This window comes from Pseudobacillus wudalianchiensis, assembly GCF_001685015.1.
Classification (GTDB): domain Bacteria; phylum Bacillota; class Bacilli; order Bacillales; family Domibacillaceae; genus Pseudobacillus; species Pseudobacillus wudalianchiensis.
On record NZ_MAYT01000009.1, the window covers coordinates 1 to 48,372 of the forward strand.

Sequence of the window (48,372 nt, forward strand, 5' to 3'; positions counted from 1 at the left end):
AATAATGAGTTTTTAATGCTGAGTAATGGCAGAATATAAGAAGCATTCCAATAAAGGAAGACACAAACATTCAAAACTCCAACTTCCCAAACCCATTAAAAAAGAACGCTCTGATCTCATTAGAACGTTCACCCCGCATCCTTTTGTAACGAACACTGATCCACAGCTTTCTTACAAATTAGATAGGCAAGATATCTATTTAAATCAAACTGATTTTTATCAATAAAGTTAGCCAGCGTTAATTTATCTTTTACGCCTGCCAATTTTATCCTCCTTCTTAAGATGTTCTTATCTCTATGATTGCAAATCTTGTAGTCTTTTATATAGGAAAATTGTTAAAATGATTGGCTGACAGAAACGGGGCTTAGTCTTTATGGACGGCTGCAGCTGGCCGCGCCATTAATATTGAAACATACGAATAAAATAAACCGTCAATTCTTTTGTGTTGTTTGTTCCCCTATGTAATAAGATAATAGGTATTAACGCAATGTTTATTAGGATTAAAAATAATTCGTCCCCCTTATTTCTAGTAGGGGACGGTATCAAAATTTATAATTCATAACTTTTAAATTCATTGTCATTTAAGACAAAAGGTGAAGGGTTTTCCTTAAGAAATCTTACTGTGTTTAATCCAATGACTTGCGCTGGAATTGCTGTATTTCCATCAGGCAGAATTGGTGCAATGGAAAGATCAGATACTTTTAGGTTTTGCGTTCCAAAAACATTCAAGAATCCGTCCACAACGCCTTCTTCAATAGTGCAGCCCATTCTACATTGCCCTCCATAGTGATTAAGTGCGGTATAAGAGGCACGGACAAAATCCGCAAGCCGTCTGTGTTTTTCTACTCCATCCCTTATCTCAAAGACATCTTCAGTTGGATACACGACCCGATAAATACCTTTAGGATCTAATTTACGCGCTTGCTTCATGATATTGAAAACACGAATATAATTATCAATCATAAAATCCAAATCCTCTTGGTTTTCCAATGGATTAAATTCGACAGAAGGATAGGCCTCTGGATCACTATGTGCTGCTAAGACCGTACCCTTGCTTCTGGGATTGAGATCCACAATGCCAATACTCATGATATTGCTAGGCTTTTGGGGATCGAACTCCCAATTGTTAATGGTGACATCCTGGATAGGAACAAACCGAGGGAACAAGTTCCCTAATAATTGAAGGCGTCTTCCCTCTCCATCCCCGCTTTTGAAGGCACCAATCGGAATAGGCTGAGATGGGTCAGCATTCCTTACTTGGAGCAATCGAGATGTCTCTACCTCGATGCCTATCCCAGATGCGTAATGGGTTTGAAAATTATAGCCTACATTCGGACTTTCTACACGAGTAAGCAAACCAGCTTCAGCTAAATCCTCTGGCCTTCCTATCCCTGATCGCTGGAGAATAACCGAGGATAGATTCCCGGCCGAGACAATAACTCCTTTTCTGGCAAAAGTCCTCTTGGTTACCCCATCTTTGACGAACTCTACGCCCATTGCAACAAGTGATCCTTTTTTGCGTTTAAAAAGAATCTTATTGACTGTTGATTTTGCTAAGATGAAAAGCTTCCTCCCGTCGACCCCAAACTCATCACTTTGAAATTCATCACCTTGAGTGACGATATTTTCGTTTAAATACCCTGTGGCTGTCGAGGAGCGAACAAATCCTCCGTCCACTCTTTCATGAGTGAATTGAGACTTGAAAAATGTACAATCCCTGACACCCGTATTATAATCCTCGACGATAGGTACCCCCAAGACTTGTGACGTGGCGCTTGCCAGGATTGTAGTAAGTCCTCCCTCAGGGATGCTTTGCTGTCTGACAAAGATAGGTCCGTTAGTTCCTCTTTCGTCTGGATCTTGCGTTAAGCCGGTATAGGTCTCATTTTTTTTGAATAAGGAACGGATATTATCATACCCCCATTGAGACCCTGCAAGAGTTGCCCATTCATCATATAATTGTCTGCTTCCACGCACAGCCAGCATTGCATTATGTTCAGAGCTTCCACCAATTACTCTCCCGCCAGAGAGGAGCAACTGTCGACCAATGTTATTTTCAAGTTTGGAAAGGATATTGAACGTATATTTATTGTCGGAAGCATTTGCCTGTGCAACTGCTCCTGAAGGATTGCTCAATTCATTCCTCTCATTTGTCCCTGCTTCTAGAACTAATACGGATGTTTTTCTATCATCTGTTAGTTCCTTTGCAATAACCCCGCCAGAGGTACCGGCCCCAATCACAATATAGTCAAAATGCTTTCCAACCTTCCTTAACCTCATACAGCCACTCCTTCCTCGTTTCAAGATAGTTTATTTTCATTTTGGAAGGAGTATTTCATTTTTTTGATAAATAATGAGAGTAACTCTCCTATTATTCAAATTGTAAGTTTAAAATAACTTTGTCCACCTATGTTCTTATAATATCTTTTTAAAACAAATAATACGATTTGCTTCATTAAATCCTAATTTAAGATGCATTGCTAGACTTTCTTCATGTTCTAACTCACAGTCACTAGCAAGCTCATGGCAGCCCTTTTTCTTAGCCCAATTCTCACAAGTATTAACTAATTTTTTTACAACGCCTTGCTTACGGAATACCTCTTTTACATAAACCCCCTCTAAATATCCTACTGGACTTGAACATGTCCCTTCAACATAATCATAACGCAATTGGCATTGTACAAATCCAATTGCTTCACTGTCATGGTAAGCTAAAATAATGATCGCGTCAGGCTGATCAATAAGATGCGTCATTTCTTGTATAAATCCCTCTAAAGTGTGACCAGTCCAAAGCAGTAAAGCAAGTTGAGCAGCTTCTTTTGCTTCAAGTAATGTCGCCTCCCTTAGCATACAGAGCCCCCTTTTTTAAATAACTTTATTGTTAATTAAACAACTTTATTATTCGTATTCATTTGTATGACTCTTATGGGACTTCATTTAACTTATTTACTGAATAAAACCGTAATTACTTCTGTTATAACAACGAAAGTGCTGAAGAGCAACACAGCCGTAGATACACACGAAAATAATGGATCAAAAATTTTTACAGCTGTGATTAGCACTCCGTTTTCAAAAGTTTTGTTATTTCTTGACTCGAAATGAACTGAAGAACTATCCCTCTTAATATGGGTTGCAACGCTTAGCTTTTCCAATCGGCTATGCCTCTATAAATGAATTAAAAGGAAGCAACACTTATTTTGAGAACGGATTACAACTTCTGCCGACCAATGAAAATGGGTAGCAAAAAGTTAATACCCGCACAATGATTAGGCATCACTGATAAAAAATTTGATTTAAACAATATTATTTACTTTAAATAAAAAAGGTTTATCACTCAACAATAAAAATATAATTATAAACAATATTAATTTATTGTATAGCGATAAACCATGTACTAAAATCGTATTATCATTAGTCAAGCGAGGTATTTTAAATGAATGGTAAACGAGGTTCAACCACTTTCTTAAAAGTAATTATTTTTCTGGCTGGAATTGCAGTGCTTGCTTTATGTATATTTTTAGTGCCCCGTATTGCCAATTTTGCAGCAAATTTGTATCCGAATATTGCCCCGATGAAATATCTCATTTTTATCGGGATGTACGGTGCGGCTGTGCCTTTTTACTTTGCCCTCTATCAGGCTTTCAATCTTTTACGATACATTGACGAGAACACAGCTTTCTCGGAATTATCTGTAAAGGCGTTAAAGAACATAAAGTGCTGTGCAATTACAATCAGTGGTTTGTATATATTAGGTTTACCACTGTTTCATTTTATAGCAAAGAAGGTTGACCCTCCTATTGGAATAATAGGACTTATAATCATTTTTGCTTCGTTGGTTATCGCCGTTTTTGCAGCTATCCTCCACCGGCTTCTACAAGAAGCGATTAACATAAAATCAGAAAATGATTTGACAATCTGAGGTGGATAATATGGCAATTATTATTAATATTGATGTGATGCTAGCAAAACGAAAAATGAGTGTAACGGAGCTTTAGGGGAGGGTTGGAATTACGATGGCGAATCTTTCTATTCTGAAGAATGGGAAAGCAAAAGCGGTTCGTTTTTCAACATTAGAAACAATATGTAAGACTTTGGATTGTCAGCCAGGTGATATTTTGGAGTACAAAAACGATGAAGACACTCAATAAAATAGACAAGAAATTTATTTAACGGGAATCGATAGAGAATTTAAGGGATAGCCATTAAACTCTTTGTTGAAACATGTTGTTTAAAAATACATCTTGATCAGAAATACCACACGAATCGGCACTCTACAATAAATAGAAAGGATCCATTTTGAAAACATTGATCAAAATGGATCCTTTTTCCATAGATTTAAGTTTAAGCTTCATAAAAAGTTGATCTTTTTCTACCTGCGATACTGTTTTACTAAAGCAATGATCTTTCTATGACCTAATCTACTATCAAATAAAATGTATTTAACCTCAACATCAAATTCTAAACATTGTCTTTATAAAATAACTCGTAGCCCCATCGTTAATTGTCCGGTTTCTTCTTTACTTCTTAAACAAAAACGAATGAGGGCAAAACTAAAAGGTCTGAGCCCAGTTCAATACCGAGTTCGGATCTTACAAGCTACCTATTGAAATAACCTGTCTAACTTTATCGGGTCACTTCAATCAAGGGCTTTTTTCTCTATAAGGAGTTATAATACTATTTCTTCTATGAACAAGGACACTCTCCTCTATTCGATCTTTACCTTCGGCTTATTTACAGCGTGCGGCAAGGGTCTTCCCGCGACTCCGTCTACAATCGCCTGGCATGCCCTTTCTCTTAGCTGGATAAGTGATTCTTCTGACATATAAGAGGCATGTGGGGTAATGAATACTTCTTCCATTGCTATCAATGGATAATTCCGTGCAGGCGGCTCCTGTTCTAAAACATCAAGCCCCGCTCCAGCTATATGCCCCTCTTCAATCAGCTTCTTTAAATCATCCTCTCTTAACACACCTCCGCGGCAAGTATTAATGACAAAAGCTCCTTTAGGAAGCATTTTTAGCCGCTCATAATCAAGCAAATGCCTCGTCTCCGCTGTGAGCGGCACATGCAAGCTTAAGATGTCTGATTGCCGAAGCAGATCATTTAAAGATACAGGAACCACTTCATGTGTGCTAAAGACTTCCTCAGAAACGTACTCATCATAAGCCAGGATTTGAACGTCAAATGGTTTTAGTTTCGCTGCAACCATTCGGGCAATACGGCCAAAACCAAGCAAACCAATTGTACATTCACTAAAACGGCGAATCGGCAGAGTATCCATCGGATCCCACTTTCCTTCTCTTACTTTCCGGTTATAAGAGGATAAGCGGCGAGTGATTCCTAGTATAAGAGCGATTGTATGGTTGGATACTTCCTCAAGGCAGTAATCTGGCACGTTGGAAACGACGATTCCCTTTCGAGAGGCCGCCTCCAGATCAACATGGTTATAACCAATCCCCGTTATAGAAATCACTTTACAAGACTGCAGCTTATCAATAATGTCAGCTCCGCAAGGAAACCCTACTTGCGCTACTACTCCATCCGCATACGGAGCATAGCGCGGAAGGTCTTCTTCCAACGTATTCGACCGTGTGACCTTGACTTCAAATCCATGCTGCCCGTAAATTCTTTTTTCTAATTGATGATCATTCCATTCATCATCTAGAATCCAAACTACATGTCGTCCTTCTTTCACTCTTTCCCCACCGCTTTCCTATGTTATAAATAATCCAGCGTTTATTTTTTGCAACGCATGAATAAGACGTTCATTTTGCTCCGGCGTACCCACAGTAATACGGGCATGCGTTTGCAACCCCCATGCTGTACACGGTCGGATAAGTATTCCCTGCTTCATTAATGCTTGAGTGATGTGTATTATATCCTTTTTCATATCCACAAATAGAAAGTTGGCATGTGATGGAGTCACATGATAGCCAAAAGACTGAAATTCATTTATTAGTTTCTTCATCTCTTGTTTATTTGTCCGTAAACTCTTGCTTCTATACTCTTCGTCGTCAAGGGAAGCCACAGCGCCTGCATGACCAATACGATTGGCTGCAAATGGCTCCCGTACAGCTTGTACCGGTGCAATAAGCTCTTTACTGGCAGCTGCATATCCAATTCTTGTTCCAGCGAGACCATATAACTTTGAAAATGTCCGGACAAAAATCACTTGGTAACCAGCTTTTACAAAATCAGGCCCTGTGCGGTATCCTTCACGATTAATAAACTCTGCATAAGCTTCATCCAACACTACTACAACATGCGGAGGTACTTGTCTTAAAAAGGCTTTAAGCTGCGCTTCTTCAACAATTGTGCCAGTAGGATTATTGGGATTACAGATAAAAATAAGCTTCGTCTTATCCGTTATCGCTGCTAATATAGTATCAAGATCATAAGTATAATTCCTCGCTGTAGGAATCTCTACCGGATTTCCTCCCATGAGCAGCGTGATAGTCCTGTAAGCGGGAAACGTCGGAATGCAATAGATCACTTCATCCCCCGGATTGATATAGGCCGTTCCAATCAACGTAATAACATTATCGGCGCCGTTGCCCATCATAATCTGGTCAGGGGCGATTCCATACATCCCACCTAGTTTTTCCCGAAGCTCTCTGCATGTTGCTTCGGGATATAATTGGCTTTCGAGCAAAGCTTTTTGCATAGCCTGTACAGCCTTTGGAGAGGGGCCAAGCGGATTTTCATTGGAAGCCAGCCGAATAATTTCTTTCAGACCGAGCTCTTGTTTTACCTCTTCAATTGCCTTTCCAGGGATGTATGGCTTCAGTTGCGCGATAATGGTGCGCTGGAGTTCATGAGACAAGAAAATTCCCCCTCTATTTTTGCTTTAGCAGAAGAAAGGCAGTAAACAATCAGTTCGTTATTTTGAACTGTTGCCGATTTGGCTAATTTTTCATTATTTCACTTCCATCATTGCCTTTAAGCTTTCCTCGCGAATTAATTCTGTCAGCTGCTCTTTATATGCTAGAAAACGAGGATCAATTTTAATACTATAGGGGCGTGGATGCTCTAAATCGATAGGAATATCCGCTTTGATCCGTCCCGGCCTGGAAGTCATGACGATCACGCGATTAGCGAGGAATATAGATTCTTCTACATCATGTGTAATAAACAAAATGGTTTTATTCGATTTCTCCCAAATTTCCAGCAGCAGCTCCTGCATCAGTGTCCGTGTTTGATTGTCAAGTGCACCGAACGGTTCATCGAGCAATAAAATCTCTGGATCGTTCGCTAATGCTCTCGCGATAGCGACACGCTGCTGCATGCCTCCCGATAGCTGTCGAGGGTAATGTTTTTCAAACCCCTTTAATTGAACCAGGTCAATGTAATTATGAACCAATTCTTTTCGTTGTGCGGCTGTCATTTCATTAGTTTTTAACCCAAATTCAATATTTTCTTCAACAGTCAGCCACGGAAATAAAGAATAGGCTTGAAAAACCATTCCTCGATTGGATGACGGTCCAAATGTTTCTTCCCCATCTAAATACACATGGCCCGTTGTTTGCTCTTCTAGCCCTCCTACAATTCGGAGAAGAGTCGACTTTCCGCAACCCGATGGGCCCAGGATCGTAATAAACTCATTCGGCATAATTGTCAGGTTCGTTGTATCTAATGCAAGCACTTGAGCATTTTTCTTGTTCCCTGTGTATATTTTGGTTACACGATCGACTTGTACTTTTGGATTTTTCATTCTCTCATCACCTTCCGTAATGCCATGGAAATGCTTTTCGAATGGCCACCTTCAAAAACAGGTCGGAGAGCAAGCCCAATACGCCAATTGTTAAGATGCCAAAAATAATGTTTCCTGTTTTCAACATACGCTGGGATTCAAGTATCAAGCTTCCGATCCCGGATGAGGATGCAACTAATTCCGCTACAATAATGTATGACCAGGCCCAGCCAAGGATCAGACGGATAATTTCCATAATCCCTGGGATAGAAGCTGGTAGAATGACCGAGCGCAATACACCAAAATTTGACCGTCCTAGTGTATACGCGGCTTCTAAAAGTTCTTTACGAACATTACCCACTTCAACAGCGGTCATTAAAACGAGTGAGAAAAAGGTTCCAACGAAGATAATCGTTACTTTCTCTAGCTCTCCTACCCCAATCCACAAAATGAAAAGTGGAATAAACGCAGAAGCTGGCATATAGCGGATAGCAGAGATGACCGGTTCAAAGAAAGCTTCCACTGCTTTAAACGTACCCATAAAGATCCCAAGCGGCACGCCGATGATGGCAGCAGCAGCAAACCCTACAAGTACACGATAGACTGTAACCGTAATATCACCGACAAATCCATATTCAGTAAACAAAACCACACCTGATTGAAAAATGTCAGTTGGTGTTGGCAGGAAGAGAGAATCAACTAGTCCGCTATAAGTTAGCAGCGACCATAAAGCAAACAGCAGAACAATACTCGTTATACTGATCATTACATAAGTTCTATGCGGAATGTCTCCCTGCGGCTGAAACCACTTATTGTTCCTTGGCTTTCCATTTTGGTTGTTGGGAACCTGGCGCAAAGGCGGCTGTTTAACGACTTCTTTAGTTTTTAATGCTTTTTCCATACAAGACCGCCTCCTTATTGTTGAACAAATGAATAATCGATTAACTTATCAAGATTCGGCTCTTTTTGGATTAAGTTTTGTCCTTTCCAAAACTCAGCACCCATTTTTGACAGCTCATAAATTTGGCCTGGATTTTCTTTCGTGCCAAAATACTCTTTATTTTTTTGCTCATCATAGAAGCGGACACCTTTTAATGCTTCTTCAATTTCTTTTGGTGATTGACCCATTGCTTTCCCCATGATTTCCAATGCATCTTCTTTATTTGTTTTATAGTAATCGACTGCTTCAAACCACGATTTAACTAAAGCTTTTACCGCTTCCGGATTTTCTTTAATAAAATCCTCATGCATGGCAATCGTACTTGTAATTACTCCTGGAGAGATATCGCTCGTTGCGAGAACGCTTCCAAAATCAGTCTGCTTCGCTTTTGTTAACCAAGGCTCCCATGTCACGGCTGCATCCACTTTGCCAGCAATGAAAGCTGCCCCTGCATCCCCTGCCGTCATGTTCTGCGCCTTAATCTCTTTGTTAAAGTCCATTCCCTCTTGTTTCAATAAATAAAGGAACCAGAAGAAGCTTGCCCCTCCATCCGTTTGCACAGCTACGCGTTTTCCTTTTAAGTCTTTCAAGCTCTTAATTTCTTTTTTGGCCACGATGCCATCTCCGCCATGTGATTCATCCAAGGCAACAACTTGTACACCCGGGACATCACTTGCAGCAGAAACCACATGTGTATCTACAGTTGAGGCAAAACCTTGTATACGCTTAGCGGCTAATGCCGTTCGGCGGTCGGTGTTGCTTTCCATTTTCATTAAATCGACATTGATACCATTCTTTTTAAAAATTCCTTTTTCCTGTGCAATATATAACGGGGCATATCCTACCCAAGTAGCCACACCCAAGGAAAAAGAAGTACCTTTCTTATTGTTTGTTTCTTTTTGAGCTTCTGTGCTGGTTTCCCCTGAACATCCCGTCATGATCAGCAAAAGAATAACTAGAAATATGGAGCCAACTTTTCTCAACATGTCTTCCCCCTACTTTTGATTTTTAGGTACTTGCTACTAAAAATTTCAACACGAAAAGAACGTGCCTCACCCCCTTTCAATTTCAGGAAAGCGCTGTTCATGCTTTTGGGGTTAATCGTTATTATGTAATGTAAAAACAGCCTCTTAACGAGATACGAAGAGCTTGCTGAACCACTTTATGATTTGTAAAATTCTGAAAATTTTAGCTGCACGTGTGAAATTAGGGAACCTCCTTCTAATTTTGGTTCATTATACAGGATTTTTTTTGATACCGGGCCGTTCCAATGAATTGGGTAAAAAATGTGCACAAGAAAACTAAAAAAATGCACCTCGAAATATTTAATATGTAACGACTCTTTAAATTGGGAAAGCATTTGTAAAGAGTGTCGGATGTAAAATTTATATTTTACGTATGTTTATTAAACTGGCTCTACTTTTGTTTTAACTGTAGATAATATATATATTAATTTGAATTTTGCACATTTTGTATATATAATATATTGAGAATGATAAAATTTGGGTTTATGTGATGGGAAACGGGAACTCTTATTCAAAAATAGACTAAAGCAGACATTCTCGCGATTCTTCAAGGAAGCTTTGTAGTCTCTTCATGTTTCAATGCTTCGCGTTATCACAGCCGATAAGAATTCTACCTATCCTATAGCAATTGAAAAGTTGAAGAATGAAAAAAGATGCCCGTAGGCATCCAAGTAAAACATAAGAACAGATTCCATTAGGAGTCTTATGCCTCTTTCGATAAATACAATTTTTGCACTAAAATCCTACTAGGAAGGGTAAGTGTTCTGCATACTTTTTTGGTCGCTAAGTGCAGACGTTGAAAGCACAATCAAAGTAATTGCAAAACCACTTACGAACCAGGAACTGAAGTGGAACTGATAAATTCGAAACAGAAAGGTTGATTATCGGTTCCCATTAACGGCTATACGACCGGACAGAAGGTTTTTCTCATTGATGGCAAATTGCCGAAATAGATTTCACTTCAAGCACTAGAAAAAGACTTCTCCCCGGTACCTGGCATTATACCTGTACTCTCCATACTACTAAAATCATATATTCCATAAACCTTAGTCTCAACTCAATCAGTGATACTCTATAAGTTCTGTGCTTTCCCACCCTGACCTGATTGAATGGGCATTTCCATAGCTTTTTCTCTCGTGATCGTTATCCCAAGATACCCGAAAATAACCGCTATGACCGGTGACAATATATTAAGAAAAGCGTATGGCGCATACTCATATGATTACGAAATTAAGCTCTGGAATGGAATGCCGTCATTTTGCTTTTCATTATGGAGTCTGTAGAGATCCTGTCATCATTCAAAATGCATAGAACACTACGTTAATGCTAGCAGCAATGTCGTAAGTTAAATAATTCACCGGTCTACCAAGTCCCTGAATGTTTTGTCATACAATCGTTTGATGACATTGAGTGCTTCCGGATCGATTTCTTTGACAAACTGAACTTCCTCTTCCTTGTTTGCACTATTTCCGTGTTTAATTTGATCCTTCTCTTCTTTCATAATTAACCACTCCTTATCGTTAATATAGCAGAAGAATGTTAGAGGTTCAATTTCCTTCTAAGACTTGGCGTATACGGACAAGAAACAACAGAAAGAGATAGGCTTGGAATGCTCAAGATTACATGACCTCCCATAATAGTTCAGATCCTAATCTTGTTTTGATACCTCAATTTCTTCTTAAGCTAAATTTAAAGTGAATAGCTATTTAAGTCACATATTCATCATAATAACTCGTAAAAATTGTATTTTACGCATAATTAAGAATACATTAAGGAGGAAAAAGATGGCTATATCCAGGCAGCATCAATTGCATGAACAGAGATTACATAAGATGGTGAAATCCATGCCTTTTTATGTGGAAGAATTTATTGACGATAAGCTGGATCACCGCTCTCCCTCTACCCTGCTTAATTATTTGCACGACTATAAACTTTTTTTTGAATGGCTCATCGCTGAAGGTATTGTGGATTGTCAGAAAATCAAAGACATTCCGCTTTATGCCTTAGAGAACTTAAAATTAGAAGCCGCTCAGAGTTTCTTTAAATATATCCAACGCCGTGAAATAGCCATGAGCAAGACCGAAACAAAGAAACTCGAAAAAGTGTCTGTGAACCGGAAAATATCAGCCCTTCGCTCTCTCTTTCATTATTTGACAGCTCAAACGGAAAAAGAAGACGGAGAACCTTATTTCTATCGCAACGTGATGCAAAAAATTGAGGTTCACAAAGTAAAAGAAACCTTAGGAGCAAGGGCCAATAAAATTCCGGCTAAAATTCTTCATGATGATGACGTGTTCTTGCTTGATTATGTAAATAACCAGTACATCCATGAGCTGCCGGAAAATTCCCGTCAGCGGACCTATTTTCTCCGCGACAAGGAGCAAGATTTAAGTATTCTTTCTCTCTTTTTAGGTTCAGGTATCCGGGTAAATGAACTGGTGAATCTTAGATTAAGAGATTTGGATTTCCGTGAAAACCTTATTCACGTTGTCAGAAAGGGCGGAAAAAAAGACATTGTTGCTGTGATTCCCCAGTCAATGGAAGACTTACACCACTATTTATCGATTCGGAAAGAGCGCTATAACGCCTCGGATGATGACAACAGCTATATTTTTTTAGTCAAGCGTCAAGGCAACGGTCAGCCCCTTTCTGTCAGAGCCGTTCAACTCTTGGTGAAAAAATACACGAAAGCTTTTACGAAAAATAAGTCTCTGGCTCCCCATAAACTATGTCATACTTATGCGACGAAACTAATGGAAGAGACCAACGATATTCATTTGTTAATGAGGCAGCTTGGCCACACATCCACCACAACAGCCGCCCTTTATTCGAACCCAGAACAGGAAAAAGCTAAACAAGCAGCTCGCCTGCTTGGCAACAGACGAGAACACGGTATGGATTAAATAAATCCATACCGTGTTTATTCTATTCTAAATAGTACCATCTTAAAACATCACCGCGCTGGCAATCTCCTCCGTCTGACCCAAGCGACTTAGCGGAACGACATTCTTCGTCGATTCAAGGACTTGATTTAGCGCCTCGCCAAACAGATCATCATAAGCTGGCGTGTGGACAATGCCAGTGCTCAGTACATTAAGTCGTATCCCTGTGCCTTTCAAATATCCAGCTCCTCGCCATCTTACGGAGAGCCGCCTTGGTACCTCCGTAGACACTAAACCCTGCGTCGCCGATCGTACCCGCTGTCGAGCCGGTTAAGATGATGGTTCCCGTCATATTTGGAAACAGCGGCAAAGCCTTTTGAATGGTGAACAAAGTACCCTTTACGTTCACGTCGAAGGTCGTGTCGTACTGCTCTTTCGTAATTTGACCCAAGGGCAGATTGCTGCCAAGTCCAGCGTTTGCGAATAGAATATCCAGATGTCCTTTCTCCTACTTTACCGTATCAAACAGTTTGTCCAAGTCCTTCAAATTAGAAATGTCACCTTGAACGCCGGTAACCCGGTCACCGATCAATTTTACTGCCGCGTCCAGCTCGCTTTGTTTACGGACGGTAATGAATACGTATGACCCTTCCGAAACGAATCATTGTGCCGTCGTAAGTCCGATACCGCTTGTTCCTCCGGTGACAACTGCTACCTTTCCTTCAAATTTTCCCATGTCTATATGCCTGCCATGAAATTAATGCATCCTCCTGGATCTTAAAGCGTTAAAGATTCAACGTCATCATGCATTCGTTATATGACTTCCCCATTCGCCCTTCGGTTGCAACCAGCTGACGCTTCTATCCACAATTAAATCGCCCAGTGTTCCTTCGTAATTCTTGCGGTATGGTTTAATAAATTCTTCCGCAAGCCAGCTATCTCTCGTGCCTTGCCATGTTTCATAAATGATCAAGTCATCCGGCTGATCCAGATCGTCCGATACAATGGCGCTAATGAATGCCTTCTCGGATGACATCTCCTCAATAAGGGAATATAGCTCCTTGCGGAATTCTTCTTTTTTCCCTGGTTTAGCTTTGAATCGAATATTCAGTTGAACTTGTTGATTGGACATGTTGACTCCTCCTATAAGTTTCATATTTTACAGTGATTCCGTTACGGCATTTATCATAACGCTAGATGAATAATTCGACAGTAATTTAGATTACGTCGAAAGCATACAGTCGAAAGGAAATTCATACGGGTCATGAAATCAACCCAGTTCTTTCATCGCTTTTTCGATATGAATTATGACCATTCTACGGCTGGTCACGAGAATACCTTCATTGGATAGTTCCTGTAAGGTAAGCGATACCGCTTCTCTTGTGGCACCGATCATATTGGCCAATTCTTGATGAGTCAGGGGAATATCGATTTTTCGGTATCCATTTTCTTCAATGCCGAACTTTTTAGATAGTCGGTTGAGAAAGTAAAGCACTTTACCACGTAGATCCCTAAAAACCAATTTTTCCACCAATTCATCCTGATCTCGCAGGCGTTTGCTTATTTCCGATAAAAAACGTAAAGACAATTCAGAATACTTACCTAAAAGCGGTTCGAATTGTTCAGTCGGAATCGAAAAAACAATCGAGTCTTCCATCGTCTCCACATAGGTCCCTCTTGTGCCCAATGAAAACGTTTCAACTTCGCCAAACATGCCGCCTTCGCTTAGGATGCAGACCGTATGTTGTTTGCCGGCCGAATTGGTTTTGTATAAGCGAAGTTTACCGGCGATTACGAAAAACAAGCCATTCCTTTCATTACCGGGCGTCTGAAGAATAGAGTTTTTGAAAGCTTATACGTATTTGATCTTGTTACCAATTGTTCAATTTCACGGATAATTTCTGCCGGAAGCGATTCAAATATCTTTATTTGTGGCAAAAATGATGTTATGTTTTCCATCGCCTCATAATGTAACATTTTACCCCTCCTTTCAATGTTGCGAACGACAACCGCTCCACTCTCCGCGATAATCGTTCCTCGTGTAACATAACCTATAGCGGAGTGTTACATTCATTATAAACCACTATAAATTCCTCTTCAGTAATCCAGATTACAAAGCTTTTTGCTTAGAATCCAAAGACGAATAAGAACCTATATCCCTACAAATACTTACGAAAACTTGATGTTAGTTTGCTTGCGCACACCGAAACGATGTTAGATCCGAGTGACAACTGTTCCTTTTTGACTTACTTAATGGTCGTATCCATTTCCACTTACAGCTACGGTACCGACTCCAATATAATAAGTGCCAGGATGTACTAAATTCCATGTTATTGTTTTACTCGTAGTGTCGTAGGTACCAAATACCTCAATATCATCATTTTCACTAGTTCTCAAACTGTATAGTATGTCTGCAGCTCCAGGCACAACTGCTCCTTTTTTTGATTTAATTTTAATTTGAGGAGGTATCATCCCTTAAGAAAATACCGTAATCGAGAATAAGTTGCTTCGTATCATCTCCAATTTGACTTTTATTTCGTGCTATCTCAGATTCATTGAAAATGGTTTGCTTTTCTACCCGGACATAATCACCGTGCTTTGTATAAATTTTACCAACGCTGCGGAGTCTTAGAATTTCTGGACTTATGTCCGGAGTCATTTTTGATTCTTCTGGGTCACTTAATTCTGGAACTAAGCTATCAGTATCAGTATTGTTCGCTAATGAGTCTCCTGGAGCACTTAATTTTGGACTCGATGGAATATCACTACTACTAGGCTCCGCTAATAAATTTGCAGTTAGAGCTGCTCCTGAAATTAACGCTATTGACAAGGTTGTAAAAACTAGTTTATTAAACATTCTCACATCTACCTTTTAATAATAATCATTTCCAATTTTTAGTCTTCGTATTCAAACATCACGACTGTTCCCATAGCTAGCGGGTTCACGCCCAGAGTACCACCAATAGCTCCTCTAATTCTTAGACACATGCCGGCTATTAGAGCCCGTATGTAATATATCAACTTCCTGTTTTTCCTTCTTAACGTTGATAGCATGTGTTTTAAAACAAACATGCTAGTGCCATTTTGAATTCCTAATTCCTGATCGCAACGGAGACAAAACCTTACTAATCGATGTTTTTTCTCCTTCACTTTGAATGATTCGTTGCAAAAGAGTAGGATTGGTCAGATTTACAGTATTTGATTGTGTAATTATAGGTGCTGGACCTGCAGGATTAAGTGCAAGTTTAATACTCGGAAGATCACGAAGAAATATCGCTTTATTTGATAACCGGACAAATAGAAACCTAGGAGATATGTTAGACGAAGCTGTTCAACGCATTCAGCCAGGAGATAAAATCATTCTTCATTCCGTTCAAGGCTGGCATTAACAGATGAAAAAATATCAAAAAAAATTACAAGAACACAAGATAACGCAAAGTATGTCCCGTAAGGGCAACTGCTTAGATAATGCAGTCATCGAAAACTTCTTTGACTTATTAAAATCAGAATTGCTTTATTTACAAGAGTTTGAGAGTATGGCGCATTTTGAAAAGGAATTAGATGAATATCTGGAGTTGAACTGCCCTATAAATGTTAGACACCAACTAACATTTACGGGGTATTTTTATGTCTAAATATACAGTAGAAGTTAAATTACAAGCGGTGGAACACTATTTAACTGAAAACGAAAGCTATCAAAACATTGCAGAAAGTATTGGCGCAGCTAGTAAAATAAGATTCAGTTTATTACCTCTATCGAAATTTTAATGTAATTATAACTCAAATGCCTTCTTCATACAGATAGGTAAGCCTTTGAAGTTATCGCCAGCTTTTCCCCCTGTTCACACCGTACGTGCAACTTTCACCGCATACGGCGTTCCAACTAATCCAATTTATTCTTTCTATTAATTTAAAAATAATTTGTTGCTTTCTTGGATTATCCGGAGTATGGGACCAAGATGTTAGTAGAGAAATTCGATGAGTATGCAGTAATTCTTATATCCATTGAAGTTTCCAATGATTTATTTCCTCAGAAAATAAAACTACAGTACAACCAGCCTTTCTTTATTTCATTGAATGGATCAAATTATCAACGATTTTCATCGTCCCCTGTTTAGCTAATCCGCCAGGCTTGCCCCCCATGCACCAGAGCTACACCACAGAAATATAAGCCTAGACACATTCTTACGTGGCAATTCAAAAGCAAAAAAAGAACCACTAAATTCCAGCCTTGTTATCGAGGTAATACACAGGGTAACTAATTCTACTATTTTTCACTATCCAGTCAAACATCTAAAAAAATAATTAGATAAAAAATTAAATATAAATAGATTGCCTACAAGATGTTTAAATCATTGGGAGTAGTAATCAATGTAATTATCTTTATGTTTAAGATACACTCGATACGCCTAAAAGAACAACCGACATCAAACTCCTTTAAAAATAAGGAAAATCAACCGATATATTGAGAAACAACAAATTTTAAGGAACAATTTACAGCTGGAGCATCAAGGCGTCACAAGAGCGGGGAGTTGAAGGCATCGTGTTAAGAAAATCACTATTAGGTTTTTTGTTCCTTTTTTTATTGGGGGCCAATGGCGTAGTGGGCTATGTTATCTATGATCATTTCACCAAAGACCGCCCCTCACTGTCCAATTTGGATCAAGAAAGCATGGATGTTATAAACATGATCGCCAAAGCTACAGACGGCATCCGGAACGGGGCTCCGATCAGGAGCAAACGGGGGATCATGCCAAACAAGGACTACGAAGCAATCATGGACTATCTGAATAAATACAATGTGCTCCTAGATGAGGATTCCAACCCTAAAGAATATGGGTACACAGAATCGGAACAGGCATTGGTGAATTATGTGGTAGGTCTTTTTGTCAGTTACGGACTGATGAATGAACAGTTTATCCTTGGCGACACACGGTTCGCTTCTTCCATCATGGATGGATTGTACGAAGACTTGGATAAAGCGACCCCTATTCTTTGGCTGGCATCACAAAAATCCCTGACTATGGATTATATCAAAGGGGAAGATGAATCGGACACGGAAGATGTGATGAATGAATCAGAAAAGAAAGAACAAATGTCTGAATCTGAGGAAGAAGACATAGAACTACAAAAAACAGATGAGTCGGTAGGAAATGCGGACACAATGAATGAGGATGTAACAGATGATCCTCACCTTCCCGCCAATCTTAGGCCAGAAGGTGACTTGGTGGGGAATCCAAACAGCCCATACGCTCTGACCATAGAGCAAAGAAAGGAATTGGAACAACTGGTGGAAAGTGAACTGGGGGCGGACTTTGTCTTTGACCCAAACAAAGAATATGATACCTCTGGCTGGCCCGACGCCATGATCGAGGCCTTGATGGCCGCGGATACGTTATACTATGACGCAAAGGGCATCCCATCCCCAAACAATTGATGATAGGTTACTTATTTTAGGCCACTATGAATCATAGTGACCTATTTTTTCCTGTTCTTAAAAAATGGAATCATCCTTAACTAATACAACAGCAAAAAAAGTAGCACCAGGAACGCCAATTTAATAGATTAATTGTTTTTTACAGGACAGCTGGTTCAAAAATAGTAACAGTCTATTGTAAAACAATAAATTGTGTGAGACCTTACTCTATATCGACCTGTAAATGAATGATTAACCTTTCCGCTTCTGCTGAGTGGATTGGTTGACTAGCTAACATATTAAGAAGAACATAGCATTGTTCTCTTTCAACTCTCGTTAATCCTGGCCTAGAGGCAATATGTTGAATAACTCCAGCTGCATCACCAGAAATGCTTCTCCATGAATGCCATTCATTTTTTTTGGGTGCTGTAACATCTAAATCGCTTGGATTAGTAAGAATTCTTTGGATAAGTAAGTCAATGAGTTCAATAGCATCTTTTGACTTAATCATCTCTATTTTGTTTCGACTCATAGCAAAGACTAAAGTGTATACTTCTTGGCGCGAGCCTTCGACTACTACTCTTTTCATCATTTGATAAATCGACTGCCACCAAATCAAAAGATCACTCATTTTCATTTCTTTTTTAGGGTTTACTATCCAATGCATGGAAAAAAAACTAAATTTTTATCACAATAGTATTCACTCTCTTTGATCTCTTCCCAATACGAAGTAATCAATTCCCATATTCATAGGCCAGTGTAGAAGCAAAGGCAGCTTCTTTCAAACCGAATGCGACCCCAGTAAAAAAATCGACTAAATTCTGTTGGTCATTAAGTAATCGGAATTCCGAAAGTTCGGATGTAATATCATCGATCAGCTTCGCCGCTAATAGCCGTTCATTTTTATAATTGAGCCGCATCGCTCGGAATCCAACAAATTTCCCCAGATTATTTAGAAAGTCCTCCGCAAAAGGAATCGAATCTTTTCTTAGTAATATCCTTATAATGCAGTCTAATTGAGAATCGGGAAAATACTTTAAAAGTCTGAGACTCCAGCTAAGAGCACTCCCTGTTGTATTATCTCCTAGAATGAGTTCTTCAAATAAATTATCTCTTTTCTTATCTGTTCGGAACCAATGCCATGCCCGAAATCCTAAGTAGTTTTGTTATTTTTCACCATGCAAATATTGAATCGTGGCTGCTGCTAATACTTTTGATGCGACAAGTATTGCACGTTCGTCAATTTTAAATTTGGGGTGATGATAAGGATAAACGATTTCATCCTCAGGATTGGCTGAACCGGTAAAGAAATAAGTACCTGGAATCTTTTGAGTATAATAAGCGAAGTCTTCAGCACCCATCATCGGTTCTAATTCTTTAATGTTCTTTTCATCAATTACTTCCTTAGCAGAATCAACTAATAATTTTGTAATGTCTGGGTGATTATATGTAGACGGATAACCACGAAGATAAGTATAAGTATAGGTTGACCTTGCAGCTTGGCACGTAGTTGAAGTGATTTCCTCGATTATTTTTTCCAAATCTGTACGGATCTCTTCTTCAAAGGCTCGGACTTCCCCAGTTATTTTAGCCTCTCCATTTACAATATTCGTGGCTGTTCCAGAATGAAAAGATCCAACGGAAACGACGGCGGATTTTAATGGATTTACGCGTCTGGACACAATATGCTGTAAATTGCAAACTAGCTGTGCCCCAACAACTAAAGCATCTTTCGTATGATGAGGTGCTTGTGCATGACCGCCTTTTCCCAAGACCTCAATATAAAATTCATCTGCACAAGACATAATATAGCCGCTCCGATAGCCAATTGTCCCTACTGGATAATCATTTTCCATATGTGTCGCGAATATTACATCGACTCCGTCTAAACAACCGTCTTCAATCATCGCTTTTGCGCCGCCGGGAAGAACTTCTTCCGCATGCTGATGAATAAACACAATGTTTCCCTTGAGTTGATCCCTTTTTTCAGTAAATACTTTGGCAAGACCCAAAGCAATAGCTGTATGTGCATCATGACCACATGCATGCATAATACCAGAAATTTTTGACTGGAAAGGTAAATCCGTTTGCTCTTGTATAGGAAGTGCATCAAAGTCGGCTCGAATCGCAACGGTCTTTCCCGGATGCCCGCCTGTTAATTTAGCAACCACACCCCTTCCCCCTACTCCTGTCTTCACATCCAGACCTAATTCCTGTAGAAATTTCGAAATATATTTAGGGGTTTGAACCTCCTGGAAAGATAGCTCTGGGTTCATATGCAATTCCCTGCGGATCTCTACCATTTTAGGATAGATCTCTTCTAAACGATTAAATAGTGTTTCTAGCATGTTCATCATCCCCCAAAAAATTATAGGTAAAAATAGCCCACATGGTGGGATACATCAATACATATTAATTTTAACTTTCTGAATATCGTTTCGAAATAAAATCGCTAACTCTATTCAATCACGCCCCAGGTGAAGATTATTAACTTGGAGCTTTCCTCGCCTGTGCTTTTAGTCGGTAGGATCCACTTATCCCTTATCTTACGGAACATATTAAACGATTTGGCGATTACATTATTGATTTAGAAGAACCACCTCAACCTTTAGTCAGAAAGCTAGGTTTAGAGTTTAAAATAGCTTAATGAGGGCTTTGTGCCCTCTCTCTATTTTTTTACATCTGTATGGCACTTTTTTACTTATCTTGGACTCACTCCATTACGGCACCAAAGGATGCGGCTGAGCATTTATAGGTTGAGGAAGAGTACCGTACAGGAACTAGGCGGCTTATGTATGTGAATGACCGTCCGCCGGGCGAGATAGAAAAGAGTGGTACCTGTGTCACCACCCAAAGTTTGTTTAAAATCGTAACATTCCTACCGATCAAAAAATTTCATTTCTTTTAATACGGAGAGGAAGTATTCCCAATTATTGATTGTTGAAGGTATGCTTAAGTGTTCATTTGGCGTATGAACATTATACATATCTGGTCCAATCGAAATCGCGTCTAATCCTGGGATTTTATCAATCAATATGCCGCACTCGATCCCGGCATGCACGGCAATAATCTCAATATCTGTACCATGTTTCTCCTTAAATACCTTTTCAAATACTTTACGAATCTTTGAATCAGGATTATAGGGCCACTCCGGATACTCACTATCAGTAAATAATTTGCATCCAAGAGTTTCTGCAATTAAGCGAGCCTTCTTGACTAAAGCATCCTTTAAACTTTTTATCGAACTTCTTGAATCACTTTCAAAATGCAGTTCTGTTTCAAATGTGGTAATTACCCCCAAATTGGTCGAACTTTCCACCAACCCCTCCATTTCCATACTCATACTTTGAATACCGTTTGGAATTAACATCAGCGAGGTAATGGCCTTCTGTTTTGTTTCCTCTGAAAAAACTTTAGAAAGGTCATGTTTCACGCTGTCTAGGCAAATATGTACCTCCGGATCGGAGGTTTTTAGCTCATTTCGTAAAATATCATTCCATTCGTCTATTTTACTTTCTAATTTCTTAATACTATCCCTAGAAACTAAAATAATTGCATCTGTTTCACGGGGAATGGCATTCGTTGCTGATCCACCATTTATTTGCTGCAGAAAATAAGGGAATTCTCCTGATAGATCTTCTAATATTCTCCCCATGATCTTATTGGAATTGCCCCTTCCCTTATTAATTGAAATCCCGGAATGACCGCCTTTTAGTCCTCTAACACCAATACAATAAGCCGATACGTTCTTTGGAGCATCATCCCAAATGATTGGAAGGATCATTGTTGCCTTTATTCCGCCAGCACTGCTCACCAATAACTTATGATCTTCTTCTGAATCTAGATTAATCAGAATTTTACCTTCAAAGTCAGCAGGATTTAAAGCTAAAGCTCCCCCCATAGTCGTTTCTTCCTCGGTAGTGATGACAACCTCGAGGGATGGGTGAGGAACTTCCTTTGAATCCAACAATGCAAGGGCATAGGCCACTGCAATTCCATTGTCAGCCCCTAAAGTTGTATTCGTTGCATAAAGCATTTCTTCAATAACTCTTAACTGAATGGGATCCTTTCTAAAATCATGAATGGTCCCCTTATTTTTTTCACAAACCATATCCATATGTCCTTGGATAATCACAGGTGGTACATTTTCATATCCTGGACTGGCTGGCTTTTTGATGATTACATTTAACGCTTCATCCTGTTTTACCTCTAAATTACGTTCTTTTCCAAACTGAACCAAATAATCACTTATTGCTTTCTCGTTTCCAGAACATCTAGGAATCTTTGAAATTTCTGAAAAATAATGAAATACTGGATGCTGTATTAAATCTTCTAAACGATTATACATAGGAATCAACCTTTCAATTTAGAATTACGGTCCATAATTAATCGCAACTGCGATGATGATAAAGATAATCTCCACGGCTATGATGGTAATAAAGAGCGGCCATAAAAATTTATACCAACGGTCAACAGGAATGCCGGCTATTCCACAGATTACCACAACAGTGGCAGGCCAAAGCATGTTTGCAAATCCGTCACCAAACGAGAATGCGAGAACAGCAATTTGACGATTGATTCCGATAAGATCGGATAAAGGTGTCATAATCGGCATTGAAATCATTGCTGCAGCACTTCCAGATGGTACAAAAAAATTAAGCATAGTTTGAACGATAATCATCCCGCTTGCTGCAGCGTAAGTAGGCAAATCCTTAATAGCATTGGCCATGTAATAGACCACAGTATCGATGATATGCCCATCTTCTAAAATGACGAGGATTGCATTTGCCATCCCAATAATAAGAGCGGCGTATACCATGTTCCTGCAGGCTTCTATAAAAGTATCTGCAATTTGTCCAAGAGATAATTTGTTTACTAAACCAATGACAATCATCATGATAATAAAAACACCTGATAATTCTGGTAGATACCATCCAAATTTAATTGTCCCTGTAACTAAGGTAATAATTGTACATGCAAACAAAACCAAACTGATTTTATGCGTAACGCTGAATTTCGTATCCGTAAGTCCACCTTGTAGAATACCTGAAAGAAAAGGGAATTCCACATCTTTTACAATACTCTTTTCAGGATTTGTTTTAACCATTTTCGCATAGCGCATAACGAAGAAAATCGAAATAGCCATAAAGACAATAAAAGCAATGATACGAAATACAATACCGGAAAAGAGCGGGATGCCTGCAATGCCCTGAGCAATTCCAACGGTAAAAGGGTTTGTAATGGCAGCTGCAAAACCGGTAGTGATACTGACGTAAACAATTGCAACACCAACCAAAGCATCGTAGCCAAGCGCAACGGTAATTCCCATCATAATTGGAATGTATCCATAACTTTCTTCATACATCCCGAACCCTGCACCCATCGCTCCAAAGACAAGCATAAATACAGGAATAATCAGGCTCTCTTTTCCTTTCATTTTTCTAACTAGTGCGCCTATTCCGCTATTAAATACCCCTGTTTTTGTCAGGATAAAGATAAAACCATAAGCGAAAAAAAGATAAAAAATGATTTCCGCTCCATTCAGCATCCCTTTTTGAATACTAATAAACATATTAAAAAATCCAACCGGTGATTGGTGAACAGGATGAAAGGAATCAGGTACAACTAATGATCTTTTTGTAACAGGATCCTCCACCCGATCAAATTCACCTGCCGGAATGATATAGGTAAGAAGGGTGGTTAAGAGAATGATCAGTCCCATGAAGACATAACTATGTGGCATTTTAAGATTAAATTTCTTTTTGGTTACCTGTTTTTGTGGTTCCAATAAAATAGCTCTTTTCAAAATCACTCAACCCCTATTAAACCAGAATGTTCAATAAATTAGTAACAAACGGAGTTTGTTACCAAAAGTGAACGCTGGCTGTGATAAAATATAAATCATATACAAAGTGTCTAGTTAATAATATATTGTTTTAATTGGAGATAATCATAATGTCTGAACGAAAATTTACTGTTAGTGATCTTATTAAACGACCCCACTTCAACGAGGCGAAAGTTATCGCAGGTGTAAATGGTTTAAATCGCCTAGTAAAATGGGTTCATATTCTTGAAACTAATGAAAATCAAAACCTTGTTGATGGAAATGAAATAATTCTAACAACAGGCATGTTTTATAACGGCGAATTAAATACTTGTTTATCTTTCCTTAATAAATTAATTTGGCAAAATGCTTCCGCCCTCTGTATAGAGATAGGGGCGAACTTTTCGTCAATTCCGGTAGAAATGATTGAATTAGCAGAAAAACATAATTTTCCTCTAATTATTTTTACAAAAAAAGTTAAATTTGTAGAGATTACGCGTGATATCCATGCATTAATAATTAATTCCAAAGCTAGGGCCTTAAAAGAATTAGAAACATTTCATAAAAAATTATCGCAGTTAAATCTTCAATCCAAAAGTATCAGTACCATTCTGCAGACTTTTCATCAAACGATTTCATTAAACGTAATCTATTATCCTATTGACAGTGACCCTATTTTTTTTCCACAGATAAATCCATCTGTTCAAAAAGAATGTTTAGAAATATTTAAAATGCAAATAAAGAAATGTTCTATTGATTCTACAGAACAGGTGCAAGAAATAGTTGATACGGAAAACATCTTACTTTTTCAACCAGTCATTGCAATGGGGCGGCATTTCGCATACGTCGGTATATTGCTGGCTGAAACGGAAGTAGATGAATTTTTCCCTTTATCATTAGATTATACTGTCACTGCCATCGCCCAAAATTTATTACGTAGGCTATTCACCGAAGAGAGAAATTTTTACGAACAAAATGTTCTTTTAAACGATATTTTGAATAACCGAATCCAAGGGGAGGAGATGCTTCGGACAAAACTTGGTTTAAATCCAAATGGTATACGTGATTTTTGCTTTTACTGTGGTGTAATGGAATTAGGGTTTCCAGGGCTATATACCAACTATGATGATTTAGGCTCCATGCAACAAAGTATAGTTGTTATGACCCGAAATATGATGAAGCGCCATTCCTTTCAAACGGTTATTCTTCCCTTGGGGAACCGCGTGTACTTCCTTGTTTATCAAACGCAAATTGACCATAAACAATTGCCGCCTATACAGGAGCGTATTGGCGTGGCAATATTTCAATTAAGGAAAGCGATTACAAATTTATTGGAGAATCAGAAAATCTTTATCGGGATAAGTAATCCGGCTCATTTACTAGCTCATGCATATCAAGGCTTTCAAGAAGCGAAGCAAGTTATTGAAATTGCCAACATTACAAAATCCATATCGGATCCGTTTTATGAGAATATTGGAATTTTTCGTATCTTACTAAACATGAAAGATGAGCGAACTATCCCTTCATTCATCAATGATTATTTGGGCAAGGTTATCCATTACGACAAAGAGCATGGACAGCAGCTGCTTGAAACCCTCAAGGTATATCTAAATAATAATAGTTCGAAGCAGAAAACAGCCAAGGAGCTTTTTATCCATCGCCAAACCTTGTATTATCGTCTCGAAAAACTAGAAGAGTTACTGGGCGATTTAACCAATCCAGAGCGGCGGATCTGTATTGAACTTGCTTTGCGGGCCTATGAGCTCAATCGCATGAATTTCTTTTAACACAGCTAAAAGATATTCCCACGTTTTTAAGGTGGACGAGATGCTTAAATGTTCATTGGGTGTATGACTGTTATAAACATCAGGGCCAATAGATATAGCATCAAAGTCCATCTTTTCTAAAAATAAACCGCATTCAAGCCCGGCATGAATTGCAATCGACTCGATATTTTCGCCGTATTTTTCCTTATAAACCATCTCAAAAAGGGATTTGATTTTAGAATCAGGGTTATACGGCCATTCTGGATAATCATATCCAAATGTCACTTCACTTCCGAGAACATTTGCAAGTATTTTCATTTCATTGATCATTTTATCTTTTAAACTTTTTTCAGAACTTCGAATGAAACTTTCGAAGGTAATGGCTGTAGCATAAGTGTTTACTACACCCAAGCTAGCGGAACTCTCTACTAAGCCAGGGAAATCCAAGCTCATATTTTCTACACCGCTTGGTAATAAGAGCAATGCAGCTATTAATTTTTCAGTTGTTTCCTTTGAAAATACTTTCAGGAAAACTTCTTCTTCCTTTGTAACTTGTGCAAAAACTTGTCCATCGGAGTGCCTTAATTCATTCTTAAAGATTTGGTTCCATTGCTCCACTTCAGCCTCTAACTGACCAATTTTTTCGGCCTGAATTAGAACGAATGCTTCGGCCTCTCGCGGAATGGAAGTATCTTTTGTACCACCGGCCAACCCTGCTAGGGAAAAATCCATTTTTGCGGATAACCTTTGTAAAATACGTCCCAAAAGCTTGATAGAATTCCCTCGACCTTGATTGATACAAAGACCCGAGTGGCCGCCTTTTAATCCACCAATATGAATTCGACAGAGAATTTTATTTTTGGCCGCTTCATTCCAAATAATTGGGACCGTAAACGTGCTAGCAATCCCGCCTGAACCACTGACCAGCAGTTTTCCAAATTCATCTGAGTCCAGATTGATTAATATGGTTCCGTTCAGATGGGAGATGTCTAATTCACGGGCACCTTTCATTGTCAATCTACCTTCTGTTGTAAGGATCACTTCTAGATTTGGATGAGGGATTCGATTAGAGCTCAATAATGAAAGAGAGTAGGCGAGAGCAATCCCGCTATTTGCACCTAGTGTCGTTTCTGTTGCATAGAGCATGTCCCCTTCAATTCTTAATTGGAGAGGGTCTTTTGCAAAGTCATGTTCGGCATCCTCATTTTTGTCCTCAATCATGTCCATTGGACCTTGAATAATGACAGTAGGGGCCTGTTCATATCCTGATGTGGCCTGCTTTTTGATCGTAATATTTAATGCCTGATCTTGGATGACTTCTAAATGATGATCTTTTGCAAACTGAACCAAAAAATCACTTATTTCTTTTTCCTGACCAGATCGTCGTCTTATTTTAGATACTTCAGCAAAATAGTGAAATACGGTAAATTGTGTTAGTTCATGTAATCTGCTAAACAAGATGGACACTCCTTTATCAACAACTTAAGCCATTCCATTGTAACAAAAAGGAGTAAAGTCTTTCATTGTTTATTACAGTTTTACATCCTATTAAGTCTGGCCAGTCACCCTCCCTTCTTTATTCTATCTTACCAGAATTATCTGATAATTCTAAACGTACAAAACGCTAAAGAAATTCCAGTAAAATTCATACAAAGTGTCGGAGTGATGTCAGTTCGATAAAATTCATGAGGTGACAGGTACTACAAGAATTTTGTTTGAATAAAAATAAAATTTTAAAACCAACTTAAGCCATAAAAATATAAAATTATTTTATTATTAATCTATTGGAGACTTGGAAATGCGAATAATAAGGTGTCACTTTAAGCGTTATTTTGCATTATAAATATAAAAAAGCTATCTCCTTTTGGGACGGGACTAACCCCATAAAGTGAGACAAATAAAAAACACCCTTAAGTTGAAAACGGGTATGGAAGGAAAAAATGACAAGACCAAGGCCTCAAATCACATATTAATTTTTCCCTCCGCCAAAAATTACTCTTCCCAATTCCTTTCTGCAAGGATGCGCAATATAACCTCCTGCATGCTGATTCCTTCCCCTTCTGCTTCCTTTTTAATCTTTTCTTTCAGGTTTTTCGAGAGCGAAATAGTGAGGGTTTCCATATCTGTCTCGATAAAAAGGTATCCTTCTTTGTCATATTGAAGGGACCCTTTTGCTACATATCTGTCTAGGAAGCGGAAGAGGTGCTCGGGCACTTCTTTTAGTACGGTCTTCTTTATATGGATTTCCACTTCATTCAAAGCATCGTAATCAGTTGGGGTGAAATGAAGTAGTAGATTTGAAAGTTCATATTGTTGGTAGACAATATCAAAAAACTCCATCGTTAACGGATGTTTAGCCGGCAAAACCATTTTTAGAAATCCCGGGCCCGTGTTCGGTTTTCCATAATTCAGTTCATAAGACGGCTTCAGTTCTTCTTTGAAAACTCCTTCCTCATAAGATTTGATTTCATGCGTGTCGGGAAACAAGAATGCCATCTGCCACCTGAATCGAATACCAGCCGAGCCTCTCTTCCCTCTTTTGTCGAGAACTTCTGGAAGAAAGCGATATTTCTCTCCTTATCATAATAGTCCCTCCTTTTTAAACGCTCGGATTGAAGATAAGCAGCATTTTCGCCTGCGAACTGCTCGAGATCTATCGGGTTAATATAAAAAATCTGTCGGCCACGGTACGTTCCTTGTATGGCTGGAATGGTTCCCTCCTTCACCAGCTTATGCAGCGTAGAGCGGGAAACGCCTAGGAATTTCGCAGCCTCTGTTGTGGTGAGTCCTAATTTTTTCTCCTGTTTTCTTGCCAGTTCCTCCACTTGTTCTTTTGGGAACACCCGTGTGTTCAGCATTCTCCATTTATGGTCTGGAAGCGAGACTAATATGCCTTTTTGGATATAGTTATAGATTGTGGCCTTTGACTTATTGAGAAGTTTCGCCGCTTCCTCGGTCGTATAATATTTTTTTCTTCGGTCATTCTTATCCCTCTTTCCTCATTTGTTCCCAGAGCGTGTCTCACAAATTTTCTCTTCTATGTATAGTTGGAGCTCTTTCTTCTAAGGTACTTTTTTCATTTTAAACAAAAAACTGTTCTTTTTTATTTGCTTATTTATATTTCTTTCTTTACACTATAATTTTTAATATTGTTCTTTTCAATTCATATAGTTAAAAACAATAAATTATTATTTATTTTATTAAAACGTTAAATATAAAAATAAAATAATAACTATAATATTAAATAAATAAACAAAGAAGATATTTTTTATATGTATTGGAATATTGATTTTTTTGAATCATTAGTAAAACAGGATTATAATTATAGATGGATAAAAAATTTATATTTTAAAATAAAGTAAATAAAAACGAAAAGAGGAAAAAATACATAATGAAACCATTATCTATGCCTGAAAATAAATTGACTCTTTTCAAGAACACTGAAGATATGGACTACTCTTTATTGCTTCAGATAAAGGAACAGTCGGAAAAACAGGGAGAAGCGCCTTTTTCCCAATTTGATGATAGGGATATGCTGGCTTACTTTTTGTATCAGCAAACAAACATCGATCAAAAGAAAAACAAATCTGAGAGAACGATCAAGGAGTATCAGCGGGAACTTACTATGATGGTCGAACACATGCTTCGATATGCAGATGAAATGGATCTTGATATCGACAGAATTATTGAAGGGTCCTTGTTCAAAAGTTTAAGCAAGCGACATTTAAGGAGATATCAAGCGTGGGTAGTGGAGCGGTGCCCTCACGTTATAGAAAAAGGACCTTATTCCCCTGCAACCGTTGCCCGGAAAACAGTCATTTGGAAAAGCTTCTTCTCTTTCCTTCACCGGTCGGGCTATATTAAGGAAGCCGTCCACGAGGGATTGCTCAGTGCCACGGTCCGAAAAGAAGACCGGCCCAATCGAGACTTAGGGCCAAACGAGGTCGTCCAGCTGCTGGATTATTTTAAACAGGAGAATCACTCGGTTATTTTCGGCCTTATGCATATACTGGTAGCAACCGGTTTACGTAATGAAGAGTTATGTAAATTCAAGGTTTCTGACGTGAAATATGACAGCCTGTTCGGAGAGTATTACCTGTCTGTGTGGGGAAAAGGCAACAAGCACCGTTCTATTCCTCTGAAACCAAAAGTGGTGGAAAGTAGTCGTCGTTATAGAGAAGCAAGACTCTTGGATACCCATTTTTCAGAGAGCGATGATTCGCCCCTCTTCCCTACAAGTACCGGAAATGCTTTTTCTCCCTCTTATCTCTCTCAATATTTAGGGAAGGCGATTGAACGGACAGGTCTTTCCTTTTTGCAGAATCGGAGCTGCCGGATCACAGCCCACACATTTCGGCACAGTTTTGCCATTATATCAAGAAGAGCTGGCGCAGATATTTATAAATTATGCGAAGCCTAGGGCATGAAAAAATCGAAACAACCATGATTTATCTGGAGAAAATATTCGAACGTGAACAGCACGCTATTCACGACTGGAAAAATGGCATATTAGGAGACTATATATAATATAATAGAAGAAACTCGTCAAAAAAAGAAGAGATTAACGTATGTAGCTCTTTATAAGAATGTAAAAGAAGCGGTGGAACTAGCCGGGAAGAATTCAAAAATCAGACCCATTGATTTCGTCCGCTGATGCTAAAAAATGACGTATCGATGGCTGTCTTTAAAGGTTGGTCTGCACGCTCCAATATCTCTACCACCAATATGTATTTGGAACGTGCGAACCAAGAGAAAATGCATTTCGCGTCTATATAAAGTGAAGTTATTCTAAATAGTGGTCACTTTTGGTGATGCTGAGAGAGCCCTAATTTTGCATCGAAATTTAATTTTACGTAGAAAACGTATTACTCGATGCAAAATTGTCCGTTATATTAATGAGTCACTATTTATAGTTGTTCGATGTAAAAGTTATCTCTTAGTTGATGGTTATATTTATATTAATTTTGAATTCTGCACAATATGTTTTTCGATAAAATTATGATTAATGAATTTTAATTGATGGTAGACAGACTCGTCCCGTAAAGCAATCTATCCTTTTTAATGATATGCATCGCCTCTATTCCCGAAAGAATAGATTTAGCTGTATGGAAAGATTTCAATCCTAACATCTTACGAACTCTCTCTGTTTAAAAAACGATTATCTTGTTCCACAATGTTATTAAGATATTTTACCTACCTTATTTGGATGCCTGCAGACATCTTTTTCTCTTTCTTCATCTTTTCAATATCCATAGGATAACTGGATTTTTTCTACTGTGATAACATGGGACTTTGAAACATGAAAAGATAACTCCACACTTTAAGCGAGATCTTTTCTAACTCCATCCTTTAACCATTTCGCAGTCACTGTCTCTGCGTTTAGCATTTCTTCCGGTGTGCCTTCGAATATAATTTGCCCACCGCCTTGTTTTCCTCCCCCCGGACCCATTTCTATTATCCAGTCGCTCGCCGCTATAAAGTCTAAATTGTGTTCGATTACTATGACAGAGTTGCCTCTGTTCACAAGCTTTTGAAATACATCCAAAAGTTTTTCATCATCTTCTGCGTGTAATCCTAAGGATGGTTCGTCTAACAAGTAGATTTGGCCTTCCTTTTGTAATTGGTTCGCGAGTTTTAGACGTTGGGTTTCTCCTCCGCTCAAAGAACTTGTCGTCTGTCCTAAGGTCAAATAACCTAACCCTACGTTCCTTAGCGTATTCACTCTGTTTAGGATTTTTTGCTGTATAAAATAATCGGCAGCTTCATCTATTGTTAACTGTAATATCTCAATAATATTTTTATTCTGATACCGATATGACAGTGCTTCGTCTGAGTATCTCGTACCACCGCATGCTTCGCATGGAATTGTCACTGGATCTGCAAATGCTACCTCAGGTGTAAGAACTCCTTTTCCCTTACAGACAGGACATGCTCCTAAGGAGTTAAAACTGAACAAACCTGCCGGCTGTCCCGTTGCTTTTGCAAATGCTGCGCGAATGTCATCCATTATTCCCATATATGTAGCCATGGTGGAACGGTTGGAAATTCCGATACCACCTTGTCCTACCGTTATGGATTCTGGATATCTTTCCTTGAATGCTTCTAAAATTAAGGAGCTTTTGCCTGAACCAGATATCCCGCAGACAGTGACTAAGACTTCTTTAGGGATATCTACATTCACATCTTTCAAATTGTTGTTCTTTGCTTCTCTTATTGTAAAATATCCTTTACCATCCCTTGTGGTTTTGTTTATATTTAGTTTATGCTTCAAGGCGTTTGCTGTTGGAGAGTTTTTTAATCCTTCTAATTGTCCTTGGTAGACAACTTTTCCTCCATTCACCCCTGCACCTGGACCCATCTCTATTACTTCATCAGCTACTTTTATTACAGATAGATTATGTTCGATTACGATTACGGTATTATGCTGCTCTCTTATCCTTTTTAGCATTTGAATTAACATATTCACTTCTTCCGGATGGAGCCCCGCACTTGGTTCATCGAAAATGTAGGTAATATTATTTAAACTGCTCCCTAAATGGCGGGCAATTTTTACACGTTGAGCTTCACCTCCGGAAAGGGTGCCCACTTTTCTTGTCAGACTCAAATACCCTAATCCCATGTCGACTAATTGTTTTATATACGGGATTGCTTGTTTGGCTATCGATTCTCCCATAGGGTCTTTTATTTTCTTTAGTTCTTCAAGTATTTCCGGAAGTTCTAATTGATCGTATTCTGCGATATTTAAGCCATTTATTTTGCATTCTAATACCTCTGGGTTTAGGCCTGAACCTTGGCATGTTGGACATAATGAATGTGTTGACACTGCTAATACATCATCTTGGGATACTTGTTTTAGTTTTGAGATATCCCTATTTATATAGACGCGCGTAAATCTGGGCAATAACCCATCCCACTCTGCATTGTGCGGTCCATTTTTTGTGTGAAACGGCGCATAAGCTCTTTCACCTTCCCGGGGACCGTATAATAGCAGGTGGAGGTCTTCTTCTGAGTAGTCCTTTAAGGGTTTGTCCGGATCAAATAATCCGCAGGTCATCATCCAATTACCTTGCCAACCTGAAGGAGATAAAGGCTTAAATTTAACAGCATATTCCCGAAGCGACTTATCGAAATCAATCAACTTATTTACATCTGGAGCAATCACTTCCCCAAATCCACCACATTCCGGACATCTACCAAAGGAACTTTGACTAGAAAAATCGTTAGCAGAACCTATCGGTGGTTGTCCTATTCTCGAGAACAAAAGTCTAATTAGTGGATCTATATCCATATAGGTGCCTACTGTTGAACGGGAATTGCCTCCTATAGGTCTTTGCTCTACCACTATCACCGGACTTAAGTTTTGCATAAGATCGGCGTAAGGTCTTTCGTACCTTGGCATTTGATTTCTGACATAGAGAGGATAGTTCAAAGTCATTTGTCTTCTGCTTTCTGTTGCTAACGTATCAAAAACAACTGAGCTTTTACCTGATCCCGAAAGACCAGTAAATACAACAATTTTTTCTTTAGGTATGTTTAAGTCTATACTTTTTAGATTATTTTCTTTAAGCCCTCTTAAGATTATTTCATCTTTTCTTTCCGACATTTTACTATCCTTTCTGTGCATTAAAGTATTTTTGTCAATCTTCCATTATACCCTATTATCTGATAAAAATCATAGATCTAAAACACATAAAACTGCCCTATTTATAATCGGCTTCAATCCTTGATTTAACTTTTCATTTTCGCTCCATCATTACCACAGCCTCAACATGTGGTGAGTGCTGACGGCAAATAAAACAAAAAAATATTCTGTGTGTGCATTCATCTTACCTTACTCATATCACCTTCTTTAGTTTAAGTTTCATTTATCACAACACAGTTATAATAAGACATCATAAGTATGTGCTAAATGTGCTTTATCTTAATGACTTATTCATACCAATGGTTTCACTGAGAACTTCTCTAAAGAGGCATTGGTTTTTATAATCTTGATTATATCAAGGATAGCTAAAGTAGATATATACTGCCCAAAATACTAGAGTTAGTATAGTTTCATGGACACAGTTTAATTAAGTCCTTACAATTATTTTGAGAGGATGTGTCCGAATTGGAACGTAAGCCTGCAGGCAAAAAATATAATGATGACTTTAAGAAAACAATTGTGGATTTATATCATTCCGGCAGCTCAGTTAAAGAATTAAGCAGCGAATATGGCGTATCAGAAGTAACGATTTATAAATGGGTGAAAGACTTTACCCCCATCAGTTCAGAGAAAGAGGCCCTAATACCGAAAGAGTTAGCGGATATTCAGAAAGAAAACCTTCGGTTAAAACAGGAAGTAGAAATCTTAAAAAAGGCTATGGCCATATTCGCGAAAAAGTAACCGAAGCAGAGCTTAATGATTTTATCGAGGAACACAAAGGTCAATACTCTATCCAGAAAATGTGCGAAGTACTGGCCGTGCCAAGAAGCAGCTACTATGATTCCCTTGAAAAAACAACTTCAAAGCGTGCAATAGAAAACCGGGAACTCACGAAGGAAATCCGACGGATTCACCTGGAAAGTAAGGCTCGTTATGGCGCTCCAAAAATTCATAAAACCTTATTAAACAGAGGGTTTTTCCTAAGCCTAAAGCGCGTCCAGCGCCTAATGAAAAAGGCCGGCATCCGTTCGATTATCAAGAAGAAGTATCGTCCCTATCCCTCAAAGGAAAAGGTCGTGCAGCTGGACAACCTTTTAAAGCGAGACTTCTCTACCTGCACAATCAATAAAAAATGGGTGGCGGATATTACCTATATCCCTACGGTAAGAGATGGTTGGTGCTATTTGGCCTCTGTATTGGATCTGCATTCGAAGAAAATCGTTGGCTATTCTTTTTCTCGTTCTATGACATCTGACTTGGTGATCGAAGCACTTCAAAATGCCTGTTTTTCTCAAAAGCCCCGAAAGGGCTTAATTCTTCATACCGATCTTGGCTCACAATATACCAGCAGTGAGTTTACTCAGCATGCTCAAAAACAAGGAATCAAGCAATCTTTCAGCCAGAAAGGCTGGCCTTATGATAATGCCTGTATAGAGTCATTTCACGCTATATTAAAGAAAGAAGAAGTTTATCATACGCAATACACGGACTATCTAGCTGCAAAGCTGGCCATATTTCAGTTTATAGAAGGCTGGTATAACCGAAAGAGAATTCACAGCAGTATTGACTATCAAACACCTCAAGCCATTGAGGATCAAATTAGAAGAACAGCCTAAGACTTAACTTTTTTGTGTCCAAATTATTGACTCAAACCCAAGAGCAAAAATCAAGTTTGTTATCGAACTAAACTGCTCCATTAGTTTAGTGAAAAATTTTTAATTACTGAACAGTTTCGTCCGGACGTGTAACAAAAGGGCCAGCAGTCTACTGTTGACTCTAACTTTTCTTTCTAAACAAAAACCTCCTCTATTTAAGTAACAAATATTTATCATTGGTAGTAATTTATAATTTTATAACTTAAACGAACATTAAAAACAGCTTTTTTTGGACAAAAAACACCCGTTCGTAAAAGTGTACTTTTGCAAACGGAGGTTTCTTACGAATGTATTATTAAAGATATTTCTTTTTATAAAAATAAAGGTTGATTTCTGATAGAGAAATCAACCTTTACAACTTATTGAAAAATAAGGAAACATTGTTTATTCTTAATTGCCTCAACCTGATTACCATATACTTGTTCTGTATAATCAATCCATTTATAATTCTGTAGCTTTCTTTCTAGCTTTTCGTTTATTTCATCTTCAATTTTGTGCATCAATTTCATCGTTTCATCTAACGACATATTAAAGCGATTGGCTGCCTGCTGGTGCGGTAATTGCTCTTTGAGAAGGGTTAGAAATTGTTCCTTCGTCTCGGATTGTTGGGCTAAACTATCTTCAATACCTTCAATAAATTGATAAAGCCTTCTTTTATTCACTGGTAGAGAAGCCAAAATATTTCTCGCGAAAATCTCCATTATTTTCTCATTCACTACAAACAACCATCTTTCCCTTAGTATTCAAAATCATTTGTATCCAACTTTTTGGCTGGCCTTTCTATCAATTTTCAATAACATTCTTAACATACATCTAACAGGAAGTTGTAAGCATTACATTTACGGTGTTCTTGTGGATTTACTGCTTACCAACTTGATTTTTTAACCCCAGGGATCTGCCCCTTATGTGCGAATTCGCGAAAAGCAATACGGGACATTTTAAACTTTCTTAAGTAGCCTCTAGGTCTCCCAGTAACTTGGCAACGGTTATGAAGCCTGGAAGGTGCTGAATCACATAGAAGCAAAGCGCTGATTAAAGCGGGTCCTGTCGTATAAATCATATGCCCAATATGTTTATATAAATTAACGCCGACTACCGCCGGAGCCAAATTAGTCGAATCTGAAAGCGGTGACATTTTATCTCCGAAATAAGAACCTGAAATGACTGCTCCAGCTATCATGGCCACTGGAATTCCCAATCCCTGTCCAATGCCTACGACAGCAATCCCAACAGTGCCTGCAGTCGTCCATGCACTTCCGGTCGCAAAAGAAACAACGGAACAAAGGATGCAAGCGGTGACAAGGAAGAAAGTGGGTGAGAGGATCTCCAACCCATAGTATATCATAGTCGGAACTACTCCCCCGGCAATCCAGGTACCGATAATGATGCCGATCACTATCAAAATCAACATAGCTTGCATGGCCACTGAGATGGACTCGATCATTGCCTTCTCTATAAAATCCCACTTGTAGCCGATACTTAAAGCAACGATGGCAGCAACCGCAGCGCTTAACAGAAGCGGTATATGAGCCTCACCCTGAAATTTAATCAGAGTGACCGAAAGGCTAACAACAAGAAAAAAGATCGGAATAAGTGCAATCCATACGCTTACTTTCTTATCCTTATGCATCTTGCCCTCATTATTTGGAGAATTCATTTAATCCCCTCCTTAAAATTGATCCAGTTTCTGATAAATCTTTGACCCAGACACTCATATCCTCAAGTTTCCCAAAAATGTCACAGTTTTTAATCAATCTTCCGGTGTATGTGTAGCCAAGCTGGTGAAAAGAAGCATTCATTCCGAAAGAAAGAGATCTCGCAATCGAATAAGAACAGAAAATATGTCTGTTGAACAGCTCTTTTTCCAAAGCATCAATCAAAACCTTCATTAGACCATGTTTACGAAACTGAGGGAGAGTGGCACAATCAGTCACCTCCGCATTGCTGTATTTGTCATTAACTTCTGCGGAAGCTGCGCTGATGACCAAGCCGTCTCTTTTTATAACATAAAATATAGTGCCTTCCTTCATCACTTTTTCGATATATTCTTTTTGATTCATGGGCGTGGGATAAGTCTCAAACACACTCCTATATAATTCAGCCAGCTGTTCAGTATCCTCCGGGGTTCCTAGTCGGATGTCGAAGCCCTCCTCCAGCTTTTTAGGCAAAAGGGATTGGGGAAGTTGCAAGACATCGTTCAATATGGCATCTTCCTTCACCCATTCCTCACTCGTCCGGCGCTCATTATCATAGTAAAGAACCATCCCATATGCGTCATCTCCGCTAAAATAACGCTTAAATATTGCTTCTATCATATATCCTCGGGATAGAAATAGTTCTACATCATTGCTTTTAGCCTTCACAATCACTTTTGTCATACGATGCTTCTTTGCCAATTCATTAAGCCGGCCTATCATCGAAACGATATTCCCCATATACTCGTCCACTCGTAATCGCTTATTTGCCGGATCTATGCAAACATTTATATTGAAGTCTATTCCTTTTACTGTTTCATTAGTTGCAAGCATCGCTCGACCTCCCTATAATCTGATACTAACTTCCCATTTACTGCTAAAGGTGCGCTTTCAACTTCCCCTTCTAAGGGCTTTGCCAGTGCCAGAAAGCAGTGCCGGCTTTGGTTTCAACACTACTCCAACTCACACCAGTCTACAATCGTTGCCGCGATAATTTTAGCAGTCTCAAATATCTTCTCCACCTCAATCGCTTCGTTTGGAAAATGAGCGAGATTTGTGATTCCGGGTCCAAATACAACACTCGGTGTATCACCAACTTGCGAAAGAAGTCCACCGTCTGTGCCCCAAGGGGCCGCTTCGATAATTGGCTCTTTTCCAACCACTTCTTTAAAATTACTGATCAATGAGTTCATCAAAGGGTGGTCTGTTTCAATTTCTCCAGGGACCCATCTTGCACCGAACCATTCGATCTCAACAGGGTGCTCCTTAAACCAATCATCCTTCTCTGCCAGCCTTTTCATCCATTGTGTCATTTCCGCCTGAACTTCTTCTAGTGTTTCATTAGGCGCAACCCCGATTCGGCCTTCCAACTCTATAATGTCCGGAACGGAAGATGGCCAGTCTCCCCCTTTGATGGTGCCGATATTGATAGGGACAGGAATGGGAATGTTATGGTATAGCGGGTCTGTAATCCGTTCATTCCGAGTCCTTTCTAGTTCTTTCACATGTTCAGTCACTAGGAATGTCTTGTCAATCGCACTTACGCCATGATACCTTGTGCCGCCGTGTGCCGTCCTGCCCGTCACGATAAGGCGGAACCATTTTGAGCCTTGCTGCTTTGGAAAAATCTTCATGTTGGTTGGTTCTGGTATAATGGCAGCATTCGCTTTATATCCTTTGAGAATTGCCTCCAGCGTTCCTGCACCGCCGCTTTCTTCCTCCACTACGCTTTGAAAAATAACATCGCCTTTTAAACGGATTCCCAAGAATTTGATCGCATCGAGGGCCATCATCAATGAAGTATTGCCCCCCTTCATATCTGTGACCCCGCGACCATACAATCTTCCATCCTCCATTTTACCGCTATAGGGGTGTTCATCCCACTGTTCATGATCCCCTTCTGGAACAACATCCACATGTCCATTTAATATAATCGATTTGCCACCGCCGGTTCCTTTTAAGACCCCTACAACATTCGGGCTATTTTCAAATGTTTCACGATTCGAATAGAAATAAGGATGTTTCTTCAGCCTTTCTCCATCCAATTCCCAAATATCGACTTCTAGACCAAGGTCAGTTAAAAACCGTGCTACGTTTTCCTGAACTTCTATTTCATTCCCCTGCGTACTCGCAATTTGAACGAGTCTTTGTAAAAGCTCTATATGCGATTGTCTGTTTTCATCGATCCATTGATTGATGTTCTCTTTGATTTTCATAAAGCGCCCCTTCATATCGTCATATTTTCATAGATAACAGTTATGCCCATGCCCCCGGCCGTACACATGGTCACCAATCCGTACTTGGTTTTCGAGCGAATCATTTCGTGTATAAGGGTCACACTCAATTTGGCACCGGTCGCTCCTACAGGATGACCGAGCGCAATTGCTCCACCGTTGACATTCACACGGCTTTCGTTCAAATTCAACGCATTGATCACAGCCAGCGCCTGGGCTGCGAATGCTTCATTCAGCTCGATTAAGCCGATATCATCGAGCGTTAATCCCGCTTTTGCCAGGGCTTTTTTTGTCGCAGGAACAGGCCCGATCCCCATGATAGAATGATTCACTCCGGCACTCGCATAGGCTTTCACCTTGACAAGAGGCTGCAACCCCTCCTGTTCCGCACGCTTACGGGACATCATCAAGAGTGCCGCTGCTCCGTCGTTCATGGGACACGCATTGCCTGCCGTTACAAAACCGTCCTTTTTAAAGACCGGCTGTAATGTCGCCAGTGTTTCCTTGTCAATGGATGTCCTTACACTTTCATCTGTTGAAAAAAAGTGTGTTCCTTCCTTTGTCTGCACTTCAACAGGAACAATTTCGTCCGAAAACTTATTTTCTTGCATCGCTTTGGCTGCCTTCAGATGGCTGTTATAAGCAAATTGATCCTGTTCTTCCCGAGTGATTTGATATTGTTCAGCTAGCCGTTCAGCTGTCACGCCCATATGTTCGTTTCCGAGTGAGCAAACCAAGCCATCTGCCATCAGCGCATCTTCCATGACAATATGACCAAACTTGGAACCCCATCGGTTTTTTACAAGGTAAGGAACATTGCTCATGCTTTCCGTTCCGCCGACAACAATCACTTCGTTCTCTCCCGTTTGAATGGCAGCCGCCGCATTCGTGATAGCCTTCAAGCTTGAACCGCAAGCTTTTATGATGACATACGCTGGTGTTTCTTCAGGGAAGCCCGCTTGCTGTGAGGCGACTCTTGCTGAATTCAATCCGCCCCCATGCACATAGCCGTGTCCGAAAATCACTTCCTCAACTCTGTTTTTCGGAAATCCGGTTTTGTTCATTAATTGCTCTAACACTTGTTTGCCAAGTTCTGTAGCTTGCACACGTTTTAATGACTTGCCAAAAGCGCCAACCGCCGTTCTTACCCCTGATGTAATCACTGCCTCCTGCATCATGAATTCCCTACACCCCCACATTTTTAAAAATTGTGACATCTATTCTTTAAAAATTAATCCGTCGCGCGGATTTCAATGTGAATAGTTATTTAGACCCTTCTATTTTTTGGAAATTGGAAACAGACATTCGCTTCTCCGCAGATACCCGGCTACTTTACGAGATCGGCTACATGAAATTCTGCTCCTGTAGCCTTCATTACATCTTCAACTGTGTATGAAGCTTCTACTTCGAGTAAGCTCAACCCTTGTTCAGTGACTTCGATGACGGCCATATCTGTAATAATAAGATCGACGCATTTTTCGGCTGTAAGCGGCAGTGTGCATTCACGGACGATTTTTGGGTTTCCGTGTTTGTCCGTATGATTCATCAGCACAACCACTTTTTTGGCTTTTTGTGCCAAGTCAACAGCTCCGCCCATTCCCGAAACAATTTTTCCAGGGACGATCCAATTTGCTAAATCCCCTTTTTCACTGACTTCGAATGCACCTAGAATCGTAATGTCCAACAATCCACGACGGGTGATGCCAAATGCAAGTGTGCTGTCAAAGTAAGAAGCTCCCGGCACAACCGTTATTGGAATCCCGCCGGCATTGCATAAGTTTGCATCCTCTTCTCCTTTTAACGGAGCCGGCCCCATACCCAGAACACCATTTTCAGTGTGAAACATGACATTTACATCTGCAGGAATATAATTAGCAACTAACGTAGGGATTCCGATGCCAAGATTGATAATCATTCCATCTTTGATTTCTTCTGCAGCCCTCTTGGCGATTGCTTCGCGCACGCTTACTCCCATGCCCATGCCCAGTTCACTCCTTCGCTTTTTACTACAATGTCCACAAACGCACCAGGTGTCACGATTTCCTCCGGATTAAGCTCGCCGACCGGAACGATCTCTTCCGCTTCCGCAATAGTGATCGTTCCAGCCATAGCCACCAACGGATTTGTGTTCCTTGCACTTTTATCAAAAATTAAATTCCCAAACTCGTCGGCTTTTTTCGCATATACAATTGAAATGTCGGCCGTTAGAGGGGTTTCAATCAAAAAAGCTTTCCCATCCACAACGACTTTTTCCTTGCCTTCTGCAACAAGGCCATTCACACCAATATCGGTTAAAATGCCGCCTAATCCAACGCCACCTGCCCGAATCCTCTCGACCAGCGTTCCCTGAGGGGAAAACTCGATATCCAATTTATCTTCATGCATGAACTTGCCCGCATTTGGATTAGAGCCGATATGAGATGCAATAAGCCGTGCTGCTCTTCCTTCTGTTATAATCTGGCCTACTCCTATATGGGGAAAACCAGCATCGTTGCAGATCAAGGTCAATTCATCAACACCACTTTCTAAAATGGCTTTAATTAAAGTCGGCGGATTCCCGATTCCTCCAAATCCGCCAACCATCAAAGAGGAACCACTTTTTATATATCTAATTGCTTCTTCCACAGAGCGTACTTTTTTCATTTTTGATGCTCCTCATGTCTATATTTAAAAAAACTTGCCTATAGGTTGTGCAGATTTACAGTAATCACCAAATACCTACCGCCCGTTATGAGCAAGTCGTAAACCTTAATTTTTGGACAATGTCCCCAAGAGCTCCTGCTCAATCTTCTCCAAGGCCACCCCAAACCTTTTGACCAACTCATCCACTTCTTCCATCGTAATGGTTAGAGGTGGTGATAAGATAACCGCATCGCCCGTTAATCCATCTGCGCCGGCATTCGCCGGATATACGAGAAGACCCTGTTCAAAGTTGGCCTCAACAATCTTATTAGCGACATTCAACCTACTCTCAAAAGATTTTTTCGTCAATTTATCCTCTACAAACTCGACCCCCACAAATAAACCTTTTCCGCGGACATCCCCAATAATTTCACTTTCTTCAGCCAGCTCGTTTATTTTTTCTTTCAAATAGGCTCCTTGTCGCGCAGAGTTTTCAACGAGATGATGTTTCTCGATATAATTTAGTACGGCCAAAGATGTAGCGGCAGACTGAGGGTTAGCACTAAATGTATGCCCCCCCATCACAACTTTGGATCCACTCCGGATCGGCTCCATCACCTTTTCACTCACAACCGTCGCAGCCATTGGCGTATAGCCCGCACTCATTCCTTTTCCAATCGCCATAATATCAGGAGTTACATCAAAGTGTTCCATGCCAAACATTTTTCCAGTTCTCCCCAACCCAGTCATGACTTCATCGGCGATAAATAAAATGTTATATTCATCACAAACAGATTTTATTTTCTGGAAATATCCATTAGAAGGGGTCAATGCTCCTCCTGCTGCACCAACCATAGGCTCAGCGATAAACGCAGCAATATGATCTTTCCCCACCCGCAATATCTCTTTCTCTAGTTCTTGCGCGTAATAATCATCGCATTCCTCTATTGTTCTATAATTCACGTCCCGATAATAGTAAGGAGCAGAAACAGATGGATAGTTCTCTAGCATTAGCTCAAAACGTTCCCTCCGCTGAATATGCCCTGACATGGACAGAGCCCCCATGGTCATTCCGTGATAACTCATCCACCTGGAAATGATTTTATTTTTTGTATTCATCCCTTTTTCCTGCCAATACTGTATCGCTATCTTCATTGCCATTTCTGTCGCTTCCGATCCGCTGTTTACAAAAAACGACCAATTTAAATCCCCAGGAGATATCTGACTGATTTTTTTTGCCAACTGTTCAGCCACTTCCGTTGAAAATTGTGACCTGTATACGAAAGACACCTTTTCCGACTGCTCCTTCATGGCATCAGTGATTTCTTGTACACCATGTCCAATGCTGGCAGTCACCGCACCGGAAGAGCCATCTATATACTGTTTTCCTTGTTCATCATATAAATAAATCCCTTCACCATGCGTGATGAAAGAATATTTGTGGTCTAAAACAGGTTTAATGAGATATGTTCTTGTCATAATATAGCCACCTCAATTATGAATTTTAAGCAAGCTTTTGCATTGTTAAGTAAACTGAAAATATAATATCTTGTGTATAATAGAATTATAGCTAACACAAAGGCCCTTATCTATTCGACCAAAACACAAAAAAAAATAGCATTTATTGTACTTTGTGTATAATTCTAAACGTGGAGGTTGTTGAAAATAGCGATTAGTATAAAAAACGCCCTTCGATTGCCTGTTATGAAAAAAACTAGATTAGTAGCAGGGCATAAAGGAATTGAAAATAATATAAAATGGGTCACTATTGTTGAAGTATTAGGAGATATCGATCGATTGCAGGCGGGAGAGTTTTTAATTACGACAGGGTTTGGTATATCAGATAGCGAAGAACAGCTGGAAGTTTTTCATAAGTTGCTTCAATCAAAATTGTTATCTGGAATTGCCATTTATACGGGCTTCTATATGAAAAAAATCCCCATAAGCTTTGTTGAATTAGCTAATGAGAATGATCTGCCATTAATTGAAATTCCTACAGATATTAATTTTTCCGAAATCACAAAAGCTATGCTGGAACAAATTGTGAATAATCAAATGCATCTGTTGGGACAGGCAGAAAATATACACCGGGAATTAACAAACCTTATATTAAATGATCAGAGTTTAACAGAAGTAACAGAACAGCTCGCCCAATTGACAAACTCAGATATTGTTATCTATAACGAACTTCACCAAACCATTTATACGAATCAAAAAAACAGCGACCAGAAGCTCAGCCAAATGACACTTTCCCTTGATGGACAAAAAATCAATGTATCTAACTATCTAGTTGAAAGTTTAAAAAGAGAATCCAGAGTTAATTTCACCTTTGAAAACCACATTTCTACGGTTTGTCCAATCATCGCCAAACAATCCTGCTACGGCTGGATCGTGATGACAAAACCGAAAGAACACTGGCGGGAGCTTGATGGTATCAGTATCGAGCAGGCTGCCCCCATCTATGCGATGGAGTTTTTAAAAAAACAGGCAATCGAAGAAGCACAATTACGAATTCATAGTAATTTTTTAGACGACATCTTTAACCAAAATTATTTGAACGAAAAAGTGATCATTGACCAGGGTTTAAAGCTTGGTTATGATTTATCTTTAAATCAATCTGTTTTTCATCTGATATTCAAACAAGTGGATGGAGTTGATGGAAAGTGGAGCGATAAACTTTACCACTTAACAGATCAGATTCTTAGACAGAAAATGAAACAGCATATGATCCAGACAAAACTAAACTCCATTATCTTTTTAACAAATGTAGATGGGAAGACAAAAGAAGATAAATACCAACATTGCCTCAATCTTGCGGAGGAACTATTGAGAAATTGGACATATTGTTTTCCAAATATTGAATTAATCATAGGAATCGGAAGAGGTTATGACAAACTAGATGAATTAGGAAAAAGCGCACAGGAAGCACAGTATGCGGTAAAATTGAGTGGTCTCATCGGCAAGGATGTCAAGATTGTTCATTACGATGATTTAGGGATATACGACTTATTACTGCAAATGGAACGCTCGGGGATTAGCTTGACCTCCATTTATGAGCAACATATCAGCGGTTTACTCAGTGATAATGACAAAGAAATCAATTTAATTGAAACACTCGACAGTTATTTTAAAAATAACCAAAGCATCCAAAACGCGGCTAAGGAATTGTATATTCACCGACATACATTGAGATACCGACTAAATCAGATTGAAATTAGAACGGGAATGGACATTAAATCAACGGAGGATCTGCTGAAGCTACAGTTGAGTGTAATGGCGTATAAATTAGTGAATATATGAATAAAAGTGCATTTGCGGATAAGAGGCCGGTTCACCAGATCGTTTTTCAAAGACCTTTTGAGTCGGCCTCATAAATCAAATACACTATATTATATCTAATACGACAATTATTCAAAATTCTTTTCTAATATGTTCTATACTTTCCCATTTTGATTCTAGTAAGGTCCTCTCTTATTTTTATGATAAGCAACGTAAATAAAGCCAACCAACGGGCTACCGTTGGCGGGTAATCGGGCGCGGAGCTTGAGGATTGAAACTAGTGGGCAAATCTCAATTTCTCAACTAAGCTTTTTGAGTATTTCTTATTTAACTTTCCCACTCCGTTAGTTGAATAGCCTTTAAAACTTTATTAGCAATCATTAAACTGCCTTTAGACTTCCGAAATTCTTCTACGAAAATCCCATTGATTTCCCCTGCCAATTCCTCAATATCATTCGCGCTAAGAGTAGCAGATACAATTTGTTGAATTTCAAATTCATACTCGTCATCCGGGCAGTATATAGCTAATAAATTCAAGGGGGCCCATTCGTTAATTTTCCTTTCGACCATCTTAAATATTTCGCTATACTTATCTTTAAAATGTTTATTCGACAATTGATCATACTCTTTCCTTTTGCCTCGGCATGATATTTTTAAGCTTCTCCTTAAACGCTCCACGCTCTTTAAAAAACAAATGGGGTCCCACTTTTAACTTACATAATCTCCGATACAGGAAGTAGTAAGTCTCTAAATAAGATAAGCTATAAAAAAAATAAGCATTACACCTAATATTAAAAAAATAAGTGTAGAAACATACTGTTTTGAGTTCAGATGCTTCCACTCTAGAATAGCTTGAAATCCTAACAACAAAATAAGATACACTATCCAATACCACTTATTAGAATTTATACCCTTTGTAATCACAAACGGTAAAGTACATAAAAAGATAACCGCCAGAATGATTCTTCCCCGACGATCAATATTTTTGCCAGAGGTTGTTGAGATCTTTTTCTTTTCCACACCAAGTAGTTTATTGATTAATTTTTCTAGAGCAATAAATAAGAGCAATGAAAGCGTAAGAACAACAATAAGCATTAAAGGCTCCAAACAAATCCCTCATTTTTATATCGATTTTACCTCTAAATTCCTATTTTTGTGAAATCGAAGTACGTTTTTATTGAAAAATATCTTAAAAAATTAAATGAATGCTTTATACAATCTTAGTTCACATAACATCACAAGAAGGAAGCAGACACACCAAGAGAAACCCTTACCCGGCAAGAGGATTTCTTTTTGTCTCACCTTCTTCTCTATACACGATTTTATACATCATTAATTTCACAGGGTTTCTGACCACCCAATCAGCTTGATCGTTGCATAAAAAAGTAGGTTTTTATGCACTGAGAACACTAAAAAATTTATAAGAAATGAGACTAAAAGAGTAAAAAGCAAAAGCTTGAAACTTTCACCAAAAACGTGGAAAAACAAATATTACAAGGGACGGTATAACGCAAATTATCCAGCTAATAACCTTATTCTTAATCTTTTGACTGGCTAAAAAGGCCAGCGAGCCTAATATTGTTGAGATCATCAAAAAAGGGATAAGATCCCACTCGAAAATAAATTCCGTAATGGTTCCACCTATGCCGCCTAAAAGAAAAAAGACAAAATAACTTTTTATTCCCCTATAGACTTTCCATCTTATTAAAAATAAACAAGCAAGTCCCAGAATGCCATATATATAACCAAATATCGAAGCAAATACAAACATGCCATAGAAATCATGATAAATATAAGAGATGTCTTGGAACACTATCTGACTAGAAATCATTAATGAAAATGATGCTATAATAATTGCCGCAGCTGAACCTTTTAAGTAACTAATTAAGTAGCTAATCATGTTGTTCTCCAATCTTATTCCTCAATATCAATTTATAACATTAACATTGCTTCTCCGGTTAATAATGATAGAGTGATTCCCCCTAATAAGCTCGCTAAAATAAAGGATGGTATAGAAAGTAGAACCTTAACTCGGAATCGAATGTCACTAAAGTGTGTATAAAATCGATCTATCGGTTTCCAAACTAAAATGGCAAGAAGCACAAACATACATGTAGCAATTAAATCAACACCCGTAAACGGGGGACTGATATACTCATTGAAATAGAAATTAAAGACAAAAAACACACTAAACAATATAGATTGAAAAACAAAAAATTTAAAGTGCTTCATAGATAATTTGCTCCTATTCCATGCCATGAGTGTGTGCAAATTATAAGCTTTATAACAAAAACAGTAAATACATTTTTGAACTTAGTGAACAGTTCGTTGAAGATATGCAGTATCTCCACCTTTTCTAATGATAAAAAACGACAAAAAGAATGAAAAGTAACAGTCAGAATAGTGTTTAAATGTGTATTAAGAGTGACTATCAATCCAAGAGGAAAATAGCCTTTTTGGGACGGAAAATAACCGTTCGTAAAAGTGTACATTAATGAAACGACCTTTTTAGTTTCCTTGTTCAAGTAAATCCCATAAAAAAAGATTATTTTTATCCTTATTGGTGAAAACTGCCTCATAGGTAGCTACCCGTTACTTCAGTAAGAATTACACTAACGAATAAACGCCAATTCTGTATTAGCAAGTGCATCGTTTAACCATAGAGGATGCATTTTCAATAGATCTTGGGGTAGGTTCTGCTGTTCAAAAAACTTAATTTCTAGTGACTCAGAAGAATTACATCGTAGTTCTCCACCAGTAATTTCAGCAAGAAAACAGGTTGTTATAAAATGTACTACTTTGCCATTTGGATAAGCAAACACCTGTGAATGAGGGTCAGAGTACACACCAATAAGCTTTTTAATTCTTATATCTAAATTAGTTTCCTCTTTTACTTCTCTGATAGCTGCCTCAGAAACTGTTTCCCCTATTTCTATGTGTCCTGAAGGAATACCCCATAGTCCTACATCTGATCTTTTCTGTAACAAAACTTGTTTTTCCTCATTTAAAATAATCACTGCGACCCCAGCTTTTAAATCATCAATTCCTTTCATACAATAACCCTCCTTAAAGTAATAAAAAAAGGACCGAAGAGAAAGATTTCAACGCATAACAAATACGCTGAACCTTTCCCCTCGGACCTTTTATGTCAATAGGTGCCTTTTACATATCGTAAAAGATGTAGCCCTTGGTCACTGACCTACCTAGATAGCGGAGCCCTAGCTACAATTTTCCAGTTCATATTTATTTTACAACTAATACTCAGAAAATGAAAGATCACTCTTTCACTAAACTGCGGCGTTACTTTAAGTACATTTTTTATTTTATAAAATAGTACCGAAAACGAGCGTTATATAAATCAAGCGATCTTCTTAATATACATAAAAAAGCATCCCGTCAGCTTTGAACTGCACCCCAATTGTTAGCTGTGTCTAACAATTGGGGTGCAGTTCACATTTATAAAACTGGCCAGATGCTTTTTTACAATTTACGTGTTACACGACTTAGAGGATTCGAACCTCTGACCGACAGCTTAGAAGGCTGTTGCTCTATCCTGCTGAGCTAAAGGCGCATATATATGGCGGAGAAAGAGGGATTTGAACCCTGGCGTCGCTTACGCGACCTACCCCCTTAACAGGGGCGCCTCTTCAGCCTCTTGAGTACTTCCCGAGAAAAAATAAAAACTCCGCAGGCAAGATTCGAA

The 48,372-nt window shown here is 39.0% G+C and carries 42 protein-coding genes, 1 tRNA gene and 5 pseudogenes; 10 read left to right on the forward strand and 38 right to left on the reverse strand.

Going from position 1 to position 48,372, the window contains the following annotated elements; genetic code table 11:
* Positions 1 to 128: 128 nt before the first annotated feature.
* The 3 genes from A8F95_RS23190 to aac(6') form a co-directional block, all read right to left on the reverse strand.
* On the reverse strand, positions 129 to 263 hold the full coding sequence (locus A8F95_RS23190) for a hypothetical protein (protein ID WP_281181751.1): 135 nt from the start codon (positions 261 to 263) through the stop codon (positions 129 to 131).
* A 286-nt stretch (positions 264 to 549) separates the two neighbouring features.
* On the reverse strand, positions 550 to 2,280 hold the full coding sequence (locus A8F95_RS07610) for a GMC family oxidoreductase (RefSeq protein WP_065409978.1): 1,731 nt from the start codon (positions 2,278 to 2,280) through the stop codon (positions 550 to 552).
* Positions 2,281 to 2,415: 135 nt separating this feature from the next.
* Positions 2,416 to 2,850 carry an aminoglycoside 6'-N-acetyltransferase gene (aac(6'), locus tag A8F95_RS07615; protein WP_065409979.1) on the reverse strand — a complete coding sequence of 145 codons (435 nt, stop codon included), beginning with the start codon at positions 2,848 to 2,850 and terminating at the stop codon, positions 2,416 to 2,418.
* A 583-nt stretch (positions 2,851 to 3,433) separates the two neighbouring features.
* Between aac(6') and A8F95_RS07625 the strand changes: the two genes are divergently transcribed.
* Both A8F95_RS07625 and A8F95_RS07630 read left to right on the forward strand, forming a co-directional pair.
* The gene (locus tag A8F95_RS07625) at positions 3,434 to 3,919 is read left to right on the forward strand and encodes a DUF2975 domain-containing protein (protein ID WP_065409981.1); all 486 of its coding nucleotides are present in this window, start codon (positions 3,434 to 3,436) and stop codon (positions 3,917 to 3,919) included.
* A 10-nt stretch (positions 3,920 to 3,929) separates the two neighbouring features.
* Positions 3,930 to 4,148: pseudogene (locus A8F95_RS07630) on the forward strand (helix-turn-helix domain-containing protein).
* A 557-nt stretch (positions 4,149 to 4,705) separates the two neighbouring features.
* On the opposite strand, the gene A8F95_RS07635 reads toward A8F95_RS07630, so the two are convergent.
* The 6 genes from A8F95_RS07635 to A8F95_RS22385 form a co-directional block, all read right to left on the reverse strand.
* Positions 4,706 to 5,695 (reverse strand): C-terminal binding protein, encoded by a 990-nt coding sequence (locus A8F95_RS07635; RefSeq protein ID WP_065409982.1) that lies wholly within the window; start codon positions 5,693 to 5,695, stop codon positions 4,706 to 4,708.
* Between the two features lie 18 nt (positions 5,696 to 5,713).
* The gene (gene hisC, locus A8F95_RS07640) at positions 5,714 to 6,823 is read right to left on the reverse strand and encodes a histidinol-phosphate transaminase (protein WP_065409983.1); all 1,110 of its coding nucleotides are present in this window, start codon (positions 6,821 to 6,823) and stop codon (positions 5,714 to 5,716) included.
* Positions 6,824 to 6,916: 93 nt separating this feature from the next.
* Positions 6,917 to 7,711 (reverse strand): ABC transporter ATP-binding protein, encoded by a 795-nt coding sequence (locus A8F95_RS07645; RefSeq protein ID WP_065409984.1) that lies wholly within the window; start codon positions 7,709 to 7,711, stop codon positions 6,917 to 6,919.
* Positions 7,712 to 7,718: 7 nt separating this feature from the next.
* Positions 7,719 to 8,591: an ABC transporter permease gene (locus A8F95_RS07650; protein WP_077247266.1), complete on the reverse strand. Its 873-nt coding sequence runs from the start codon at positions 8,589 to 8,591 to the stop codon at positions 7,719 to 7,721.
* Between the two features lie 14 nt (positions 8,592 to 8,605).
* The gene (locus A8F95_RS07655; protein WP_065409985.1) at positions 8,606 to 9,616 is read right to left on the reverse strand and encodes an ABC transporter substrate-binding protein; all 1,011 of its coding nucleotides are present in this window, start codon (positions 9,614 to 9,616) and stop codon (positions 8,606 to 8,608) included.
* Between the two features lie 1,393 nt (positions 9,617 to 11,009).
* On the reverse strand, positions 11,010 to 11,156 hold the full coding sequence (locus tag A8F95_RS22385; protein ID WP_176713647.1) for a hypothetical protein: 147 nt from the start codon (positions 11,154 to 11,156) through the stop codon (positions 11,010 to 11,012).
* Positions 11,157 to 11,439: 283 nt separating this feature from the next.
* Between A8F95_RS22385 and xerS the strand changes: the two genes are divergently transcribed.
* The gene (gene xerS, locus A8F95_RS07660) at positions 11,440 to 12,558 is read left to right on the forward strand and encodes a tyrosine recombinase XerS (RefSeq protein ID WP_065409986.1); all 1,119 of its coding nucleotides are present in this window, start codon (positions 11,440 to 11,442) and stop codon (positions 12,556 to 12,558) included.
* 45 nt (positions 12,559 to 12,603) lie between these two features.
* Here the strand turns inward: xerS and A8F95_RS07665 are convergent.
* The 5 genes and pseudogenes from A8F95_RS07665 to A8F95_RS07680 all read right to left on the reverse strand — a co-directional run.
* Positions 12,604 to 13,273, reverse strand: a pseudogene (locus tag A8F95_RS07665) (SDR family NAD(P)-dependent oxidoreductase); the annotation flags it as partial.
* A gap of 66 nt (positions 13,274 to 13,339) precedes the next feature.
* On the reverse strand, positions 13,340 to 13,669 hold the full coding sequence (locus tag A8F95_RS07670) for an antibiotic biosynthesis monooxygenase family protein (protein WP_065409987.1): 330 nt from the start codon (positions 13,667 to 13,669) through the stop codon (positions 13,340 to 13,342).
* A 138-nt stretch (positions 13,670 to 13,807) separates the two neighbouring features.
* Complete coding sequence (locus A8F95_RS07675) at positions 13,808 to 14,341, reverse strand: Crp/Fnr family transcriptional regulator (protein ID WP_245671181.1); 534 nt, start codon at positions 14,339 to 14,341, stop codon at positions 13,808 to 13,810.
* On the reverse strand, positions 14,329 to 14,514 hold the full coding sequence (locus A8F95_RS22995) for a hypothetical protein (protein WP_245671182.1): 186 nt from the start codon (positions 14,512 to 14,514) through the stop codon (positions 14,329 to 14,331). Before A8F95_RS22995 ends, A8F95_RS07675 begins: the two co-directional genes overlap by 13 nt.
* A gap of 475 nt (positions 14,515 to 14,989) precedes the next feature.
* Positions 14,990 to 15,394, reverse strand: a complete 405-nt coding sequence (locus A8F95_RS07680) for a hypothetical protein (protein WP_065409988.1) — start codon at positions 15,392 to 15,394, stop codon at positions 14,990 to 14,992.
* Positions 15,395 to 15,692: 298 nt separating this feature from the next.
* Here A8F95_RS07680 and A8F95_RS23195 point away from each other — a divergent pair.
* The 3 genes and pseudogenes from A8F95_RS23195 to A8F95_RS07695 form a co-directional block, all read left to right on the forward strand.
* Positions 15,693 to 16,109, forward strand: a pseudogene (locus A8F95_RS23195) (transposase); the annotation flags it as partial.
* A gap of 55 nt (positions 16,110 to 16,164) precedes the next feature.
* Positions 16,165 to 16,305, forward strand: coding sequence for a transposase (locus A8F95_RS22055; protein WP_141676238.1), 141 nt, complete (start codon positions 16,165 to 16,167; stop codon positions 16,303 to 16,305).
* A 775-nt stretch (positions 16,306 to 17,080) separates the two neighbouring features.
* A complete protein-coding gene (locus A8F95_RS07695) occupies positions 17,081 to 17,974 on the forward strand; it encodes a hypothetical protein (protein ID WP_065409991.1) in 894 nt (297 codons plus the stop codon).
* A gap of 202 nt (positions 17,975 to 18,176) precedes the next feature.
* Here A8F95_RS07695 and A8F95_RS07700 read toward each other — a convergent pair whose 3' ends face one another.
* From A8F95_RS07700 to A8F95_RS07720, 5 genes are all read right to left on the reverse strand, one after another.
* Positions 18,177 to 18,620 carry a hypothetical protein gene (locus tag A8F95_RS07700; protein ID WP_141676239.1) on the reverse strand — a complete coding sequence of 148 codons (444 nt, stop codon included), beginning with the start codon at positions 18,618 to 18,620 and terminating at the stop codon, positions 18,177 to 18,179.
* Positions 18,621 to 18,687: 67 nt separating this feature from the next.
* Complete coding sequence (locus A8F95_RS07705; RefSeq protein ID WP_065409993.1) at positions 18,688 to 18,873, reverse strand: hypothetical protein; 186 nt, start codon at positions 18,871 to 18,873, stop codon at positions 18,688 to 18,690.
* Between the two features lie 246 nt (positions 18,874 to 19,119).
* Positions 19,120 to 20,301, reverse strand: a complete 1,182-nt coding sequence (locus tag A8F95_RS07710; protein WP_065409994.1) for a M20 metallopeptidase family protein — start codon at positions 20,299 to 20,301, stop codon at positions 19,120 to 19,122.
* Positions 20,302 to 20,831: 530 nt separating this feature from the next.
* Positions 20,832 to 22,301, reverse strand: coding sequence for an aminoacyl-histidine dipeptidase (locus A8F95_RS07715; RefSeq protein WP_065409995.1), 1,470 nt, complete (start codon positions 22,299 to 22,301; stop codon positions 20,832 to 20,834).
* 24 nt (positions 22,302 to 22,325) lie between these two features.
* Positions 22,326 to 23,696, reverse strand: coding sequence for a YfcC family protein (locus tag A8F95_RS07720; protein ID WP_065410015.1), 1,371 nt, complete (start codon positions 23,694 to 23,696; stop codon positions 22,326 to 22,328).
* Between the two features lie 212 nt (positions 23,697 to 23,908).
* Between A8F95_RS07720 and A8F95_RS07725 the strand changes: the two genes are divergently transcribed.
* A complete protein-coding gene (locus A8F95_RS07725; RefSeq protein ID WP_065409996.1) occupies positions 23,909 to 25,564 on the forward strand; it encodes a PucR family transcriptional regulator in 1,656 nt (551 codons plus the stop codon).
* Here A8F95_RS07725 and pepD read toward each other — a convergent pair.
* The 4 genes and pseudogenes from pepD to A8F95_RS23200 form a co-directional block, all read right to left on the reverse strand.
* Positions 25,487 to 27,001 carry a beta-Ala-His dipeptidase gene (gene pepD, locus A8F95_RS07730; protein ID WP_065409997.1) on the reverse strand — a complete coding sequence of 505 codons (1,515 nt, stop codon included), beginning with the start codon at positions 26,999 to 27,001 and terminating at the stop codon, positions 25,487 to 25,489. The two genes, A8F95_RS07725 and pepD, sit on opposite strands and share 78 nt — an antisense overlap.
* 534 nt (positions 27,002 to 27,535) lie before the next feature.
* Positions 27,536 to 28,039 (reverse strand): ribbon-helix-helix domain-containing protein, encoded by a 504-nt coding sequence (locus A8F95_RS07735; RefSeq protein ID WP_141676240.1) that lies wholly within the window; start codon positions 28,037 to 28,039, stop codon positions 27,536 to 27,538.
* Positions 27,970 to 28,368 carry a helix-turn-helix domain-containing protein gene (locus A8F95_RS07740; RefSeq protein WP_281181753.1) on the reverse strand — a complete coding sequence of 133 codons (399 nt, stop codon included), beginning with the start codon at positions 28,366 to 28,368 and terminating at the stop codon, positions 27,970 to 27,972. The genes A8F95_RS07735 and A8F95_RS07740 overlap by 70 nt, the downstream gene beginning before the upstream one ends.
* A pseudogene (locus tag A8F95_RS23200) lies at positions 28,357 to 28,506 on the reverse strand (helix-turn-helix domain-containing protein); the annotation flags it as partial. The pseudogene A8F95_RS23200 and the gene A8F95_RS07740, both read right to left, overlap by 12 nt.
* A 428-nt stretch (positions 28,507 to 28,934) precedes the next feature.
* Between A8F95_RS23200 and A8F95_RS07745 the strand changes: the two are divergent.
* Positions 28,935 to 29,963 carry a tyrosine-type recombinase/integrase gene (locus A8F95_RS07745; RefSeq protein ID WP_245671199.1) on the forward strand — a complete coding sequence of 343 codons (1,029 nt, stop codon included), beginning with the start codon at positions 28,935 to 28,937 and terminating at the stop codon, positions 29,961 to 29,963.
* Between the two features lie 533 nt (positions 29,964 to 30,496).
* Here the strand turns inward: A8F95_RS07745 and A8F95_RS21660 are convergent.
* Both A8F95_RS21660 and A8F95_RS07750 read right to left on the reverse strand, forming a co-directional pair.
* Positions 30,497 to 30,851, reverse strand: a pseudogene (locus tag A8F95_RS21660) (DDE-type integrase/transposase/recombinase); the annotation flags it as partial.
* A gap of 12 nt (positions 30,852 to 30,863) precedes the next feature.
* Positions 30,864 to 33,146 carry an ATP-binding cassette domain-containing protein gene (locus tag A8F95_RS07750; protein ID WP_065410000.1) on the reverse strand — a complete coding sequence of 761 codons (2,283 nt, stop codon included), beginning with the start codon at positions 33,144 to 33,146 and terminating at the stop codon, positions 30,864 to 30,866.
* A 504-nt stretch (positions 33,147 to 33,650) separates the two neighbouring features.
* Here A8F95_RS07750 and A8F95_RS07760 point away from each other — a divergent pair.
* A protein-coding gene (locus A8F95_RS07760) for an IS3 family transposase (RefSeq protein WP_095407457.1) occupies positions 33,651 to 34,801 on the forward strand; the annotation gives its coding sequence in 2 pieces (ribosomal slippage) (positions 33,651 to 33,888 and positions 33,888 to 34,801; 1,152 coding nt in all).
* 398 nt (positions 34,802 to 35,199) lie between these two features.
* Here A8F95_RS07760 and A8F95_RS07765 read toward each other — a convergent pair.
* The 8 genes from A8F95_RS07765 to A8F95_RS07800 form a co-directional block, all read right to left on the reverse strand.
* Complete coding sequence (locus tag A8F95_RS07765; protein WP_065410016.1) at positions 35,200 to 35,556, reverse strand: hypothetical protein; 357 nt, start codon at positions 35,554 to 35,556, stop codon at positions 35,200 to 35,202.
* 149 nt (positions 35,557 to 35,705) lie between these two features.
* Complete coding sequence (gene rpsN / locus A8F95_RS07770) at positions 35,706 to 36,497, reverse strand: 30S ribosomal protein S14 (protein ID WP_065410003.1); 792 nt, start codon at positions 36,495 to 36,497, stop codon at positions 35,706 to 35,708.
* Positions 36,481 to 37,368 carry a putative beta-lysine N-acetyltransferase gene (ablB, locus tag A8F95_RS07775; RefSeq protein WP_065410004.1) on the reverse strand — a complete coding sequence of 296 codons (888 nt, stop codon included), beginning with the start codon at positions 37,366 to 37,368 and terminating at the stop codon, positions 36,481 to 36,483. Before ablB ends, rpsN begins: the two co-directional genes overlap by 17 nt.
* Positions 37,369 to 37,487: 119 nt before the next feature.
* Positions 37,488 to 38,750, reverse strand: coding sequence for a peptidase (locus tag A8F95_RS07780; protein ID WP_065410005.1), 1,263 nt, complete (start codon positions 38,748 to 38,750; stop codon positions 37,488 to 37,490).
* 11 nt (positions 38,751 to 38,761) lie between these two features.
* The gene (locus tag A8F95_RS07785) at positions 38,762 to 39,943 is read right to left on the reverse strand and encodes a thiolase family protein (protein WP_065410017.1); all 1,182 of its coding nucleotides are present in this window, start codon (positions 39,941 to 39,943) and stop codon (positions 38,762 to 38,764) included.
* 152 nt (positions 39,944 to 40,095) lie between these two features.
* Positions 40,096 to 40,749, reverse strand: coding sequence for a 3-oxoacid CoA-transferase subunit B (locus A8F95_RS07790; protein WP_065410006.1), 654 nt, complete (start codon positions 40,747 to 40,749; stop codon positions 40,096 to 40,098).
* Positions 40,734 to 41,411, reverse strand: a complete 678-nt coding sequence (locus A8F95_RS07795; protein WP_065410007.1) for a CoA transferase subunit A — start codon at positions 41,409 to 41,411, stop codon at positions 40,734 to 40,736. Before A8F95_RS07795 ends, A8F95_RS07790 begins: the two co-directional genes overlap by 16 nt.
* Before the next feature lie 105 nt (positions 41,412 to 41,516).
* A complete protein-coding gene (locus A8F95_RS07800) occupies positions 41,517 to 42,869 on the reverse strand; it encodes an aspartate aminotransferase family protein (RefSeq protein ID WP_065410008.1) in 1,353 nt (450 codons plus the stop codon).
* Between the two features lie 216 nt (positions 42,870 to 43,085).
* Between A8F95_RS07800 and A8F95_RS07805 the strand changes: the two genes are divergently transcribed.
* Entirely contained in the window at positions 43,086 to 44,690 is a 1,605-nt protein-coding gene (locus A8F95_RS07805; RefSeq protein ID WP_281181752.1) for a PucR family transcriptional regulator, read from the forward strand.
* A 306-nt stretch (positions 44,691 to 44,996) separates the two neighbouring features.
* Here A8F95_RS07805 and A8F95_RS07810 read toward each other — a convergent pair whose 3' ends face one another.
* The 5 genes from A8F95_RS07810 to A8F95_RS07840 all read right to left on the reverse strand — a co-directional run bounded on the left by A8F95_RS07810 (position 44,997) and on the right by A8F95_RS07840 (position 48,240).
* Positions 44,997 to 45,284 carry a DUF1871 family protein gene (locus A8F95_RS07810; RefSeq protein WP_065410009.1) on the reverse strand — a complete coding sequence of 96 codons (288 nt, stop codon included), beginning with the start codon at positions 45,282 to 45,284 and terminating at the stop codon, positions 44,997 to 44,999.
* Positions 45,285 to 45,416: 132 nt separating this feature from the next.
* Entirely contained in the window at positions 45,417 to 45,776 is a 360-nt protein-coding gene (locus A8F95_RS07815) for a DUF4181 domain-containing protein (protein WP_245671201.1), read from the reverse strand.
* 358 nt (positions 45,777 to 46,134) lie between these two features.
* Positions 46,135 to 46,569, reverse strand: a complete 435-nt coding sequence (locus tag A8F95_RS07820; protein WP_065410010.1) for a hypothetical protein — start codon at positions 46,567 to 46,569, stop codon at positions 46,135 to 46,137.
* A 712-nt stretch (positions 46,570 to 47,281) separates the two neighbouring features.
* The gene (locus A8F95_RS07835) at positions 47,282 to 47,722 is read right to left on the reverse strand and encodes an NUDIX domain-containing protein (protein ID WP_065410013.1); all 441 of its coding nucleotides are present in this window, start codon (positions 47,720 to 47,722) and stop codon (positions 47,282 to 47,284) included.
* A gap of 444 nt (positions 47,723 to 48,166) precedes the next feature.
* Positions 48,167 to 48,240, reverse strand: a tRNA-Arg gene (locus tag A8F95_RS07840).
* Positions 48,241 to 48,372: the final 132 nt, after the last annotated feature.

Bases quoted from the DNA above. Each gene is read 5' to 3' on its own strand.
- A8F95_RS07610 (WP_065409978.1), bottom strand. From the start codon at position 2,280: ATGAGGTTAAGGAAGGTTGGAAAGCATTTTGACTATATTGTGATTGGG.
- A8F95_RS07625 (WP_065409981.1), top strand. From the start codon at position 3,434: ATGAATGGTAAACGAGGTTCAACCACTTTCTTAAAAGTAATTATTTTT.
- A8F95_RS07645 (WP_065409984.1), bottom strand. From the start codon at position 7,711: ATGAAAAATCCAAAAGTACAAGTCGATCGTGTAACCAAAATATACACA.
- A8F95_RS07650 (WP_077247266.1), bottom strand. From the start codon at position 8,591: ATGGAAAAAGCATTAAAAACTAAAGAAGTCGTTAAACAGCCGCCTTTG.
- A8F95_RS07655 (WP_065409985.1), bottom strand. From the start codon at position 9,616: ATGTTGAGAAAAGTTGGCTCCATATTTCTAGTTATTCTTTTGCTGATC.
- A8F95_RS22385 (WP_176713647.1), bottom strand. From the start codon at position 11,156: ATGAAAGAAGAGAAGGATCAAATTAAACACGGAAATAGTGCAAACAAG.
- xerS (WP_065409986.1), top strand. From the start codon at position 11,440: ATGGCTATATCCAGGCAGCATCAATTGCATGAACAGAGATTACATAAG.
- A8F95_RS07670 (WP_065409987.1), bottom strand. From the start codon at position 13,669: ATGTCCAATCAACAAGTTCAACTGAATATTCGATTCAAAGCTAAACCA.
- A8F95_RS22995 (WP_245671182.1), bottom strand. From the start codon at position 14,514: ATGTTACATTATGAGGCGATGGAAAACATAACATCATTTTTGCCACAA.
- A8F95_RS07680 (WP_065409988.1), bottom strand. From the start codon at position 15,394: ATGTTTAATAAACTAGTTTTTACAACCTTGTCAATAGCGTTAATTTCA.
- A8F95_RS22055 (WP_141676238.1), top strand. From the start codon at position 16,165: ATGTCTAAATATACAGTAGAAGTTAAATTACAAGCGGTGGAACACTAT.
- A8F95_RS07700 (WP_141676239.1), bottom strand. From the start codon at position 18,620: ATGCATTGGATAGTAAACCCTAAAAAAGAAATGAAAATGAGTGATCTT.
- A8F95_RS07705 (WP_065409993.1), bottom strand. From the start codon at position 18,873: ATGCGGCTCAATTATAAAAATGAACGGCTATTAGCGGCGAAGCTGATC.
- A8F95_RS07710 (WP_065409994.1), bottom strand. From the start codon at position 20,301: ATGCTAGAAACACTATTTAATCGTTTAGAAGAGATCTATCCTAAAATG.
- A8F95_RS07715 (WP_065409995.1), bottom strand. From the start codon at position 22,301: ATGTATAATCGTTTAGAAGATTTAATACAGCATCCAGTATTTCATTAT.
- A8F95_RS07720 (WP_065410015.1), bottom strand. From the start codon at position 23,696: ATGCCACATAGTTATGTCTTCATGGGACTGATCATTCTCTTAACCACC.
- A8F95_RS07725 (WP_065409996.1), top strand. From the start codon at position 23,909: ATGTCTGAACGAAAATTTACTGTTAGTGATCTTATTAAACGACCCCAC.
- A8F95_RS07735 (WP_141676240.1), bottom strand. From the start codon at position 28,039: ATGGCATTCTTGTTTCCCGACACGCATGAAATCAAATCTTATGAGGAA.
- A8F95_RS07745 (WP_245671199.1), top strand. From the start codon at position 28,935: ATGAAACCATTATCTATGCCTGAAAATAAATTGACTCTTTTCAAGAAC.
- A8F95_RS07750 (WP_065410000.1), bottom strand. From the start codon at position 33,146: ATGTCGGAAAGAAAAGATGAAATAATCTTAAGAGGGCTTAAAGAAAAT.
- rpsN (WP_065410003.1), bottom strand. From the start codon at position 36,497: ATGAATTCTCCAAATAATGAGGGCAAGATGCATAAGGATAAGAAAGTA.
- ablB (WP_065410004.1), bottom strand. From the start codon at position 37,368: ATGCTTGCAACTAATGAAACAGTAAAAGGAATAGACTTCAATATAAAT.
- A8F95_RS07780 (WP_065410005.1), bottom strand. From the start codon at position 38,750: ATGAAAATCAAAGAGAACATCAATCAATGGATCGATGAAAACAGACAA.
- A8F95_RS07785 (WP_065410017.1), bottom strand. From the start codon at position 39,943: ATGCAGGAGGCAGTGATTACATCAGGGGTAAGAACGGCGGTTGGCGCT.
- A8F95_RS07790 (WP_065410006.1), bottom strand. From the start codon at position 40,749: ATGGGCATGGGAGTAAGCGTGCGCGAAGCAATCGCCAAGAGGGCTGCA.
- A8F95_RS07795 (WP_065410007.1), bottom strand. From the start codon at position 41,411: ATGAAAAAAGTACGCTCTGTGGAAGAAGCAATTAGATATATAAAAAGT.
- A8F95_RS07800 (WP_065410008.1), bottom strand. From the start codon at position 42,869: ATGACAAGAACATATCTCATTAAACCTGTTTTAGACCACAAATATTCT.
- A8F95_RS07820 (WP_065410010.1), bottom strand. From the start codon at position 46,569: ATGATTAGCTACTTAATTAGTTACTTAAAAGGTTCAGCTGCGGCAATT.
- A8F95_RS07835 (WP_065410013.1), bottom strand. From the start codon at position 47,722: ATGAAAGGAATTGATGATTTAAAAGCTGGGGTCGCAGTGATTATTTTA.